This is a genomic window from Candidatus Puniceispirillum marinum IMCC1322, assembly GCF_000024465.1.
Lineage (GTDB): Bacteria > Pseudomonadota > Alphaproteobacteria > Puniceispirillales > Puniceispirillaceae > Puniceispirillum > Puniceispirillum marinum.
On the sequence record NC_014010.1, the window covers coordinates 230,686 to 288,356 of the forward strand.

Consider the following 57,671-nt stretch of genomic DNA (forward strand, 5'->3'; position numbering starts at 1 on the left):
CCGTATCGCCAGCGAACTGGTTGATGACCGGATTATCGGTTATGTCGTAACATTCGATGATGTAACCGATCTGCTAACCGCGCAGCGCAAAGCCGCATGGGCTGATATTGCGCGCCGCATCGCGCATGAAATCAAGAATCCATTAACGCCTATTCAACTGGCCTCGGATAGATTGCGGCGAAAATTCAAACCCAAGGATGCCATAGAAGCGGAACGGTTTGAGGAATATGTGACGATTATTTCACGTCAGGTTGACGATATAGGCCGCATGGTTGACGAATTTTCATCATTTGCCCGTATGCCGCAACCGACGATGGAACCGGTAAAGCTTGATGAATTGGTGGAAGGTCAGATTGATCTGTTCGCCAGCGATGATGTGTCCTATAGCTATGAACATGATGACGATGTGTCATTCATAATCATGGGTGATGCCGGTCTGTTGCGTCAGGCAATTACCAATTTGCTGCAAAATGCCAAAGACAGTTTGCGCGAACATAATGTTGCCACACCGCAAATATACATATCGCTAACCTATGGTGATGGTGAAATTACAGTTGTTATCAAAGATAATGGACCCGGCTTTCCTGATATGAATTTGGATGATTTGCTGGAACCCTATGTGACAACACGCGAGAAGGGAACCGGGCTAGGTCTCGCGATTGTCTCAAAAATTGTGCAGGATCATAACGGGACGCTTGCACTGAAAAATGATGATCAAGGTGGCGCCGTTATTGTGCTGACCTTTCCAAGTGATAATGATGCCCAAAGTGGCGGCAAGAATCTGGGACGTTAGATATGGCTGGTGAAATTCTGATTGTTGATGATGAACGTGACATTCGCTCGCTTATCAGCATGACACTGGAAGATGAGGGCTATCAGTCGAAGACAGCTGCCAATGCAGATGAAGCGCGTAATATTCTGTTGAGTCGGCCACCTGTGCTGGCCATTCTCGATATCTGGATGCGTGATTCTGATATGGATGGTCTGCAATTGCTGGAATGGACAAAGGGGGTTTATCCTGATTTGCCGGTCTTGATGATTTCGGGGCATGGCACAATCGAAACAGCCGTTCAGGCGATACGCCAAGGTGCCTATGACTTCATCGAAAAGCCATTTAAAGAAAACCGTCTTGTTTTGATGGTTGAGCGCGCGCTTGAAGCTGCGCGCCTGACGCAGGAGAATGCCGAATTACGAACCCGCATCAGTGAAGATATGGCGCCCGAACTGATTGGTAACTCGCAGGCGATGCGTGTAACACGTCAGGCGATCAGCAAAATTGCCCCAACGGCAAGTCGTGTGATCATCAATGGACCAGGTGGAAGTGGCAAGGAGTTGGCGGCAAGGGTCATACATGACCAGTCGCAGCGCCGAGATGGCCGGTTTGTTGTTGCTAATTGTGCACGTTTGGCACCCGAACGCGTCGATGCGGAGTTGTTTGGGTCGGAAAGCATGCAAGCAAGCCGCCGTATAGTCGGGCTGTTCGAGCAAGCCCATGAAGGTACGCTCTATTTTGATGAAATCTGTGATTTGCCGCTGGAAACGCAAGGCAAGATTGTTCGTGCTGTTACCGAACAGAGATTCCGTCGGGTTGGTGGTAACGCAGAAGTGGTTGTCGATGTCAGGGTGATTTCGGCGTCAAGCCGTGATCTGGTTACTGAAATTCAGGCTGGGCGATTGCGTGAGGATCTTTACTATCGGCTGGGCGTGGTGTCGTTAAATGTCGCGCCAGTATCAGAACGGCGTGAAGATATTCCGCTTATGGCCAAGCATTTTGTCAAGAAGATCGCTGACCGTCTTGGCGTGGCACCGATCAAGCTGTCCGATGAAGTGTTGGCGGCTATGCAAGGCTATGAATGGCCTGGTAATGTGCGGCAAATTCACAATACCATCGAAAGCATGTTGATTCTGGCACCGCCTGATCGGCGTGAACCGGTAGGGCTAAGCTTGCTTCCGGCAGATATTCAGAATATACCCCGTGGCAGTTCGCGGTCAGGGCTTGATGAAATGTTCTCATTACCGTTGCGGAATGCGCGAGAAGATTTTGAACGGGTTTATCTGGCCACGCAATTGCGCCGGTTTGATGGGAATATTTCGCGAATGGCCAATTTTGTCGGTATGGAGCGGTCTGCATTGCATCGAAAGTTGAAAGCGCTGAACATAGATAATATGGAGGCGGCAGAACATGCAGTTGTCGCGCATACCATAGACAGTGAAAAGGGGGCAACCTCGTGAAAATCGTGATTTGTGGTGCTGGGCTTGTGGGAAGCGCTATTGCAGGGCATCTGGCTGAAGAACAGAATGATGTCACCGTTGTTGATGCGTCCGCCGAAAATATTCAGCGCATTACTGACCAGCATGATGTGACTGGTGTGATTGGTGTAGCCTCGCATCCGGAAAGACTGAATGAAGCTGGCATGCGTGATGCCGAATTATTGATCGCGGTGACAGAGTCTGATGAAGTCAATATGGTCGCGTGCCAGGTGGCGCATACTATTTTCGATACGCCGGTGAAAATCGCCCGTATCAGAGGAAGCTCCTATCTCGATGAGAATTATGCCGACCTCTATAGTCCAGCGCATCTGCCAATTGATCATATCATCTCGCCGGAAGCAGAAGTATCGGCGTCTATCAGCAATCAATTACGCGTACCAGGTGCTTTTGACATTAAAAATCTATGTGATGGCAAAATGAATCTGGTAGGGGTGGTGTGTACCGAGGATAGTCCAGTTCGTGATACGCCCTTGCGGCATCTGACCAATCTGTTTCCAGACCTTGCCATGACAGTATTGTGTATCATTCGGGATAATGCCGTGATTCTGCCCCGACGTGGCGTTGAAGAAATGCATGCCGGTGATCGTATTTATTTTGTCTGTGACAGTGCACATCTTGATCGGGCGATGGCTGCCTTTGGGCATGAAGAACCCGAGGCCAGATCTGTGGTGATTGCGGGTGGTGGTAATATTGGTTTGATGCTGGCGCGCGAGATTGCAACCAATTTTTCAAATACACAGGTGCAACTTATCGAAATGGATAATAACAGGGCGCGTGAACTTGCCGAAGAATTACAAGGCACGGGCATTATTCATGGTGACGCCCTTGATGAGTCGATCCTTAAAGAAGCCGGTGTACATACAACCGAGACCTTTGTGTCAGTGACTGAAGATGACGAGGTCAATATCTTGTCGGCATTGTTGGCCAAGCGCACGGGAGCCAAACATGCGGTGGCATTGGTGAATATGCCTGGCTTTATTCCGCTGGTGGGGACTCTGGGTGTCGATGCGGTGATTAATCCATCACAAATTACAGTTTCGTCAATTCTCGAGCATGTGCGCCGTGGCCGTATCCGTGATGTGCACCCGATTATTGAAGATCTTGGTGAAGTGCTTGAAGCCGAGGCCTTGCCCTCATCTTTGCTGGTCGGCAAGCCTTTGCGGACAGCCAAAATACCAAAGGGCATTTCAATCGGTGGTATTGTAAGGGATGAACAAGTTATTGCCGCCCGCGGTGATAGTGTGATCGAGGCTGGTGATACGGTGATTATCTTTGCCGAACGTGGAAAGATCGTTCAGGTTGAAAAGATGCTATCCGTGCGGCTAGATTTCTTCTAATCACATTTTACCTCCAAAAATTAGACATAAATGCCGGTTATCGCGTGACATGGCATTGTGAAGTCATGCCCAAGAGGGTAAGTTGAAAAAAAAGGGAGGGAAAAATGGCCGCAGATAAGAGCCGAAATCTTCAGGAAGTGTTTCTCAACAACATCCGTAAATCACATTCACCGGTAACCGTTTTTCTGGTTAGCGGAGTTAAGCTTCAGGGTGTTATCACCTGGTTTGACAATTTTTCAATTCTGCTTAAGCGTGATCAACATGTTCAGCTGGTTTATAAACATGCCATTTCAACGATCATGCCATCTGTTCCTGTTCATCTTCAGGGTTTTGAAGATACGGATGAGACTACCCCCGATCAAGGCTGAGTCAGACCTTTGGTATCTTCTAACCCATAAAGAGTTTTTTAATGACCGTTTTTGATAGTTTTGCCCAGCAGGTTGCCCAATTGATGCAACAGGCTACCGCCGAACTTGTGCTTCCGCGTTACCGGAATCTTGTGGCTGGGCAGATAGATACCAAGTCCGGACCCGATGATCTGGTTACGGTAGCAGACCGTGAAGCCGAAGAATGGCTGACCCCCCGTCTGCTTGCCTTGAAACAAGGGGTATGTGTAGGTGAAGAAGCTGTCGCCAAAAGCCCAGCACTACGTGATCAGGCCGGTCGCGGCACCGTCTGGACAGTTGATCCGGTTGATGGCACCCATAATTTTGTTCATGGCAAAGACCATTTCTGTATGATGGTTGCTTTATTGGAAGATGGTATCCCTCAGCAAACATGGCTGTGGCACCCGTTGAAGGAGGTGCTGTATTATGCAAAGGCTGGCGCTGGCGCTTTCAGGATCGATGGTCGTGATATAGTCCGCCTTTCGGTCAGTGACACGCTTCCTGATATTGAGCAACTTGTAGGTGAGGGAAGTACCAAATTTCTTAAACAACCATTTCGAGGTGAATTTATTGACCGGTTGAAGCACTTTGAAAACCGGATTTCTTTAAGGTGCGCTGGGGTGTTGGCGATGAAACTTGCCGGTGGTGATATCCATTTCATTATGCACGGGACTTGTACGCCATGGGATCATGCCCCGGTTGATCTCTTATGCCGTGAGGCAGGCGCACATGCAGGCATGTCGGTTGATGGGCGACCGTTTAACGCCGCCTATAACGAAGCTTTTATGGTGGCCGCGTCCAAAACCATTTGGGATCAGCTTAATCGTGAAATATGGCGTGGCGAATAGCTGTAAGACATCATCGGTTGCAAGCACACCATTATGACTAGTCGTTTTTCTGGAATAAGAGGCTAAGACCAAGTGACACGAGAATGACGCTGGCACCTCGATCAAGATATATTTTAGCCCGCAAATAACTTGTTCGAATGGTTTGGGTGCTCATCACGTAAGCAAGGATCGTATAAAAAGTAACTTCTATAGCCAGGTGATTTATAACAATAAACCCTATCTCCCAAGCTGCCATATTTGCTGGAAAAATGACAATCAGTATGGCAGCGGCAAACAGAACTGATTTTGGGTTCGACAGGTTGATCAGGACACCATCTCTGAAGGCATTGATAAGCGTTCGGGCATTGTTTTGAATAGGAGACGTGGCATGTCGCCATGTGATCAGCGCGATATAGAAAAGATATAGGGCTCCACAAATCTTCGCCGTTGTATAAGCCCATGGCACCAGAAAGAAAATACTTTCCAGCCCAAGCAATGCCAGCAATGTCCAAAATGCTGCGGTCAGCCCAAGTCCAAAACCAAGCATGATTCCCGATCTGGTGCCAGCGGTTAAGGTGGTGCGCACAGACACCAAAAATGCCGGACCCGGACTGGCAAGTGCTACCAAAAGGGCAATGTTAAAGGCAATGAGTTGGGCGGTAGTCATCTTTATTTTGTCTCACTTTTTTTGGCATCTTGCCAAAATGATTCCATCTCACCTAAAGGTATAGTGTTGATATTTTTCCCATTTTTGTCAACTTGTTCTTCTATATACCTAAAGCGACGCTCAAATTTTTTATTGCACCCCATTAAGGCCGTTTCGGGATCAACACCGGCTTTGCGAGCAAGATTTATAGCAACAAACAGAATATCGCCAATTTCATCTTTGATAGCATCATGATCTGGTTCGTCTGCAGCTAACTCAATTTTTAACTCGTCCGTCTCCTCAACCATTTTAGCGAATACATCATTGATATGATCCCAGTCATAGCCAACACGGGCGGCACGTTTTTGTAGCTTGAGGGCGCGTAACATTGGCGGTAGTCCGACAGCCACATCGTCAAGCACACCGTTTTTGCCTTTCTGCGCACGCTCGGTAGCTTTAATATCTTCCCAGTTTATTTTTTGCCTCTCTGCATCATGTGATTGCGCTTGTGCAGGAGGGCTGTCAGATTTTGTCTCATCACCAAAGACATGAGGGTGACGACTAATCATTTTATCGCTGACGCTGCGGGCAACATCTGCCACGTTAAAGCAACCTTCTTCCTCGGCTATGCGAGCGTGAAAAACAACCTGTAGTAATAAATCGCCTAACTCGTCGCGGATATCTTCGCGCGTACCGTTATGTATAGCATCCGCCACTTCATAAGCTTCTTCGATCGTATAAGGGGCAATGGTTTCGAAAGTCTGTTTCACATCCCACGGACATCCGTTTTCAGGATTGCGCAGACGAGCCATGATTTTTACGAGATGTTCAAATTCGGTGCTTGCTTTAGACATGTAGCCATCGTAACAGTCGTTAGCAGTCTGACCAAGCTGAATAACAAATTGTAAGCACTTTGTAATATTTTTATGTTTTAAAGTTGTTTTTTATATAGCAATGATGTTTCTGAAGGTCGTAATTTATTAAATATATTACTGTGTGAACACGTCTTGAAGCTGTTTATATAGATCAAATAGGGGATTAAGATGGGGCGCATTAGATCATGGTTTTTCACTGGGCTGGTTGTTACAGCGCCAGTTTTGCTGACGATTTACATTACCTGGTCAGCAATTGAGATCATTGATGGACAAGTGGCTAATTTACTGCCGCATTTTGCCGAGACAGCCTATAGCGAGATTCCAGGTATTGGATTGTTGATCGGGGTCGCGCTGATCACAGTTATTGGCGCGTTGGCTGCCGGCTTCATGGGGCGCTGGCTAATTAGTTTTGGCGAATCACTGTTGAACCGTATGCCGGTTGTACGATCCATTTACGGGGCAACTAAACAGATACTGGAAACGGTTGTTTCAGCCCAATCAGACGCGTTTCGCGAAGTTGTGCTGGTTGAATATCCACGTAAGGAGTTGTGGGTTATCGGGTTTGTTACGGGCAATACCAAAGGTGAGGTCGATACGTTGATTGATCATGATATGGTCAATGTCTTTATCCCGACAACACCTAACCCAACATCAGGGTTTTTGCTGTTCTGTCCTAAAAAGGAAGTCATATTTCTGGAGATGGAAGTTGAAGAAGCTGTCAAGATGGTGGTGTCTGGAGGCATTGTGACACCGCCTGACCGCAGTGGTGGCAAGCCAATAGCCGAGAAAGCGGCGTCTACAAAAGCCGCACCTAAAAAGGCAAGCATGAAAAAGACTGGCTCTGCGAAAGTGGCGGTTAAAAAAACCACAGCTAAAGCCGTGACCAAGAAAACCACACCCAAGAAAGCCGTGACCAAGAAAGCCGTGACCAAGAAAGCCGCGCCCAAGAAAGCCGCGCCCAAGAACCGTTAAAACGCGACATTATAGCTTGATGATGGCTTATGTTTGATTGCTGCATTTGATTGGGTGGCTGATTGTGGTGCCAACCCTATCCTGCGGCAAGATAGCGAACAGCGCTATCACGTTCAAACAGGCTTAGTAACATATCGCTATAGGTCAAAGCGGTGCCATCAGTGGCCATGCGGCGCGCTTCGGTTCGGGCTAGTGAAAGCAGATCAGCATGAGCGCCAAGATCAGCAAGGATGAATTCGGGGACGCCAGATTGACGTTGCCCCAGAAATTCACCAGGACCGCGTAATTTTAAGTCTTCTTCTGCAATCACAAAGCCGTCTTCGGTATCACGCATGACCGTCAGCCTTGTTTTTGATGTATCGCTGATCGGGGGGGCATAAACCAGAATACAGCTTGATTTATCTGCGCCCCGTCCCACACGACCACGAAGCTGATGGAGTTGGGCAAGGCCAAAGCGTTCGGCATGTTCAATGATCATGATACTGGCTTCAGGCACATCAACGCCAACTTCGACGACGGTTGTCGCCACCAGAAGTTGCGCGCTTCCATCACGAAATGCCTGCATGGCCTCGTCGCGCTCGGGGGCTTTCATTTTTCCATGTGCAAGGGCAACCTTGTGTGCAGGTAAAGCGCGAACAAGGCTGGCAAAACGGTCTTCGGCGGCGGCGATATCGAGTTTGTCGGATTCTTCGACAAGTGGGCAAATCCAGTAGGCGCGTTTTCCGGCATCAAGGGCGCGTCTAATGCCATCAATCACCTGATCAAGACGGTCATTAGGCATTACCCGTGTGTCAATGGCGAGGCGACCAGCTGGTTTTTCATTCAGCCTCGATTGCTCAAGGTCGCCATAGGCTGTCATGGCCAGGCTGCGTGGGATTGGCGTGGCGGTCATAACGAGGACATCGACGCCATTTCCCTTTTGCCCAAGAATAAGACGCTGGCGAACGCCAAAGCGATGCTGTTCATCAACCACGGCGAGCCCAAGATCGGCAAAAGCAACATTCTCGGATAAAAGCGCATGTGTACCGACAACAATATCAATAGTGCCGTCAGCAAGCCCAGATAGCGTGTCTTTGCGGCCTGATCCGGTACGCCCCTGACCCAGTAACAGGCTGGCACTTTTGCCGATGGGCGCAAGCATCTTATTCAGACTTTGATAATGCTGGCGCGCCAACACTTCGGTCGGTACCAGCAAGGCCGCTTGTGCTCCGCTTTCAACGACATGCAGCATTGCCGCCAGCGCAACGAGCGTTTTACCAGAGCCAACATCACCTTGAAGCATGCGTAACATGCGTTTGCCAGATTCCTGATCAGATTTAATTTCCGCAATCGCATTTGTCTGGGCCTTGGTTAAGGCAAAAGGCAGGTTATCCATAAGAGCCCTAGTAAGCGTGCCTGTGCCAGCAAAGATACGACCTGGCACCGTATCGGCAGCTTGTTGGCGCACCATGTTGAGCGCGATTTGATTGGCCAGCAACTCGTCAAATGCCAGCCGCGCGCGGGCGGGGTTGTTTGGCAGTAAATCGGCTTCATTTTGGGGTGCATGAACAGTGCGCATGGCGCTGGCAAAGTCTGGCCAGTTATTTGTGGCCATGATTGAAGGCGGGATCCATTCGGGCAAAGTGGGTATCGTGGCCAATGCCGCGGTGATAGCGCGACGCAGAACCTTTGGTGTCAGGCCAGCGGTGAGTGGGTAAACTGGCTCAATTTCGGGCATGCTAGCCATTTCATCTGGTTTAACCACATAATCGGGATGCGCCATCTGCACACGGTTATTAAAAATTTCGGTGCGGCCACTGATAATGCGGCGCTCGCCAACTGGAAGAAGCCGTTGGATATAATCATCCCGCGCATGAAAAAAAACCAGCTCTATCGATCCTGTGTCATTCTGGCAAAATACACGCCATGGCCGACGGACGCCCCGTGGAGGTTTGTCATGCTTTACGACAATAATGTCAAATGTCGCAATGGCACCATCAATTACAGCATCCAGCGGCGGTTTCTGGCTACGATCAATTATAGCGATAGGCAGATGCCGCAATACATCAATCACATAGCTGCCAACACGCTTTTCCAGAATGGCGGCAAGCTTAGCGCCGACACCCGGCAAGGACGTGGTCGCCGCGAAGAGCTGAAACAGTTCCTGTGGTCGCTTTGGATGCACCATGAATTTCCTTGTTTAACCGAGCTTAACCGGGCTTATCCGGCGCTTTCTTTCTGTCCGGTATTATCAGTCTAACGCATTCTCTGCCTTGTTTCAAAAGATATGCCATCCATATATAGGCATCAATCAACGGCGTATTACCATCTCGAAAAACCATGCAAGGCTTTGCAGTGCTAGTGCGTTTCATGCTATGGCAATTGCGGTGATGAATGAAACTGTCCGAACCTAAGTTAAGTGAGTTTATAATGACATCAGAAAAGCTTTCCAATCGTGCCCGTCGTCTGATTTATCAGGCCAGCTATACCGGTATGAAGGAGACTGATCTGCTGCTGGGGCATTTTGCCAAGGTGCATCTGCCAGATTTGAATGATAATGAACTGGATGATTTCGAAGCCTTGCTCAAGGTTGGGGATCCCATTATTTACGCATGGGTAATGGAAAAAGAACCTGTTCCCATGCACTATAATACACGTGTCTTTCAGCTTATTAAAAAGTTTAAAAAAATATAGCAAGCAAATGAATTTCATCAATAAAATTGAATTAAACAGCTCGTTATGGGGCTGTCCTGATGGTGCGCATATGCTGGCGGTCGCTGCACTTGCCGAAGCCAAGGGGCAGATTCTATTTGTGGCACGTGATGATGCCAGGCTGGCTTTGATGCGGGATGCGCTGGCGCGGCTGGCACCGTCATTAGATATTCTGGTGTTTCCGGCGTGGGACTGTCTTCCCTATGATCGTTTATCACCCCAAGGTGCGCTGGTTGGGCAACGGATTGAGACGTTGGCAAGACTGGCGTCAGAGCCGGCAGCATTAACGGCAAACACCATCGTGCTGACAACTGTAAATGCCTTTCTGCAACGTGTACCACCACAAAGTTATTTTGCGGAAAGTTCGCTTCATATCACTGTTGGGCAGACCATCGAGCCATCAGCTTTGGCGACGTTTCTGGTCAATAATGCGTATCTGCGGACTGACACGGTGCGCGAAACAGGTGAATTTGCTGTGCGAGGGGGCATTGTTGATGTGTTTCCCCCTGGCCATGCTAATCCAGTTAGGCTTGATTTCTTTGGCGATGACATTGAGACAATGCGTAGTTTTGATCCATCGAACCAGCGCAGTATTGGCAAAGCGGATCGTTTGACCTTACATCCTGTCGCTGAATTCAGGTTGAATAGTCAGACTGTGGAACGGTTTCGTACCAGCTATCTGGCAACATTTGGCGCCACTGCCAGTCGTGATGCGTTGTATGAGTCAGTATCGGCAGAACGAATGCATCCCGGAATCGAACATTGGTTGCCGCTTTTCCATACTGAGATGGTGCGCTTGACTGATTATTGCCCAGACTGGCCAATCATTCTGGATCATGAGGCTCAAGCCGCCTGTGTTGTACGGTTTGAGCAGATCGCCGATTTTTATGAGGCGCGCGCTGATAGCGGAGATGATGGAAGCAGCCCCTATCGCCCGCTTGATAGTGAGGCGCTTTATCTTGGTGCAGATGAGCTGGAAGAGCTTTCGGCAAAACAACATGTCTGCAGTCTGCAACGCTTTGCCGCCCCCGATGGTAGCGGATCGCATCAGGATGCAGGCGGCCGACCCGGGCTGACATTTACCACCGCTATGGCGCGTGGGCAGAGTGCGGTAGTCGAAGTTGTCGAAGCCATGCAGGCCGAAATGACCGGTCAGCGTCGCCCAATTGTTATCGCCGCGGCAAGTGAAGGCGCGGCTGTCCGGCTAGACGAATTGATTGGTGAACAGATGGGCCCAGGGCATGTCACGCGAATCGACAGCCTTAATGCAGCAAAGCCAGGCGGCATTTATATCATCATCTGGTCACTTGATGCCGGCTTTCAAAGTGATCAGCTACTGGTTATTGCCGAAGCGGATATATTCGGCCAGCGATTATCGAGGCCACAATCCAAGCGTGGTAAAGGTGATGACTTCCTTCGCGAGGTTAGCGCGCTTGAAACAGGCGATTTGGTGGTACATGCCGAACATGGTATCGGCCGCTATGATGGTCTGGTTACCATCAATAGTGCAGGCGGCGATCATGACTGTTTGCATCTTGTCTATCATGGTGGCGATAAGCTTTATCTACCGGTTGAGAATATTGAATTACTGTCACGTTATGGTAGTGGCGGTAGCGGTAGTGGCGGTAGCGGTAGTGATGCACAGCTAGATAAGCTTGGTGGTGCCGCATGGCAGGCGCGCGTTGCACGTATCAAGGGCCGTGTCAGAATTATGGCCGAACAGCTGATCAAGATTGCTGCCCAGCGGCACACGGCCAAGGCCGAGCCCTTGCTGGCTACTGATGGGCTGTTTGCTGAATTTTGTGACCGCTTCAGCTTTGTCGAGACGGATGACCAATTGAATGCCATTCAAGATGTGATTGATGATCTGGCTTCAGGTAAGGCAAGTGACCGTCTGATCTGCGGTGACGTTGGTTTTGGTAAGACCGAAGTCGCTTTGCGCGCGGCGTTTATTGTGGCGATGGCAGGGTATCAGGTTGCATTGGTAGCCCCCACAACGCTTTTAGCGCGCCAGCATGGCAAGGAATTTACCGAACGCTTTGCCGGTTTCCCGCTTAAGCTGGGGGTTTTGTCACGCATGACATCAACAAGTGATGCCAAGCAGATCAGAGAGGATCTTGCGTCGGGTGATGTGCAAGTCGTTATCGGGACGCATGCTTTGCTGGCTAAATCACTGTCATTCAACAATCTTGGTTTGCTGATTGTTGATGAGGAACAGCATTTTGGCGTTGGTCAGAAAGAACGCCTCAAGGAAATGCGCGGTGATATACATGTGCTGACTTTATCTGCAACGCCTATCCCGCGTACCTTGCAAATGGCGTTATCGGGTGTCCGTGAAATGTCATTAATCGCGACACCACCAGTTGACAGGTTGGCGGTACGAACCTTTGTTGGGCCATGGGATGGTGTCGTACTGCGGGAAGCCATTCTGCGTGAGATGTTCCGTGGCGGTCAGATATTTGTCGTATGTCCGCGAATTGACGATTTACAACGGGTCTATGACCGTGTGCGCAAACTTGTGCCAGATGCCCGCATATTGTCGGCGCATGGGCGGATGCCTGCTGCCGAGCTAGATGATGTGATGACAAAATTCGCCGATGGTGAGGCCGATATACTGCTTTCAACCAATATCATTGAGTCTGGTATCGATATTCCATCGGCAAATACAATGATTATCCATCGGGCTGATATGTTTGGGCTTTCGCAATTGTACCAACTGCGGGGACGTGTCGGGCGTGGGCGACAGCGTGCTTATGCTTATCTGACATCGGATCCAAACCGCATTCTGACGCCACAAGCGCGGCGGCGGCTGGAGGTGATGCAAACACTTGATACATTGGGTGCCGGATTTACCCTAGCATCTTATGATATGGATATCCGTGGTGCGGGCAATCTGCTTGGCGATGAGCAGTCAGGTCATGTGCGTGAAGTTGGTGTGGAGCTTTATCAGGAAATGCTTCGCCAAGCGGTCGATGCCGCAAAAGCAGGTGATGTAAAAGACGATGAAGATACGGTAGTCGAATGGACGCCGCAGATTAACCTTGGGCTGGAAGTACGCATACCCGAAGCCTATGTCCCTGATCTTACCGTGCGTCTGTCACTTTATCGTCGTATTGCCGGGTTGAGTGATATGTCCGAAATTGATGCCATTTTGGCAGAGCTTGTTGATCGGTTTGGGACGATGCCGGACTCAGTACGTAATCTGTTTGCGGTGATCGAGATCAAGCAATTATGCAAATTGTCGAATGTTGAAAAAATCGATGCAGGGCCAAAAGGGCTTTCAATCGGTTTCCGTGACAATCAATTTGCCAATCCAGAGCAGCTTGTTGGCTGGATCGCAGCCCAACAGGGGCGAGTACAGTTACGTGGCGATCATAAATTAATTATCAAACAGACATTGCCGCAAGCGTCTGGACGTGCGCCAGTATGTAAAGGGATTGTGCAAGAGCTCGTTGCGCTTGTATAAATCATGACTATTCGGCTAGCTGGCAGCGGCATCAATCGCCGGTAGCAGATGATCAGCTTCATGGGCACCAGCAACGGCGTATGAACCGCCAAAAACAAAGTAAGGCACACCATCCATATTCAGCCTTCGTGCCATAGCCAGATCATGATCTAGTTGGTGCTCAAAGCTTATATCGTGCCGTGCTTCGATAAGTTCAGCATGTCCAGATTCGGTCGCTATCCTATCGAGAACATCGTTATCACCGATATCCAGCCCTTCGATAAAATAGGCAGAATATAGACGTTCACTGAGGCTTTGACTGTCTGACCCTGCTGCTAAAAGCAATTTATGGGCGTGTCGACTATTGGGTGTTTTGTCGATTGCATCGAAGTTGAAGTTGATACCTGTATCAAGTCCGGCTTCGGCAATACGACCATAGACTGCATGAGCTGAATCACCAAATTTCGCATGAAGATAGGCCTGACGATTCATGCCATCGACAGGCATATTAGGATTGAGCAGAAAACATCTCCAGATATATCGCGGGGTTATATGTGGCCGTCTAGCAAAGGCAGCGTCAAGACGTCGTTTGCCTATAAAGCACCAAGGGCACACAATGTCGGCATATATTTCAACATCGACCTGTATAGTCTTGTCGTACATAGTGGTCATATTGGTCATTTCAGTCATTAATAATGGCCTATAATTGCTTTTGAAAATTCAAGGATACATGGAAATCCAATCTCCAAGATGGTAAAATGCGACGGTCTTTCACGGCAAGTTAAATTCGTAGCGCGAATGAGGCGATAATGGATAAAAATGACTCAAAAGATATTGATCACGTCAGTATTGCTCGTGATATAGATCGTCTTCTAGCGTGTAAAAGCCTGATTGTCACAACGGCTTTAGCAAATGAGATACCTGAAATTGGTACGGCGCCTTTTATAAATCATGATGAATCTTTATACATATATTCTAGTCATTTATCAAAACATACTCGTGTCTTACTTGAAACAAAAAAGGCGCATTTCATGTTATGCCAAGATGAATGTGATACACAGAATATCTGGGCACGGCACCGGCTGAAATTCACTGCGGGCATAAATGAGATTGCCCGTGATGATGCTGACTTTCCCTTGCTGTGTGATAAGTTTGAAAGTGCGTTTGGTCCGACCATGGGCTTGATCCGTGACTTTGCCGATTTTCATATGCTAAGACTGAAACCGGTTTCAGGCGTTCTGGTGCTTGGTTTCGCCAAAGCCTTTGAGGTAAAAGGGCCTGATTTTGAAATTGTGTCGCATTTAAGAAGCGCATGACAGGCAAACTGCATGACCGGAATAGAGCAAAGGATATGAGGATGCCTATTCTCTGGAGTTTTAGACGATGTCCCTATGCGATGCGGGCGCGCCTTGCTATTGATGCTAGCCAGCAACAAGTAGAGCTTCGTGAAATTCTGTTGCGCGATAAGCCTGATAGATTTATTGCGGTATCGCCAAAGGCGACGGTGCCTGTTCTGCAATGTGATGAGGGAAAAATCATTGAAGAAAGCCGTGATATCATGTTCTGGGCATTGAAACGCAATGATCCTGAGGGCTGGCTGGATATCTGGCGGCAGAATCCGGCTTATGTCACCGCGTTTCTTGATCGTCTAGATGGTGCATTTAAGACCAATCTTGACCGCTATAAATATGCAAGCCGCTATGACGCGGATGCGGCACTCAAACATCGTGATGCTGGCGTTGTGTTTATCGCTGAGCTTGATAATATTTTGGCGCAGAAACCCGCATTGTCGGGGGACAGGCTTGGGGTGCTTGATTTTGCATGTCTGCCATTCATTCGGCAGTTTCGTATTGCTGATAGTATGTGGTTTGATAAACAGAACTGGCTAGCTTTACATAAATGGCTGCAAACCTTTTTAACCTCGTCGCGCTTTGAAAGGGTGATGAAAAAATATTCTCCATGGCACGAGGGTGAACAAGGTGTAGATTTTCCATAACAGTGCATCTAATTAGATGCTAAGCGAATTTGATATGCCATTTTATGAATTTCCTGCCAGTTTGAGATTGTGATGATGTCTTCATATTTAAATACATTGCGCGCACCGCTTCCATTTGTCCTTCTTGATGCCAATTATCACGATGATGATATATCCCACCTATTTCGGGATCCGGTCGAGGTTGTTTCGGTCACCGGTGATTGCGATATTACCGCGGCAATGGCACAGCTCGAACAGGGGCTTGATAACGGATTGTTTGCCGCGGGTTTTATTTCCTATGAAGCTGCACATCAATTTGATCCAGCATTAATTACCGCAGGTGCTGGTGATGCGGAGGAGGTGACAATCTGCTTTGGCCTGTTCCGAGAGCATATAGAGTTAACCCGAATTGAGGCTGACAGTTTGATGGCAGCAGCGGCCAAAGGCGGTGAGTTTCATCTATCATTGCCCCATAGTAGCCGCGATATAGAAAGCTATCTGGATGATATAGCTGTATTACAGACGCATATAACGGCTGGTGATACCTATCAGACAAATTATACCTACCGCATGTCGGGTGATATGCATGGTGACCGGCTGGCGCTTTATGAAGAAATGCGCCAACAGCAACCTGTATCCTATGGTGCCTTTGTTCAATTGCCTGATGTGCCGGTATATTTATCGCGCTCGCCAGAGTTGTTTTTCCGGAAAAATGGCAACCGGCTTGTAACACGTCCGATGAAAGGTACGGCACCTCGTGGGGCTAATGATGCCGCAGATCACGATATTGTGCATGCCATGTTGGAAGATGGTAAAACCCAATCGGAAAATACGATTATTGTTGATTTGCTTCGGAATGATTTTGGCCGTGTGGCGGTCACCAATAGCGTTTCTGTTGACGCTTATCTTTCACCTGAGCGCTATAAATCTGTGCATCAACTTACCTCTACAATTAGCTGTGAGGTGCCGGCTGATTTGTCGATAAGCGATCTGTTTGCAGGTGTCTTTCCCTGTGGTTCGGTCACCGGTGCGCCAAAAGTGCGAACCATGCAAATTATCAGTGATTTAGAAAAGGATAAGCGCGGCATCTATACCGGATCGATCGGCTATATTCTACCTAACCGTGATATGTGTTTCAATGTTGCTATACGGACCTTGTCAGTCAGTGTTGATGGGTATGCAGAGGTTGGTGTTGGTGGCGGTATTGTGCATGAATCCGACGGGGACAGCGAATTTGCCGAATGTGCGGCTAAAATGGCCTTCCTTGAGAGGGTGATGATCGCCAGTAAGCCCGAAACACATCTGTCACCTCTTGCCAAGCTACAGGCCAGTTGATGATCTCTATTATCGATAATTACGATTCTTTTACCTATATCATCGCCCAATATTTTGCTGCGACAGGCATGCCCGTTGAAGTGCGTAAGAATGATGTGGCGACAGTTCAAACAGTCATCGACAGTGCGCCGATAGGGGTGGTGTTATCGCCGGGGCCAGGCCGACCAGAGGATTCGGGCAATAGTTTTGATATTCTGGCGGCAATCCGTGGTCGGGTGCCAGTGCTAGGTATTTGTCTGGGGCATCAGATCATAGCCCGCTCAATGGGTGTTGAAGTCACTGCAGCAGCACGGATTTCACATGGCAAGGCAAGTGCGATTACACATCATGGTAAAGGGTTGTTTACAAATATAAAGCAAAACACAAAGGTTGGACGTTATCACTCTCTTTCTATTGATAAAAATACAATAAATAAATCTCTTTCTATTGTTGCTGAAACAGCCGATGACATAGCAGAAACCATGGCTGTAGAAGACCTGTCAGCACATATTTATGGGGTGCAATTTCATCCTGAATCAATCATGACCGAGGATGGTATGACGATGATCAAGAATTTTGTTCATATATGTCGAAACGCCAAGCTTAGTTAGGCGGTCAGGACATGGTGGATTTTCATATTTTCGAAACCATGCGTTGGCGTCCAGCTTGCGAGTTTGACCCAGGAGGTTTTGACCGGGGAAATGCGCATTTACGTCGGATGGCTTCGTCTGCCCGGCGTTTTGGCCTGCCATTTGATCCGCATGCTATTCATGCAACGCTTGATAATGAACTGAACGGTATGCTTGTTGATAAGCGGGTGCGCGTCGCCTTATATGAGGATGGTGAGTTGGTCGTAGATGTTGCGGATGCGCCGTCTGAGGTTGCGTCAAGATGGCGACTGGGGCTGGCCGCAACACGGCTGGATGCTGGCGATATGTGGCTACGGCATAAAACTAGCAACCGACAGCGCTATGAAGAGGATAGGGCGGCATTTTGCAGTGGCGCGTCAGCTCAATTTGACGAATTGATTTATCTTAATCAAAACGGTGAAATATGCGAAGGGACGATCACTTCGCTATTTATTGGCGATGGCAGTGGAATGCTGAAAACACCTTCACTTGAATGCGGACTTTTGCCCGGTATCCTGCGTGAGACAATGGTGCAAAATGACAAAGCAGTTGAGGCGGTGCTCACGCTGGACGATGTTCGTGGCGCAACCGAAGTGTTTGTCGGTAATTCGTTGCGCGGATTGATACAGGCGGAACTAGCATTTTAACAAATGCTACTGTGATGTCAGGGCACCTGTGGGTAAGAAATGACCGACAGATAGCGTGAGATTGATGCGCCCAGAAACAGCAAATCATCAAAATGCAAAACAGCATGCGTATCTTTGGCATCCAACGACACAGTGCATCCAAGCGTTTTTGAAAGATCAGCAGACAATGTTGCAAAGTCTGCCACGGGATTATCCGACTGAATTGTCAATTTGCCATGTTCTTTGCTGTTTTGGCCATAAATCGCAATACCAGCACTGTCAGGCCCACGATCAGTCATTGTAACCAGCATATCGGTAAGCATGGCGCCAAGATCAGCTCCAAGTTTTTTGTCTTTGAGAAAAAGGCCGACGATACCGCACATGCTAAAACTTCATTTATCAATTGAAACCTTAACAGCAAAAAAACTATGTTTTACTAAGGTGAAAATAATTATCATGATAATAAATTTTTAGCCCATTTAATAGACGAGGCTATATTAGATTTATTATTTATAAGAAACTTTTTTTCTTAATATGCAAAAATTACTAGCCTTTAAACCTTTTTTGTTGAAGATTATATGTATGGCTATATGCCCGATGGGCGTCATAGCCCAATCGTTTATAAGCTCCGATTGTTCAAGATCTTACATATGAGTGTAATTCATCTGAGCGCCATTTTTGGAAGGAGATTAGTCATGACTGCATCATGGAGATTTTCTACATTGGCCGATAGGCATCGTGCTTTGGGGTCTGAATTGGAAGACTGGAGTGGGATGGGAACGGCTTGGTCCTATGATAAAGATCAGGAAGAGGAATATCTGGCGATCCGCACAAAGGCGGGATTTATGGATGTTTCGGGGCTAAAAAAAGTTCATGTAGCTGGCCCGCATGCCAGCCATGTGATTGATAGAGCCGTCACCCGCGATATTGAAAAACTTCGGCCTGGGCGTTCGACATATGCCTGTATGCTGAATGATGAAGGAAAATTTATTGACGATTGTGTGATTTACCGAATGGGCCCAAATAGTTTTATGGTTGTGCATGGATCAGGGCAGGGGCATGAACAGCTAACCATGGCGGCAACTGGCCGTGATGTGTCACTGCGGTTTGATGACAATTTGCATGATATTTCTTTGCAAGGGCCGCTGGCGGTTGAGTTTCTTGATAAGTATGTCGATAGCATACGCCAGTTGAACTATTTCAATCATACGCAAACCATGCTGTTTGATTGCCCCGTTATGATTTCTAGAACTGGTTATTCGGGTGAGCGCGGTTATGAGCTTTTTTGCCGTGGTCAGGATGCGCCAAAGATATGGGATACACTGGTTACAGAAGGTGCCGCAATGGGCATTATCCCTACACGCTTTACGACACTCGATCTGCTTCGTGCTGAGAGTTATTTGCTATTTTTCCCCTATGACAACTCGGACATGTATCCGTTCGAGAATGAAAAACATGGTGATACACTTTGGGAACTTGGACTTGATTTTACGGTTTCACCGGGCAAAACAGGGTTCCGTGGTTGTGAAGAACATATGCGCCTTAAAGGTAAAGAGCGTTTTAAAATCTATGGCGTTCTTCTTGACGGAACCGAACCGGCAGATGAGGGTGCGCCTTTGATGAAGGATGGAAAGCAGGTTGGTATAGTTACTGTCGGTATGTATTCAACATTGAATAAGCATAATGTTGGTATTGCACGCATGCCTGTTGATTGTGCTGTTGATGGCGTTGCCATGAGCGTCAAAAACGCTTCTGGGGATATTGCTTGTCAAGCACACTCGATGCCATTCTACGATCCGCAAAAGAAAATTCGTTCTGCAAAGGGCTAGTAAACTGATGGGCGATTATATCCATAATCGTCGGTTGATTGATTTCAACTAAGCGTCTTTGGTGAGGCGGATTTTTTAAAGGGGGTTGCGCCTAAGTTGAATTAGTCCAGTTTTTCAAAGTGGAGCATATGTATTATGTCTGAATTCCAATTTCCATCGTCAATTAGAAGTCGTCCAATCTATGGCAAGTTTGAAGCACGGGCAGGCAAAGATTGTTTGATGATTGCTGATGCAGAGGGTGCAGAAGCAATATTGGATATGGTTCAAAAGTCAGATGATAGCCAAGAGATGATGGCAAATACCCACATTATCTATATCCCAAAACATACCGAAGAAACTTATGTCGAAAAACTCAAAGCACTAGGTGCGCGCCAGTTCTATTTAGGCGTCAGTTATGAAGCCTCAGTGCCTAGATTAAGGCATATTTTGACGAATGCCCATATGGGTTTGCAAGTTTATCTGGCTGGTACAGAAGGGGTGATGGGGCAAGCGCAACGAGAAGCGATCGAGGCAGGTATTCCCCATGTAGCCATCCAGATGGAACATCGTGGATCAGTCGCCCGCCGGATGCAATGCGTACATTGCAAGGGCATAACCGAGGATGTGATAACCGACCCATTCATCTGTTCGCATTGCGGGTTGAACCTGTTTGTCAGAGATCATTATTCCAGACGTTTAGCCGCGTTTCAGGGCGTTCGCGTTGATGCCGAAGATCACGGCAACGTCCCGGCTCAAGTGGAGTTGTATAAATGACTGCGGGTAAGAATAAAATCTTAGTCAAGGTTGTTGAGATCAGTAAGGTCAATGACCTTGTTACCCGATTTTCGTTTGAGCGAATCGATGGTGCATTATTTCCAACTTTTTCTGGTGGCGCGCATATCGTCATTGAGATGAAAGATGGCGAAATTAACCGCCTTAATCCCTATTCACTGATGTCTGATCCAATGGATCAGTCACGTTATTCAATTTCGGTTCGTCGTGATGATAACGGGCGCGGCGGGTCATTATTCATGCATCGTAAAGTCAAACTGGATGATGAGATGGTGATCAGCTATCCGGTTAACCTATTTGCAATGGATTTGCGTGCCAGCAAACACCTGATGATTGCAGGTGGTATTGGCATAACGCCGTTTCTAGCGCAAATAAAGCAGCTTGGTACCTTGCAGGGGCATTTTGAGCTTCATTATTCATGTAGGTCGCGTGCACTTGGTGCATATGCTGAAGCGTTAACCGACCACTATCCGAATAATGTTCATGTCTATTTTGATGACCAGAAACAAACAATTGATCTTGTTAACCTGCTCAAAGGACAACCACTTGGAACGCATGTGTATATTTGCGGCCCAAAAGGCATGATAGACTGGGTGCGAAATACAGCCTTTGAGATGGGTTGGCCGCATGAGACTGTGCACCATGAAGAATTTTTAGCACCGCCTTCGGGTGAAGCCTTTACCGTAAATCTGGCCACTTCCCAAAAGACCATCGAGGTCGGTGAGCAACAAAGTCTGCTTGAAGCCATTGAGGCTGCTGGTATTGATGCGCCTTATCTATGTCGGGGTGGGGCATGTGGCCAGTGCGAGACACGCGTTTTGGAATGTGATGGAGATATTCAGCATAACGACCACTGGCTCGATGATGAACAGAAAGTTGGAAAAACACATATAATGCCATGTGTTTCCCGATTTGCCGGACGCAACCTGGTTCTTGATCGATAGGAGAGCGAGATATGAGCATTCAATTCAAAGATGAAACGTTTCGCGGTGATTATACATTTAGTAACTCACAATGGGCCATTAACCGATTTCCATTTCCGTTCCACGAAGACAGTTTCATGTATTCGGTGAATATGGAGCAGCATAGCGGTGGCCCGGAAGGGTCTGTATATGAAAAACGTTTTGACGTTGACGAGCATTACCTGTCTGAAATGAAGGACAGGGCGATAGTGCTTGATGAAGATCCGCTTCGGTGCCAGTCACTGCCGCATATGAATTTAGCTGGTTGGGATTTGCTGGAACTGATCATGATGTCAAAGTCAGAAGATTATCCTGATCTGTTTGAATTGCACCGTGATGGCACTCATTGGCGGTGGATTAATCGCCCCATGGGTATTGATGATAGTTTTGTGTTTATGGACAACACCACTTTGCCCTATGCGCCAATGGAATATATCACGCGGCAAGCCCAAGGTGACTTCTGTGTTTTGGATCAACGCGATGATAATCTGTGGATGGACGCTGGCATGGTCACCACACAAGCCGATTGGTCGCTTGATTTTGACATTGGCATGAATTTCTTTGAATGGCATGCGCCGGTGCCGCGCGCGCATGAAATGGGTATTTTTAAACGGGCATTAAAGTTTTTGCTGGCCATTCAACAAGGCACGCCCGCCCGCCGTTTGAACTGGACACTTACGGTCAATCCTCTGCTGGATACAAGTCCAGAAAATTATCATAAATGGGGTATTGAAAAGGCCAGTTTGACGCCTGAAAATGTAGGTGAAAAGCAGTATCTTCGGGTCGAGTTGCAAACATTCTTTCGATTGCCGCGGTCAAACGCGTTGGTGTTTCCAATCCGGTGCTATCTGATTAAATTTGCCGATCTTGTGACAATTCCAAAATGGGGACGTCGTTTGCACAGGGTCTTACGTGATATTCCTGACGATTTGGCAACCTATAAGGGGTTCATTGCTAATCGTGAATTGCTGGTGAGTTACTTGTCACAATTTGACGATGGCGCTGAAACGTCACCTGGTGTATGGCCTGATTTACATCTGGAAAAGTGACTGCGACCCAAGCGTATAACAGCTTTTCAATAGACATAAATTGAGGCATCATCCCGCATGGTTTTAACAAATTGATAGCTTCATGACATATGTGAATGAACAGCAAACAGGAACAGCCCCGATCCGCAAAACTCATCTAGGTTTCCTTATCTTTCCGGGATTTCCGATGTCATGTCTGACGTCGATGATAGAACCATTGCGCGCGGCCAATGAAATTGCAGGTCAAGACCGGTTTGGCTGGCAATTGATTTCCGAGGATGGCGCTCGCATACCGGCAAGTGCGGGGGTTTACTTTGATCCTGATATCACGCTGGCTGATGCTGCGAATCTTGATTTTATTTTTTGCCTAAGTGGACCGATGGCACATTTGGAACATGAACAGAAATCAACTGGAATGCTTCGTCACCTTGCTCGTCATGGTACCTGTATGGGGGCAGTCAGTGGCGGTGTGTTTCCTTTGGCACGTTCCGGATTAATGGATGCGCATCCTTGTAGTGTGCATTGGTGCTATAAAGCTGCGTTTGAAGCAGAATTTCCACATATACAGGCTGTTGATGATGTGATTGTCATGGATCAATTACGCTATAGCGCGTCCGGTGCCGCCGCTGCTTTCGATATGATGTTGCATCTGATTGAGCAGGAGTTGGGCGCGCCTGTTATGACCGAAGTGGCCTGCTGGTTTCAGCACCCGCTTGTACGCGGTGTGGGCGTGCGCCAGCGGATTCCAGCATTTTACACAGCCAGTGCCGATGACATGCTGCCATCTGCGATCCAACAGGCGGTTCATTTATTTGCCACGCACATAGATGAATCAATTTCTGTCAGTACTGTCGCTGAAACTGTGGGGTTATCAGCCCGCCAGCTTGAACGCGGGTTTAAAAAAGCAACAGGGCAAAGCCCATCACATTATTACCGCTTGATGCGGATGAAAGCCGCGCGCCAGCTTGTTCTATATTCAAATGATACGCTGACCGATATCGCTTATGCCACAGGCTATAGCAATGCGGCGGCGATGGTCAGGCATTATAAGGATGCGTTTGGTATCACGCCAAAAGAGGAGCGCAACAGAATCAATCTCTTCCGCGTACAAGATAACCGTTCGCTTCCATCTATATAAAATTATATTAATTAGTGTTTTACACTACAGACTTAATACTATTTATTAAATTATGATGAAGTGATTTTGCGGATGAACGTGCGCCCAGAATTGAAAAATATCCAACTGACCGATGCAGAATAAAGCAGCTAATATGTTCAATAGCCGTGCGGGTAGCGCTGTTGTAAGGCATCTGCCGGCTATTAACAGCACATAGGCGCTCTAATATATTAACGCATAGTTCGCCAGTCAGATCAAAACGCACAAAGGAGTCATTTTGTTCGGTAACGGCGGCAATGCCAGCCAGCTTTATGGTCAGATCATCTGCCATTGTTTCATGTGATTCAATCGGGGCCTCAACCATCCATTGATCCGGGCCAGTCCATATCGCGCTTATGTCATCATGATGTGTCATTTGTTCTGGTAGTGGCAAGGTAACCCCAATCACTTTCCCAGCAATTTTACTGAGCTTATCTTTACCGCCTGCATGCGCTGCTATGGATACATAGGCAAAATCAGCATTTTCGGCGAGTGTAACACGATCATAAACATCTATCTGAGGGCTATGACCGCCAAGCGCGTGTAAGGGGGCTAGATCATGCATGGAGGCGTTTCCCTTCTGGATCGATGAAATGTGGGCTAACAACTTCGACTAGAATTTCGCGTCCCTGTAGCGGGTTTACAGCGCGGATGATTTCGCCCATGCGGTTTGACCCATTGCTGAGGAAGCCAAGGCCAATTGCATGACCTAGGCTGGGCGAATAACAAACGGATGTGACATAGCCTTGATCATGGGCGGCATTTACCGGATCATCAACCCGCATGAGATGGGCACCAGCGTCAAGGGCGTCGGCATCATTTACTGGCTTTAGGCCAATCTGAATGATGGCATCTTTTTGCGTAAGACCTTCTCGGCGCGATAGCACACTGCCAATGCTGTCCTTGGTTGCGGATACCATGCGGCCTAACCCCAAATTGAGCGCGGTGGTCGTGCCATTTAATTCGTTACCAGCGGCGTGTCCTTTTTCAATGCGCATGACACCAAGCGCTTCGGTGCCATAAGGCACAATATCATAGGCTTCACCAGCCTCCATGATACGCCGGATCAGCGCATCACCATAGCGCGTCGGAACAGCAAGTTCGTAAGCCAGTTCTCCAGAAAATGAAATTCTGAACAGACGTGCGCGCAATCCCCCGCATACTGTGACTTTACCACAGGCCATAAATGGAAAGGCGTCATTGGACAGGTCAAATTCTGGATCAATGATCTTTTCAAGAAGTTTGCGTGCATTAGGGCCAGCGATGGCATATTGCGCCCAGCTTTCGGTTGTTGATATGAGTTGAACATCAAGATCAGGCCATAGGCATTGACGGCAGAATTCAAGATGCCTGAACACCCCTACGGCATTAGCAGTAGTTGTGGTCATGACATAATGTGACTCGGCAAGGCGTGCGGTTGTACCATCATCCATGACAATGCCGTCTTCGCGTAGCATCAGACCATATCGTGTCTTGCCTATTGGCAATTTTGCAAACCCGTTAGCATAGACCCGATTGATGAATGTTGTGGCATCACGGCCTTGAATATCAATCTTGCCAAGGCTTGTCACATCACACACACCAACCGAAGCCCGTGTGGCCAAGACCTCACGGTCAACACTTTCGCGCCAATGGGTTTCGCCTGGCTGAGGATACCATTGCGCCCGCAACCACATGCCAGCTTCGACAAAAACGGCACCTTGTTCTTCGGCCCATTTATGCGATGGCGTCAAGCGGGTAGGGCGGAAATGACGATCACGGGCGCGCCCTGCCATAACGCCGATGGCTGTTGGTGTGTAAGGTGGGCGGAAAATAGTGGTGCCAACATCGGGAATGGATTTTCCCGAAAGTTCAGCCATGATCGCCAAGCCAGAAATATTGGATGTTTTTCCTTGGTCAGTTGCCATGCCTAATGTGGTGTATCGCTTTAAATGTTCGACAGAACGGAAATTTTCCTGATGCGCCAGCTTTATATCTTTGACTGTCACATCGTTCTGCTGGTCAACCCAAGCTCTTTTCTTGCCATAGCCGACATGCCAGAATGGCATAAGTTTGATAGGTGCATCTTCGGCTTTGGGTAATTTGATTGCTTTTGCCTTAATATCAATATCTGCAAGCAAGGTAACAGCTGATTGAACGCCGGATGACAAACATGAATCAAGGCTGAATTGGCCATTAGCCGCGCCAGCAACACCCAGACCAACAGGCAATGTCCCACCGGGAACAAAGGCTGCAATATCTTGTTGCCATTGCGGAAAGCCACGTTGATGGCAGGTTAGATGCACATTGGGATTCCAGCCGCCAGCAACCCCAAGTGCACCGCATTTGATGGTGCGTGTTGTGCCATTATTCATGCGAACAGTGATGGCATTCAGGCCAAGTCGTCCAGAGGTGTCAACAACGCGTCCACCAGCCAGAACCTCAATACCCTCACATTTAGGCGCGTCGGGTCTCGTGTCAATGATCGCGCTGACATCAATGCCTTTGTCACGTAAATCGGTAGCGGTGCGGTAACCATTGTCATTATTGGTAAAGATGGCGATTTGTGATGCCGGTGTGCTAGCCCACCGATTAACATAGGAACGGATGGCACTTGCCTGCATTATGCCAGGACGGTCATTATTGGGGAAACATATTGGCCGCTCGATGGCACCGCCCGCCAGAACCGCCCGTTTGGAATAAATACGCCACAACACCTGACGTGGTTTACCGTCTGTCGGAACGGCAAGATGATCTGATATGCGCTCGACAGCGCCATAAACACCATGATCAAAGGCGCCAATAACTGTGGTGCGTGGCATACAGCGCACATTGCTCATTGAATTAAGTTCGGCAATTGTTTCTAGCGCCCAGTCAGCACAGGAGGCGTCACCTATTTCATAGGTTTCGGCAGTCAGTCTGCCGCCTAGTACAAAGTCTTCATCAGCTATGATGATATCAGCACCAGCACGGGCTGCGGTTAGCGCGGCAGTGAGGCCAGATGGTCCAGCTCCAATGATCAACAGATCGCAATGTAAAAACCCTTTATCATAGCTATCTGGATCAGCTTTTGTTGATAATGATCCCAATCCCGCCGCGTTGCGGATGATGGGTTCATAAAGCTTTTCCCAAAAAGCCGCAGGCCACATAAATGTTTTGTAATAAAATCCAGCTGTCAGAAAATTTGAAAACAGATCATTTATGGCCATGGCATCAAATTGTAACGATGGCCAGCGGTTCTGGCTTCTGGCTTCAAGCCCGTCGAATAATTCGGTAACGGTGGCGCGGCTATTAGGCTCTTGGCGTGCGCCTGAACGCAGTTCAACGATGGCGTTGGGTTCTTCGGATCCGGCCGTCATAACCCCTCGTGGGCGATGGTATTTGAATGATCGTCCCATTAATCTGACATTGTTGGCGAGCAAGGCAGATGCTAGCGTATCACCCTCAAAACCATCAAATTTTTTACCGTCAAAGGTAAATTCAATCAACTTTGTACGGTCAATCATACCGCCACTGTCTAGTCGGTTAGGTTGATTTGTAAAGTGACTCATTTGCTGCGTCCCCTTTGGCGCGCCACATCGGATGCAAATTCAACTTTCTCAATGGTATGGGTTGTCGTGTCACGTGTCACAACTAACCATGAGCGATCACCTTGTTCGTGATACCAGAGCTCCTGATGTCGCCCAGCCGGATTATCGCGCAGATACTGGTAATCGTAAAAGGCGGTGTCAGCATCCGCAGTTTGCCAATCAGGTCGGTTCAGCAATGATGCATCGCCAAGATAAATGAATTCCTGGGCATCTCGGGGGCCAAGTAAAGGATGATTTATGATCATGACTAGCGGCTCCTAATGCAGGTTCGGCTGGGCGCCGACGCCTTTTTCATCGATCATATAACCGCGTTGGAAGCGGTCAAAGCGATAGGCTGTTGCTGTTTCATGTGGCTGTCCGGTTGCCAGAAGATGGGCAAAGCACCAACCTGAGGCTGGGGTGGCCTTAAAGCCGCCATAGCACCAACCCCCATTGAAAAACAGCCCATCAATATGTGTTTTGTCAATTATTGGCGATCCATCCATCGACATATCCATGACGCCGCCCCACATCCGCAAAATTCGGGCGCGGCCAATCATGGGCATGATTGCCATGCCACCTTCACACACATCTTCGACGGTCGGCAGGTTCCCACGCTGGGCATAGGTGTTATAGCCGTCAATATCGCCACCAAACACCAAACCACCTTTATCTGATTGAGAAATATAAAAATGCCCCATTCCAAAGGTTACAACTCCCGGAATGACTGGTTTTAACCCCTCAGACACAAAGGCTTGCAGAACATGGCTTTCAATTGGCAAGCGCATGCCAGCATTTGCCATCACGCGTCCGGATGACCCAGCAACAGCACAGCCAACCTTTTCAGCACCGATAAATCCGCGGGACGTCTCGACGCCGCTACAGACGCCATTTTCAATTCTGAACCCTGTTACTTCGCAGTTCTGAATAATGTCAACACCACGACTGTCTGCACCGCGCGCATAGCCCCATGCGACAGCATCGTGGCGTACTGTGCCGCCCCGCCGTTGCGCCAGTCCACCCTTGATCGGAAAACGAGCATCATCAAAATTCAAAAATGGGCATTCGGCGCGAAGTTGGTCGGCATCGAGCAAATCGGCGTCAGCCCCATTCAAAAGCATGGCATTGCCGCGTCTTACATAAGCATCACGTTGGGCATCAGAATGAAAAAGATTTATAATGCCGCGCTGGCTGACCATCGCATTATAGTTAAAGTCCTGTTCCAACCCTTCCCAGAGTTTTAGGGACAATTCATAAAATGGCTCATTACCGTCAAGTAGATAATTTGACCGGATGATCGTTGTGTTGCGTCCGACATTGCCGCCGCCTATCCAGCCCTTTTCAAGAACGGCGACAGATTTTTCCTTGAATTGTTTGGCTAAATAGTAAGCTGTCGCCAGACCATGACCACCACCGCCTATAATGATGATATCATAATGCGCTTTTGGTTCAGGCGAACGCCAGGCTGGTGTCCAGCCTTTATGTCCGGTAAGTGCTTCCTTAATGACCCGAAACCCTGAATATCGCATGTAGATCTCCTATAACGATAAAAGTGTGACCAGTCGTATGGTTTTGTAAATGCGCGAATCGGACAAACCATGTGTAAAACACGACATTATACAGCCAGCGTGGTGATTTTACCGTCTAGAATGTCTTTTATCAGCACTGTTTCGTGGGTGGTTGCGGCATGTTGTGCGGCCATGCCCATGATCACTGCCATCATGCCATCATGGATGCTGACTTCGACAGCACCATGTCCGCGAACCACGTCAGCAAATTTTTGATGTTGATAAAAGGTTGAGCCATTATGGTCTCCAGCTTCAAGCAATTCAGGGTCAACAGGAATATCAATGCTACGTGGTCCTGGTGGGTTGCGCGGACTGACAGTTAGTTTGGCAATGGGTGGGGCACCAAGATCAGCCGCCCAGAAACGTGTTGGCCCCGGTACCTGACATTCAATTTTACCCGCAACACCAACCGCAGAAATTTCTTCCTGATAACGCGACCCTTCGGCAAACATACATAATTCCAGCATCGCGCGACTGCCAGAGGCAAATTCAATGATCACATAGCCATGATCCCATATATCGGGGATCTGCCCATCATATGTTTCGTTCGTATGGTTATGGCCTTGTCCAGCCGAGGCCATAACCCGCACCGGATCAGACTGTAAAATCAAACGCATCAGATCAAAAAAATGACAGCATTTTTCAACCAAGGTTCCGCCTGTCTTGACATTAAAACGGTTCCAGTCATCAATTTTTGGCAGAAACGCAAAGCGATGCTCGCGAATTGTGAGCATGTCAATTCCGCCAGTATCCTGAGGCGCATTTTCAATCAGCGCGGTGACAGCCGGCATATAGCGATATTCCATAGCCACCCAGACCGGCGCTGGATAATTTTTTTCAAAATCCTGAAGCCGAACTATATCTGACACATGAGTGAAAAGTGGCTTTTCAACCAGAATAGGAAGCGACCTGCGACGTGCTATCTCGAGCAATTGATCGGCATGACAGAAATTAGGGCTGACGATAACCAGACAGTCCAGTCGTTCATCAGCTAGCAAACTCTCAATTGAATCATGAAAATGGGCATCAGGTGCCAGCTTTGACGCTTCGGCTTGCATGCCTGGATCAGGTTCTATAATGCCAAGCACGGTGGTGTTGGCAAGCAAAGCGATATTGCGCAGATGTTCTTGCCCCATCATGCCGCATCCGATAATTCCGTAATTAATATGTTTACCCATTCACTCGTTCCTAACGCTTCATAATATTTAATATTTCGTGTCTATTGTCATTTCCAACGGGCACGATAGCGGGCTTTGGCCGGATCAAACCATGTGCTGGACGCTTCGACAAGCTGTCCGTGCTGGTCCCAGGCTAATCGTTCGCAAAACCCCCATACTGTTTGATCACTTTGATTGAAAAGGGGTTGTCCCCAGTCAGGCATAGGCGCGACAGAAACACTGTCTTCTACCTTGGCTATCCAAAAGCCAAGATGCTCTTTGTAAAGCTGGTAAAGTGAATGTGACATGTGGTTTTGACCATCATCAAGATCGAATTTTCCGTCAATCCAGATTTCTTCTAACGCGACTTTGACATCACCAAGATGACGCACGCGGCGAATACGATGCGCCTTGTCGGAACCGCCTATATCAGGCAAACAAGCAGGCTTTGCAATCCGGCTTGCCGAGATCAGTTCTGCGCTTGGATTGCCAATTCCGTCAATGAGTTCCAGATGAAAGAAAGCGTAAATAGACTCGCGGTTGCTTTTGTGACGGATATAGTTACCTGATCCTTGAATGCGTTTCAGCATACCGCGATTGGTCAACTCAGCCAGCGCAAGCCGTAAAGTGCCAACAGCGATACCCAGTTCTTTGGCAAGAACGCGTTCAGGCGGCAACCGTTCACCATCAAGCCGGATTTTGGCGTTGACTTCGCGTTCTAGTAAATCGCAGACCTGCATATATAGCGGAATTGTTCCGCTCAAATTGGTTTTTAACATTTTTAAAAACTTTTGATTGATCGCCCACATAAAATCTGTAAAGTTAATATATTGATACAGCATTGATCTATATCAATCAAGGCTGCTTTTCGCACATTAACGATGACAAAAGATCATTGCAAAGTGGTTGGGTTAAATGAAGTTGGGGGTTTTAGGTGTCGATTATTCCAGTTAAATCTGAAGGGCTAGGTGCGTCAGAAGTGGCGTGGTTTGCGCCGCTTTGCTCGGATGATTACCAGTATCTTGGTAAACCAGACGGTGATTTGCGCAGTAGCTGGGAAAATACATCGCGTATTATCCGCAAAGCTGATGAGCTAGGTTTTCGCAATATTCTGTGTCCGTCTTCTTATCAAGTCGGGCAGGACACTTTGACCTTTGTCGCGGGCAACGCCCCATTGACATCAAATATCAATATGCTAGCAGCTGTGCGCTGTGGCGAGATGCAGCCTATTATGCTGGCGCGGACAATCGCGACACTGGATCATATGCTAGAGGGCCGCTTGACTATCAATATCATTTCTTCAGATTTTCCAGGTGAGGTTGCGGATAGTAACTATCGCTATCAGCGTTCACGTGAAGTGGTCGAAATTCTGAAACAGATATGGAATCGGGATGAGATAAGCTATCAGGGTGAGATATATAAATTCGATACATTACCAACCGATCCAGCGCGTCCCTATCAGCAGAATGGGGGCCCATTACTATATTTTGGGGGTTATTCACCTGCTGCAATCGAATTATGCGCACAGCATTGTGACGTATATCTGATGTGGCCGGAAACCAAGGATATGCTGGCTGAACGCATGAAAGCTGTTCATGAGCGCGCTAAGGATTATGGCCGGGTTCTTGATTACGGATTACGCGTCCATGTCATTGTACGTGATACCGAAGCCGAAGCGCGAGATTATGCCGAGCATCTGGTCAGCCAGCTTGATGATGAATATGGAAAGGCTATTCGCAATAGGGCGCTTGACTCAACCTCGTTGGGCGTTGCGCATCAGGCACGCAACCGTGACGAAGCTGATGATTTTGGCTATGTCGAACCACATTTATGGACAGGTGTGGGACGGGCAAGATCGGGATGTGGCGCCGCTTTGGTTGGATCAACAGATCAGGTACTATCCGAGATCGAGGCATATCAGAAGATGGGTATCAACGCCTTTATATTTTCTGGCTATCCGCATTTAAGCGAGTGCGAGTCATTTGGCAAACGGGTATTGCCACAATTATCAACATGTTCATTGCCTGAGGTCTATGGGCGGGTGCCGTCAAGCACACCAAACACGCCACTTGGCAACGGCATACGTAAATAGGAATGTGGATATAATGGATCGTTTATCAATTAATCGTGGGTCTTCGATGCCACAACTCGAACTTAGCCGCATTGTTTATGGTATGTGGCGTCTTGCAGATGATGAAAATCGTGACGTGTCACATGTTCAGGCCAAGGTTGAAGCCTGTCTTTCCCAGGGTATCACCAGCTTTGATCAAGCCGATATATATGGCAATTATGAGTCTGAACGTTTGTTTGGAAAATTGTTGAAAGAAGCACCACATATAGTTGACAATATTGAAATTATTACCAAGTGTGATATTCAATTATTGACTGATAAGTCACCTGAGCGCGTGGTAAAATATTATGATACTAGCGCGACGCATATTAACCATAGTGTTGATAATTCATTGAAGCTTATGAATATCGATCATATCGATATCCTATTGTTGCATAGGCCGGATCCATTGATGGATCATCATGAGACCGGCGCGGCACTAGATGCGCTGATAGCATCAGGTAAAATTGGCAGTGTTGGTGTTTCAAATTTCAAGCCATGGGATATAAATTTGTTGCAATCGGCCATGTCTAATCCTATTGCATCCAACCAGATTGAAATTTCACTGCTGGCGCATGATGCGTTTACGAATGGCGATATTGCGTTTGCCCAGGAAAAGAATATTGCCCTAATGGCATGGTCACCTCTGGCCGGGGGCGGTTTATTTGAAAAATCCAACAAAGTCTTGTTTGACAAACTTTCCGACATAGGTGCGCGCCAGAACTGTGACGCATCGGCGGTTGCCGTGGCGTGGCTATTGGCGCATCCAGCGGGCATTATGCCTGTCATGGGCACAAATAATCTTGATCGCATCGCGCATCTTGGTGATGCCTGCAAAATTGAGATGGATCGTGAAACTTGGTTTGTTTTGTATGAGATGGCGCTTGGCCATGAAGTGCCTTAGGCATTAGATAGGCTTTGACATAACTGGTTTGGTCATGAAATAGAGATTGCGGTGTTTGAACATAATGTCGCCTGCAAAGAATGGGGAGTTTATGCATAATTCTGACAGCAATCACGATAATGATGCGTCAATAAACAGCGTGAGCTGGACAATTGCGCGCACCATATCGTCGGTTATGGCTCCTGTGTCATGGCTGAACAAGCTAGTTATTGCGATTAGCAAACAACTAGCTTGGGTTGCCCTGTTAATTATGGTGATCATGATTCTGTTGCAGGTGTTTTTTCGCTATGTGCTTAATGATGCCCTGGCGTGGCCAGATGAAGCCGCCAGGCTTTGCATGCTGTGGATGACGGGTCTTATGGCACCTTTTGCCATGCGTACAGGTGGGTTTGTTGCCATTGATATGTTGCCGCGTGCTTTGCCGAATAGATTGGCGCAAGCGCTTACTTTGTTCCTGCTGACATTGTCAGTCATTGTATTGATCTATGCGATAAAGTTTGGGTGGAAGCATACGATGGGGTTTGGCGGCAATTTTGCCTCTTCATCTTTGAAGCTACCGCTTGACTGGTTCGGTATGGATATGGTCCGGCTGAAATTGCGATATGTTTATGCGTCCTTGCTGTTTGGTGTTAGCTTCTTGTTCACGGTCACCATCGAGTTGATTTTGCGGAGCATCATTGCGCTACTGGTGCCTAATTTTCCGTTGCCGCAGATCACCTCGCCAGGAACGGCAGGAGCTAATTGATGCTGGTTCTGTTTTTACCTGTATTTCTGTTTTTCCTGATGATCGGCTTGCCGGTATTTTTTGCTTTGCTTGTTGCCCCTGGTTTATTGCTGTGGCTCAACGGGCAGGAACGCGACATCGCGCTACTATATCGAAATGTTTATAATGGTATGGACTCGTTTCCATTGATGGCATTACCTTTCTTCATGCTTGCCGGTGAATTGATGAATCGGGGGGGTATAACAATCCGGCTGGTTGAATTCTCGCAAGCCTTGATGGGGCATTTGCGTGGTGGTTTGGCGCATGTAAATATTCTGTCATCAATGCTGTTTGCCGGTTTATCGGGATCGGCAGTGGCCGACACATCAGCGCTGGGGTCCACCTTGATCCCTGCGATGGAGAAGAATGGCTATTCGCGTAAATTCGCGGCGGCTATTACGGCGGCAAGTTCGGTTATTGGTCCGATCATTCCCCCATCAGGCATTATGATTATTTATGCCTATGTGATGGGTGAGTCTGTGGCGGCCTTGTTTCTAGCAGGCATTGTTCCGGGTGTTCTTGTGGGGGCTGGCCTGATGATGATGGTACGGGTGCTTGCCGATAAATATGATTTGCCCAAGGCCGAGCGCATTGTCAAAAAAGACATCACAATCAGGCCAGTTGAATATTGGATTTCACTGGTGCTTTTGCGGATTAATGTTGCGGGGTTTCTGGTCGCCGTCTATGCGGGCGTAAAGGCGCTATTAGCGACGATCACCGATATAGATATTTCGGTTGATGGCTGGACATTGTTTTTTGTATTTTTACCTGTTGCGCATCTGATCCTGCTAAATATAAGGCGACGTGTGACGCAGGAATTCAGGTTTGTATGCAAACGAGCCGTAGCACCTTTGCAAACACCGATTATCATACTTGGCGGTATCATGATCGGGGTATTTACCCCTACTGAGGCATCGTCAATTGCCGTTGCATACGCGTTATTGATTTCATTTTTTGTATTGCGGACAATGAAACTTGGCGATCTACCCTCTATTTTCATGAAGGCAGCCGTGTCATCGGCAACAGTGTTGCTGCTGGTGGGGGCGGCCGTAGCTTTCAAGACGGTTGTAAGTCTTAGCCATGCCCCTGAACAACTGGCAGCTTTTGTTATTACCCTGAGTGAAAATCCTCTTGTTTTATTGTTTCTTATCAATATTTTGTTATTCGTTGTTGGCATGTTTCTTGATGCAGGGCCCGCGATCATTATTTTAGGCCCTATTCTGGCACCTGTTTTTATCGACCTTGGTGTGCATCCAGTGCATTTTGCCATTATCATGTCAGTAAATTTAACAGTTGGTCTGGCGACGCCACCCATGGGGCTTGTTTTATTTGTTGCATCTTCAGTTTCTGGCGAGCGGGTTGAAACCATCTCGCGCGCCATTCTGCCATTCCTCGCGGTGGAAATAGTGGTCATTTTCATGATTACTTATTTTCCGGCATTGTCCATGACGATACCGCGGCTTGCCGGATTCATTAAGTGAGGGATATAGTTCATCAAAGCAATAATGGAGGAAAAGATGAAAAGACTAGTAATGCGTTCTCTGATGGCGGTGGCGTTGCTTGCAGCACCAACAATGTCAGCGTTTGCAGCGGATTACACAATCCGTGCAACGGCTAACTCGAATGAAAATGATGAAGATTATGATGGTCTTGTCGTATTCAAAAATTATGTTGAATCAGCATCCAATGGCAAAATCGCCGTTGAACTGTTTATTGGTACCCAGCTTTGTTCAAAGGGTGCAGAATGTTTGCAGGGTGTAGCCGATGGTTCAATTGACGTTTATATCTCTACATCAGGCGGTGCCGCAGGCATCTTCCCATATGTTCAGGTTCTTGACCTGCCATATCTGATGTCAGATGACCGCATTGCAGAGCATGTTTTGTCTGGTGATTTCACACGTGAAGTCAGAGACATGGCACTGGCCAGCTCAGATAATAAGGTACGTCTGATGACAATTGGTAACACTGGTGGCTGGCGTAACTTTGCCAATACCAAGCGTCGTGTTCAAAGCCCTAGCGACATGAATGGCCTGAAGATCCGTACTGTTGTTGCTGATTTGCCACAGGAACTGGTTAGGGCTCTTGGAGCATCACCAACACCTATTCCATGGCCGGAGCTGTTTACAAGCTTCCAGACAGGCGTTGTTGAAGGTTCCAAGAACGGTATTACCGATATCATGGGCATGAAGTTCCCTGATGCCGGTCTGAAGTATGTAACTCTTGACGGTCACGCCTATATGGGTGCTTTGTGGTGGATGTCTAATGACAAGTTCATGGCCATGCCTGAAGACATGCGTGCGGTTATTGTTGACGGTTTTGCCCAGCTTCAGCAGGCGACCTTTGCCTCACCAAAGCGCAAGTCAATTCAGGCTTATGCTGACTTTGTAGCTGGTGGTGGTGATCTTTATGTGCCAACACCTGCCGAAAAGGCTTCGTTCAAGACAGCGGCATCTCCAGTTTATGACTGGTTCAAGTCGAATGTTGACGGTGGCGAAGCTGTATTTAATGCTCTGACCAAAGCGGTTGCTGCTGCCGAGGCTGACATTAATGCAGGTCGTGCTAGAGACCTTAACTAAAAACAAAGGGCTACCTTGTTCTGAGGTAGCCCTTTTTGAAACCTAGCCTTGCAGATTATTTATCTGAAGGGGAATAGCCAAACACGATAATCATCGATAAGCACATGCGCTTTTTCAATTTGTTCGACAGTCATTTTTTTAACAACTTCCTCCTGCGATATTGCCGCATCGGGATCGCCGCCGATCGCCGAAAGCACATACCACAGATAAGCACGGGTAAGGTCAGGGGCAGGCATGCCGCGGCCAACTTCATAATACCAGCCAATACCCGATTGAGCGCCAGGATGTCCTTTCATCGACGCGCGCAAATACCAGTCAAAAGCGCGGATATCATCCTGCTCGACACCCAACCCCATCGCATACATAACGCCAATCAATTCTTCGGCATCGGCATTGCCAGACCGCGCCGCAGGCCACAGCGCTTCACGTGCCTCGACAAATCTTCCTTCTTCCATAAGGTCGCGTGCTGCTTCGATTTCAGCATGGGCAAAGACCGGCAGGAGAACTCCAACGATCATAAACATCAGAAAGCGACGCATTTTAAGTCCTTTGTTTTTACACTTATTGCCAGCATGGTTTTTGGGCATGCAACATTTGCCGAAACTACTGATTTGCCGCGACCACTTGTTGATGCCGATTTTCATAATATTGATGCCATGCAAGCCAGTCTTGGTCAAAAGCTTTTCTATGATAAAATTCTGTCTGGAAACCAGAATATTTCCTGCGGTACGTGTCATCATCATCGCTTTGGTGGCTCGGATGGTTTGTCTTTGGGTATTGGTGAAGGGGGTGTTGGTGTAGGGCCGACACGATTGCCGGGGTTTGGCGACAACCGCATCAAAAAGCGGGTGCCTCGCAATGCTTCGGCCTTATGGAATATTGGGGCTAAAGAAGTCAGAGTTCTGTTTCAGGATGGCCGACTTTCAGTGTCTGATGATTATGAGAACGGGTTTAATTCACCAGCCGAAGAATGGTTACCAAACGGGCTAGATACCATTCTGGCAGCACAGGCCATTCTGCCTATGACAGCGCAATTTGAAATGGCAGGCAACCCAAAGGAAAATGAGGTTGCTGGCGCGGCCCATGACCGGATTGACGCTGTGTGGCCAATCATCGCCAAGCGGGTGCGTATTATCCCTGAATATGGGCAGCTATTTGTTGACGCGTTTGACGATGTTGAAACGGCTGATCAAGTTGATATTACGCATATTGCCAAAGCATTAGGTGCGTTTATCGGACAGGAATGGCGGTCGCATGACAGCCCGTTTGATGCTTTTATATCAGGGGATAAAACCGCATTGAACGCATCACAAAAGCGTGGTTTGGACCTGTTTTATGGCAAAGCTAATTGTGCCAGTTGTCATTCAGGCTCGCTTCTGAGTGATCACAAATTTTATGCTCTGGCCTTGCCACCATTTGGCCCAGGACGAACACGGCGATTTGATCCCTATGTTCGTGATGTTGGCCGCATGGGCGAAAGCGATGATCTAGCAGATGCCTACAGATTCAAAACCCCACAATTGCGTAATGTCGCTTTGACGGGTCCCTATGGGCATAATGGTGCCTATGCGTCATTGGAAAATATGGTGCGGCATCACCTAAACCCCTTGCAGATGCTAGATGAGTGGCAACCGGAAATGGCGCAATTGCCAACAGCTGAATGGCTACAGGCGATTGATTTTGTTGTGATGAGTGATAAGCGTGAAATGGCAAGGCAGCGCAGCCATCTCGATATCACGCCCATTGACCTAAATGACCGTGAGATTGATGATTTGGTGGCGTTTCTGCATAGCTTGACCGGTGCCACAGCATTGCGTTTGCCGCTTGGGGTTCCCGATACGGTGCCAAGCGGATTGCCAGTTGATAAATAATCTGTCGGTTAGAGCTAAATACCTTTTACTAGGCGCTGGTTAAGCGTGCTGAGCATAGTGTCACATTGTGCCAGCTGTTCAGCGCTCACAAATTCGTCTGGCTTATGCCCTTGATCCATCGAACCTGGCCCACAAATGACACTTGGAATGCCAATATCGCGAGTAAATAAGCCACCTTCGGTACCAAATGCCACCTTTATTGTGGTGTTATGACCTGTCAGAGCTTTCATGAAGCTCACAATCTCGGCATCCTTTGGCGTGTTAAGCCCCGGATATGTATTGGTTATGGTAAATTGAATATTAGCTTCAGGAGCTGTTTTTTTGGCGATCTCGATGATCGGCGCAATACGTTCTTTCAACTTGTCCAATAGTGCCATCGGATCATCTTCAGCCAAATTACGAATTTCAAAATCTATAAAGGCGGCATTGGGAACAATATTGAGCTGGATGCCGCCTTCGATCCGTCCAACATGCATGGTGGTGTAAGGCACGTTATAATCATCATCTTTATGGCCAGCGCGTGCCAGTTCATCCTGCATATGGCGAATTTGGCCAGCCAGATCACAAGCAAGATGCAACGCATTCATTGCCATAGGTGCCAGCGCCGAATGCCCCTCGCGCCCCTGGCAGTTTGCCCGGATTGCAGTTTTTCCCTTATGTCCTGTAGCCAACCCCATTTCAGTTGGTTCACCGACGATGCAAAAGGCAGGCTTATGCGGTGATTTGCCTAACATGTCGATCAGCGAACGCACACCAATGCAGCCAATTTCCTCGTCATAAGACAAAGCCAAATGCAATGGATTATTCAGATTCAGGCGGGTGGCGTTAATAAAGCTGGCAATGGCTGCGGCGACAAAGCCTTTCATGTCGGCAGTACCACGCCCGTAATATTTACCGTCCTCATATGTGCATGAAAACGCAGGTTTTGTCCAGTTCTGACCATCGATAGGCACAACATCAGTATGCCCCGAAAGCATCACACCGCCATCGATATCAGGGCCCGTTACGGCATATAAATTGGCCTTTTTCCCACTTTTATCTGGGATAATAACAGGATCAACGCCGTATTTTGCAAGTTTGTCGGCTACATAGTCAATCAGCATCCGGTTTGGGTCACGGCTGACCGAGGCAAACCCAACAAGGTCATTCAGAATATCGACTGTTTGATTCATCGTTTAGCGTTCCTGCTACTCATCCCCGGCGACACCGTAACTTGGGGCGGCGGCAGGATCAATCGCCCGCATAAGATAAGGCTGCATTTGCGGCTCATAGGCGTCCCAGAGCGCGCGCAAAACAACAACCGGACAAGTATCACTCCAGTCAACGCGAAGATCGACAAGCGGCCAAGCGTGTGCATGTGCGACGATCAAAGCTGCCGAATGTGTGGGGCCTTCTTCGCCGCCCGCATCAATACCAGCCTGAAGCGCTGTAACCAGACGATCCGCCAGATGCAAAGCCTGATGGGCTTCAAACGAGGCCACCATTACAGCGGGCACAGCCTCATTGGACAATAAATTTCCCGCGCCAATACAATCAACCCCGCTAGCTACAGCATTGGTGCCAAGAATATTTTTCCCCGTAAAGCTGCTGGTCATGCCGTTAAGATCGATAGCGGCGATTTGTCGATAATCAGCGTGTGGACGATCCTGCATGACCGTGGCGATTGCATCTTTAGCGTTTTTTCCAGCTTGCATCAGATCAAGCACAGCCGGACCAAGTGACGGATCAGTTATATTCTGGGTGGTGACTGCACCAGCGCCAGCCCGCGCATGTGGACACCGGCTACCTACGGCAATGCTGGATGTGGTGATGGCTACGCCAGTCATGCCTGTATTTGCACATCGCCCAACAACTGAAAACGTCATTATTCATCTCCTTTACAAAGTCGCCGTGCCAGATATTGCGCAAATTCATGGTTTTCGCGTTCAAGCCAGCTAAGAGGGCCTGATGTTGATAAAGGCGCCTGCGCCCCCTTGAAAATATTTTCGACAACAAACCGATCCTCTTCTTGAACATCATCAAGGAATGCGCGTGTTTTGGCAATGTAATCATCAACATTTTTCTGCGCGGCAAGTACTTCGGGGGCGATGGCCGCGCCATACAGAATTTTGACCTGATCAACGCCTAGCGGTTGCAATGATAAATACCAAAGATGATCAGGTGCCAGCACATACATATGCGTTGGAAACACCGTTGGCATGATTGATGTGTTGCGTGCTGTTCCGGTCAGGGTTTTATTGTCAGGGTGAGCCGATCCAACAGGGGCATTGCTTGATTTGGTAAAGGTTTGATAGGTAAAATGGTCAAAGCTACCGCGATCATCAAAACACGTATCCATCAGGCCAAAATATGCCCCTACGGTATTTTTATGTGCTACGGGCAAGTGATAGCCTTCCATAAAATTTTCGGTCAGATGTTTCCAATTTGTTTGCCAGACATTGTGCTGACGAAAAATCGTGACATATTTGTCCATCTGATAGGGGGCCACAAGTGGATCAAGATCAGCCAGTAGATTGCTAATAGGCACCGCGTCTTTGTTCATGCTGACATATATCCAACCATGAAATATCTCGCAGCGTATTTCGGGAAGGTGCATATGCCGGCGATCAAAACACGAGGAACGATCCATATATGCTGCGGCAACCAGTCTGCCATCAATGTCATATGTCCAGGCATGATAAGGACAGGTGAATTTTTTGGTATGTCCCGACCCATCTGCCAGCCGCATCATACGGTGCAAACAGACATTGGCGCGGGCATGAATGTTATTATCTGTCCCTCTTACCAAAAGAAGTGGCTGGTCACCCAGATCAAATGTCAGATAGTCGCCAACATTCGGAATTTCGTCGTTGCGGCCAGCACAAATCCAGTCATGGCCAAAGATATGTTCTAACTCATGATGGAGAATGTCAGCTGATATATAAACATCTCTAGGCAATGCCTTTGCTTCGGAAAGGGGCTTTTGCGCGAGGGTCTTTAGACTATCCAAGATTTTGTCCATAATTCACCCCATGATTAATTAAGGTGGGATTACAATGTCATCTTACACACTAAAATTCAGTCTATCTATCAGTCAGGGATTACTGCCGTGACTTCAATTTCTACAACCCATTCAGGCCGTGCTAATGCTGGCACAACTATACCAGTGGAGCAGGGATATACACCCTTTAGCCATTTCCCCATTTCCTGATATACAGCTTCCCGATAGCGAATATCAGTCAGATATACGACTATGCGGCACACATGATCCATGCAGCTACCAGCCTCATCAAGCAATAAGGCTATATTTTGCATCGTTTTTTCGGTTTGTTGGGCAGCATCACCGATATGTAGCGTTTCACGGCTATCCAGATCCTGTGATACCTGCCCCCGCAGAAAAACCATCGTACCGCGCGCAACTACACCTTGCGACAGATCATTATCTAGCTTCTGTTCAGGATAGGTATCCTTGGTATTAAACGGTCTGATTCTTTTATGTGTTGTCATTCAATAATGTCCTGATCGTTGTAAGTAACCTAAATTGTCACTTCATTCTATCTGACAAGCCAGCGGCTTTATGGGCAAAATCCAGAGGGCCGTCCCAGTCAAAATTTCTATATACCGCAGCTAATTGGGCAAAAGGTGGTGATTGCGCAAAAAGCTGAAACGTCAATCGATGGCCAGCATAATCAGAATTGAGCAAATCGCGGGCTAACGCCAGCAATTTTCGCCGATCATCCGCCACCCATTTTTCGTTGATAGAATAAAATTTGTCCATCCATGGTTTTGTGTCGGCAGCGGCAAATGTATTGGCATCAGGTGTGACACATATTTGCCCACCGCATAATTCACGCGCTAGGTGCATCATTTTAGGCAAATTTGTCAAAGCATGAACCCTGCCGGAGAATAGCAACGACTGATTTGGCATTGCCAAGCCGTTTGGGCTGGTTTCGGCGGTCGCAATCGCCGCGGTCAGGAACGCATTTATACCTTCGCGCCATACGGCCAATTCAGACAGTTTCTCCTGAACGGCTTGTTGTTTTTCAAGTCCGGTTTGTTTGACGTTCCACAAGGCGGCTCCGATAATCAGATCTGCATAGGACAATGTACGCTGAACATAGGGGAAAGCAGAATAGCGATGCAAAGTGGCACGGATAAAGCTTGCGGCTTTGGTATGTTGATAGAATAGAACATCTTCCCAAGGTACCAAAACATCATCCAGAATCATCAATGTATCAATTTCATCAAATTTATTGGCAAGCGGGTAATCTTGCTGGTTAGCGCGGGGACATGCGCCGCTGGCGCCTGCAAAACCCGAGCGACATATATGTTTGATGCCAGGCGCATCCATTTTGACAATACAACCAAGCGCATAGTCGGATAATTCAGAATCCCCCCAATTGGCGATTGTTGGCTTCAGAAAGGCCTGATTGGAATAGGCGGCAGCGGTCTCAAATTTGGCACCGCGAATAACAATACCAGCATCAGTTTCCTTGACCACATGCACCAGCATATCCGGATCCTGATCCTGTGGTGCTTTTGACCGATCACCCTTTGGGTCTGTATTGGCAGACACATGGAATGGGTCGAATTTGATAGCTTGATGAATATGGCGTTCAATATTTTCCGCGAAACGTGGATCAATCTCGTTCAGAATATCCTTGCCATCCCAAAGTGACCACATTTCACCAATGGTTTCGTCACCAACACGCGTGACAACGCCACCTAGGTTATGTGTGATCAAATCAACAGCATCGCGTTTATCCTGCCAATCTTGCTGCTCAAAGGGAAGGCGCAAGCCTATGGCAAAATCCTCGCCATTTTCTTCATAGGTCATGGCGGCTTTGGTTTTGGTGTCATGTTGCATGTCATAGATATAGGCGCGCGCATCAACAGCCGGTTTGATTTGTGGGTGTGTGGATGGATCCTCAACACGTTCGCCATTAATCCAGATTTCACGGCCATCACGTAGTGAATCACGAAATTGTTCGCCCGTTCTTATCATTACGATTTACTTTCACTGTTTGCTTTAAATAATTGTTATTATTTTATAATTATACTTAATGATATTTGTATAAAGGTTTTGCTTTATTCCAGATCATGATGATTTTAAACGCTAAGCCCGGCCACTGATTAGTTAAAATACATTTTTTTTTGTTTATCTATAGGCTTATGCTATACATGGCCTATGCATCGTTTTACCCTTCGCCAACTTGAATATTTTGTTGCGTGCGTTGATGCCGGATCAATTGCTGGTGCGGCGGCAAATCTGAATGTATCGCAACCCACCGTATCGGTTGCGGTTGCCAAACTTGAAGATCAACTTGGTATGCAATTACTGCTCCGGCATCATGCTCAGGGCGTTTCAGTAACGGCTGCTGCTTTGCGTTTAGTCCAGTCAGCGCGCAGTTTGTTGTCACATGCCTCTGATGTGCAACGGGAGGCCATGATGATCAGTGATGATATTGATAGTGACAATATCAGTGGTGTTTTGAGGTTGGGTAGCTTTGTGACGCTAGCCCCATCGGTTTTGCCTGGGCTGATATCGCAATTTCATAAAAGCTTTCCGGGTGTAAGGCTTGATTTACAGGAAGGCACCCAGGAAAAGCTTGTAGGGGGTCTCTATTCAGGTAGTCTTGAAATAGCTTTATTATATGATCTGGAATTGCCAGATGACATACATAGAGTAGAGCTTGCCGAATTGGCTCCCCATGTCGTCTTGCCAGCAACGCATCACTTGGCGGATCAAGACGAAATTGATCTTGTAAATTTAGCCCCTGAACCAATGATTCTGTTTGATGTTCAACCCAGTCGCGGATTTTTCCTAGGTCTGTTAAAATCTGCTGGGGTAACACCAGACATAGCTTATACGACATCATCACTGGAGCTGGTGCGTGGCATGGTGGGGCGAGGGCTTGGATATTCGTTGCTTGTGACGCGTCCACGAGGTGATCTGACCTATGAAGGGGCGGCGCTTGTCACACGCCCGATTAAAAATAACATGATCAAAAGCCGGATCGTGCTGGCCAGTCTTGAAAATCTGCGTCCAACACGAGCCATGTCACGATTTGAAACTGTAGCGCAGATTTATTTTACCAACTGGAAATAAGCAATTTGCATGCAATCAGCTGCTGGCTTCAGCAATCAGGATATAGGTTTTGCGCATTGGTTCCTGGATTGTCCATTCGCCTGTCCAACCAATCGGCAAGATCAGCATATCACCCGCAGCAATATCACGTTTACCACTGCCATCCGCATTGATGACTGATGCACTGCCAGACAAAATATGACAAATTTCAGCAGATTTTGTGCGGTCAGCTGTAAAGCGGCCAATCGTGCAATCCCAGATGCCAATTTTGGTCAGGCCGTCAAGTGACTCCCATAGCGGAACAAGGGCTTCGGTTTGGCCTTCAGTCAAAGTTGTTGGTTTAGGGGCAAAATTTCCCGCAGGGATGTCGCTTAAATCGCCAAAACTTTCTAGACTTATCATGATAACCTCGCTCTTGTTTCGGGCATTGTGATCTGAATGCTGTACTTTGCCAACCCAAAAGCATGAAAGTTTGATGAATTTGTGATGATAACAACTTGGCGGTTGTAACCTTTGAATTTCAGGATATTGTCATTTTACGTATTATCATTCTGATTGTGACCATGGGCATGTAATCAGGTGCTCAGACTATTAAAGCTAAGGAGAGGCATAATGGCCATGAAAGTTTATCTTTCCGGGGAAATTCATACTGATTGGCGCGAGCAAATTATCCAAGGATCGGCAGACCTTGATGTGACATTTTCGAGTCCGGTGACTGATCACGCCGCCAGTGATGATTGTGGCGTTGCCATATTAGGCCCAGAAACCGATAAATACTGGCACGATCATAAAGGCGCCATGGTCAATGCCATACGTACACGCAAAGCTATTCAGGAAGCCGATATCGTTGTTGTAAGATTCGGTGAAAAATACAAACAGTGGAATGCAGCATTTGACGCAGGCTATGCGGCCGCCCTAGGTAAATCACTCATTATCTTGCATGGTGCAGAACATCAACATGCCTTAAAGGAAGTTGATGCCGCCGCCCTGGCTGTTGCCGAAAACCCAAAGGCTGTTGCCGATATTTTACGTTATGTGCTGACACAAAAGCTTCCCGGTTAAAAATCAGATGTCACGAAGATATGATTTTAGAATGATACTATCCTATGCCTGAGCTTTCTGTTTTGCGCAGCACGTCCGCCACGACGTCTATGTCAAAAGGCATTCTTCAGATTTGCCTGGCTATGTTGATCATCCCGGCGATTGATGTTTGTGCCAAAACGCTAGGGCGAAGCTTTGACCCGATACAGATCACATTTTTTCGTTTCTTTATGCAGATATGTCTTTTACTGCCTTTGGTAATCTATAATCGTCTTTGGACGATTCCACCCGGAACTTTGGCTATACAATGTATGCGCGGCGTTACGCTTGTGATCGCCACATTCTGTTTTTTCTGGGCCATTCAGCATCTGCCCCTGGCCGAAGCGATCGCGATTTTTTTTGTCCAGCCTCTTATTCTGACAGGTTTATCGGTTCTGATACTAGGTGAAACGATCCGAATGCGGCGTATTTTTGCAATTATATTTGGTTTGATCGGGGCAATGATGGTTTTACAGCCAAGCTTCGTGATTTTTGGTTGGCCTGCATTGCTTCCACTTGTGTCAGCCGTATCAATGGCATTTTACATGATATTCACAAGCCGTATTTCAAAGGTTGCTCATCCGTTTCAGATGCAGTTTGTTGTTGGGCTGGTTGCCGTCATTATGTTGGGCATAGTGATGATTCTGGGGCAGTTTGCCGACATCCCAGGTACAGCTTTTCTGACTCCAGACAGCCATCATTTTAAGTGGATTGTGGGTATGGGCATAGCCTCGACCATTGGCCATATGTTAATTGTTTTTTCAACACAGAATGCCCCTGCTAGCGTGCTGGCACCCTTCCAGTATGTTGAAATCGTGACGGCCGCCTTATTTGGTTATCTATTTTTTAATGATACACCTGCCGATACGACTTTCGTGGGTACATTTATCATTATTGCGAGTGGTGTTTATTTGTTTCATCGTGAACGCGTCGTTGCGCGTAAAATGGCAAAAGAAGATGGTTAATTTTTGCAGATGAAAATAAGAATGGGACTTTCATGAAGCTGGGATTTATCGGGGTAGGGGCGTTAGGATCCCTGTTTGGTGGCGCGTTGGCGGATGCTGGCCATAATGTGACCTTGGTGATCCGCAATGAAGCGCATCGCAAGGCTGTATGCCATTCTGGATTGAGGCTGGTGCGCGACAGTGGTGAGAGCATAGTCAAGATTCCAACAATTACCCCAACCGAAATACATGAGCCTTTTGACGCAATATTTGTTTTTACCAAAACAGGCGCATCAGCCGAATCTATTAGGGCTGTGTCGCATATGATTGACGATGCAACATGTTTGGTCAGTGTGCAGAACGGGCTTGGTAACCATGATCTGTTGGCAGGCTTTGTTGGATATGAACGGGTAATATATGGAACAACGACAGCACCTGCGGATTTGCTTGGCCCCGGGCATGTCGTATCGCATGGACAACATCTGACACAGATTAATGCAGCGCGGGCAGATAGCGCCAAGATTGCCGCGCAACTGGCTATGATGTTAACTGGCGCAGATATGCCAACCGTGGTGAATGATGATATTGATGCTGTGATCTGGAGCAAGGTTGCATTTAACACCGCCATCAATGCAATCTGTGCATTGGTCAAAGGCACACCCGGTACAGTTGCCGATTCTGCTTATCTTTCCAATCTGGCGCGGACGGTGGTTATGGAAAGCTGTGCGGTCGCCCAAGCTGACGGCATTATGATTGATCCACAAAATGTTCTGGCAATTATCGAGATGGCAGGGCGTGAACATCGTACGCATAAACCATCAATGGTGCATGATGTGATGGCAATGCGCCAAACCGAAATTGACGCGCTCAATGGCGCCGTTATCGCCCTTGGTAAAAAACATAATATAGCAACACCTCTGAATGAGGCGCTATTTGCCCTGATTAAAGGCGTTGAGGCGCAATATGAAAAAAATCACTAGTTAAAGTGCCAGAATACGCGTCATAGTGGTTTCAAGATATGTTTTTTTGGAGTTGAACATGCAGTCAGTGGCACTTGACGTAACGTATCCAGAAACCCCAACCGGTATGAGTGAGGCCGAATGGCATGCACGGGTTGATCTGGCCGCCTGTTATCGTTTGACGCATCATTATGGCTGGACCAGCGTGGTTTATAATCATATCACCCTCAGAATTCCGGATACTGATACATTTCTTATAAATCCCTTTGGTTTGACCTATGATGAAATTACCGCCTCAAATCTGGTGCGCATAGATCTGGATGGAAACAAGCTTGATAATAATGATGCGCCAATCAATTTAGCAGGTTATCTGATACATTCGGCTGTTCATCGCGCACGACCTCATGATCTGCATTGTGTGATGCATACACATGAACCGATTAGCCAGGCCATGTCAGCGATCAACGCCAAAGCCATACCATTGGTGCAAGAAGGGTGTCAGCTTTTCGAGCGTGTTGGCTATCATGAATTTGAAGGTATTGTTCTGAACGCTGATGAGCAGGGGCGCTTAAAAGCAGCTTTGGGCCAAGAAAATCATACATTACTGTTGAAAAACCATGGTCTTTTAACGGCTGGTCCATCGGCAATATGGGCATTTGTTAGACATCAGGTCTTTATACGTAATTCGGATGTCCAGTTACGGGCGATGGCATCAGGGGCTGAAATCAGCTATATCCCTGACGATGTGATGCGCCATACACGCGAACAGTTCGAAGGTGGAAGTGCGCAAGGTGGTGCCAAAGTCCGACATCCTGAGTGGCCAGCTTTCTGGCGGATGCTTGATCGCATTGACGCAGGCTGGAAAAGCTAACAAATGACAAATAATAGTAATCCTTTGCCAGAAAACGCATCCGTTGTCGTCATTGGTGGCGGCATAATGGGTTGTTCAACACTTTATCACCTAGCTAAACGCGGTATCAGTGATGTTATTCTTTTAGAACGAAACAAGCTGACTTCTGGAACAACTTGGCATTCAGCAGCGCAGGTGCGCGCATTGCGTTCAACCCGTAATCTTACTGACCTTATTCGCTATTCGATAAGTCTGTATGAAACGTTAGAAGAAGAAACTGGACAGAATGTTGGCTGGATCAATAAAGGGTCGCTTTCCATTGCTACGAATGAAGACCGAATGGTGCATATAAAACGACAGGAAGCTATGGCCAATCTATTTGGCGTTGAAGCTTATTCAGTTTCAAAAGATGAGGCAATGGAACGCTGGCCATTAATGAATGGCGATGATGTGCTTGGCGCCGTATGGTCACCAGATGATGGGCGGGTCAGTCCGTCAGATTTATGCGCTGGCCTTGTCAAAGGTGCCAAAATGCGTGGGGCAAAGATATTCGAAGATACCGGCGTAACTGGTATTATGACCAAGGGTGGCCGTGTTGTCGGGGTTGAAACTGACAAAGGCACGATCCGCTGTGATGCTATTGCGTTATGTACCGGTTTGTGGAGTCGAAATGCCGGCGCAATGGCAGGCGTCGATGTACCGGTCTATCCATGTGAACATTTTTATCTGCTGACCAAGCCCGTTGCAGGTGCTGAAGGCAATTTACCAACCTTGTCAGATCATGATGGCCATCTTTATATCCGTGATGACTCGGGCGGGTTGCTGGTTGGCTGTTTTGAACCAATGGCAAAAGCCATTGATCCAGATCGCCTTGGTGACGATTTCGCTTTTCAGTTATTGCCTGAAGACTGGGATCATTTTGAGCCGATGATGATGAATGCCTTGCATCGCTTACCCATGTTGGAAATAGCCGAAGTGCGTATGCTGCTTAATGGGCCAGAAAGCTTTACCCCGGATGGTAGCTTTATGCTGGGCGAAACTGCTGAAACAAAGGGGCTGTTTCTTGGTTGCGGAATGAATTCGGTTGGTATTGCAACTGGTGGTGGTGCCGGGATGGCACTAGCAGATTGCATCATTGATGGGGCGACGCAGACTGACCTTTATGAAGCTGATCCCAAACGTTTCCCCGATTGCTTTAATAGCGCAGAGGCATTGGCTAGCCGCGCGCCAGAGGTGCTGGGTAAACATTACGAAATCACCTATCCCGGGCGACAATGGCACAGTGCACGAGGGCTTCGTACATTGCCCCTACACGCATTATGGGTCAGAGAGAAAGCGCATTTTGGGCAGGTTTTTGGGTTTGAACGCCCTATGTATTTTCAAAAGCAAGGTGAGCCGAAACTTGGTTTCGGGAAACCTGATTGGTTTGATCAAGTTGGCCACGAAGTTAGCTGTGCAACAAATGATGTTGCCATTTTCGATCAATCAAGTTTTGGCAAAATCAGCATTACAGGTCGGGATGCTGAATCCATGCTCAACCGTCTTTGTGCTAATAACATGTCAAGACCAGCTGGACGCGCCACCTATACGACCATGGTAAACGAAAAAGGTGGTATCAAGAGTGATTTGACAAGTTTGCGTTTTGATGACGAGAGTTACCGGCTTTATGTTGGTTCATCCGCGATTAAGCGAGATTTGGCCTGGCTACGTGAACATGTCAATGCAAATGAGCAGGTCGAGATACATGATCACACCATTCAATTTGCAACTATAGCCGTAATGGGGCCAAAGGCTTCGGTGATGATGAGATCGCTGGGCGCTGATTGGCTTGACGCGCTTGGTTATTTTACCCATGCACGTAATGAAATTGCGGGCATCATGGTTGATGCTGTAAGGCTTTCTTATGTTGGCGAGGCAGGCTGGGAACTCACCTGTGCATGCGAAGATGCTGAAAGGCTCTATAACGTATTAAACGAAGCTGGCGCCCGTCCTGCTGGCACTTTGGCACAGTCATCAATGCGCATTGAAAAACAGTTTCTTGCCTATGGGCATGAGCTTGATACAGATGTGTCACCTATGATGGCTGGTCTTGCCTTTACCATTGATATGCAATATCCATTTATTGGCCATGAAGCCATACAAAAGGCGATGGAAACGCCTGCAAAACAGACTATTGTCAGTTTGCGTCTAGCCGATGTGGATGCGGTGCCTTTAGGTAATGAGCCGGTCTATCATGATGGCCAAATTATCGGCAAAACGACATCGGCCAGTTTTGGCTACCGTATTGGCTGTCCGTTAGCTTTAGCCTATATTGATAGCAAAAGCGCAGTTGATGGCACCGACGTTTTCATTGATATTGCGGGCACACATTTCATCGCAAGCGTTTCACGCAAGGCTCTGTTTGATCCAGAAGGGCTTCGGATGCGCAAAAGCCAGAAGATAGCTTAAGACATCCTAAACAAATCGGTTGACGATATTTTCCAGATATTCCTGCTTGCCAGATACGGGATCAGGGTTGATATTTTCAGCCAGCACCTTGTTGGCTAGACTATCCAATCCATACTGCCCGTCCATGATTTCTCCGCCAAAATCAGATTCCCATCCGACATAGCGATCAACAAGATTTTGTTGCAAGCTTCCATCTTCGAGCATCGCGGCGGCGGCTTTCAGGCCACGTGCGCAGACATCCATACCACCAATATGTGCCAAAAGTAGGTCTTGCGGATCAATTGATTGACGGCGAAGTTTGGCATCAAAATTGGTGCCACCATTTTCAAATCCCCCATGTCCTAAAATCTGATAATAGGCAAGGGCAACCTCAGCTACATTATTTGGAAATTGGTCAGTATCCCAACCTGACTGGTAATCGTTACGATTCATATCGATGGAACCAAAAATGCCAAGTGCATTGGCAAGCGCTAGTTCATGTTCGAAGCTATGCCCTGCCAAAATAGCGTGGCCTTGTTCGATATTGACTTTGATTTCAGCATCAAGCCCATAACGTTTGAGAAATCCATATACTGTGGCAACGTCAAAATCATATTGATGTTTTGTAGGCTCCTGAGGCTTGGGTTCGATCAGGATAGTGCCCTCAAATCCTATCTTATGCTTATAATCGACAACCATATTCAAAAATCTGCCCATTTGATCCATTTCGTGATCAATCGCTGTGTTGAGCAAGGTTTCATAGCCTTCACGGCCACCCCAAAGCACATAATTTGCTCCACCAAGTTGCTTGGTGGAGTCAAGGCAGGTTTTGACTGTAGCTGCGGCAAAGGCGAACACATCTGGATCAGGGTTGGTGGCACCACCACTCATATAGCGACGATGCGAAAACAGGTTGGCGGTGCCCCACAGTAATTTTACTTTGGTTGCTTCCATTTTCTCCTGAAAATAGTCGGTTATTTCCTGCAAATTACGTGTGTTTTCGGCAAAGCTTGTGCCTTCGGGGCGCACATCGGCATCATGAAAGCAGAAAAAGGGTGTGCCAAGCAGGCTGAACATTTCAAACGCGACATCGGCTTTCAGTTTTGCGGCATCCATAGCATCGCCCTTGGCACGATCCCAATGTGACGCAAACCATGGCCGTTCAAAGGTTTCGCCACCAAATGGGTCATTACCGGGCCACCCAAAGCTGTGCCAATAACAGATCGCAAAGCGCAGTTGATCTTCCAAACGTTTGCCAAACACCATTTCATCTGGATCATAATGCTTAAAGGCAAATGGATTTGAGCTGTCGGCACCCTCAAAGGTGATTTTCTGATCGAGTCCAAAAAACGAAGTGGTCATAATGATCTGGTTCCTTGATGTAAACGTGGTTGTGCTTTTATAGGTGCTTAAATCAGACTATCGTATCGTCTTAATGGCTGCGTAAAGTTGTTGCCACTGGTGTCGTCGATCCCCAAGAGCGTCTTTTATCATAGCATCTGGGCTAATGGTTCCGATAATGTCAGGCTTGCGCAAAATTGTGGCGACGTCTGTCGCACTATAAGGTTTGCTGGCGAGTAAGCCCAAACGTGCAGCACCAAGCGCTGCTCCAAAATCTCCATCTTCGGGGATTATGATATCGCAATCTGTGACCGCCGCAATCAATGACAGCCAATAGTTGCTTTTTGCCCCGCCCCCGGTAGCCAGAAGCTGGCTGGGGCGCTTGTCAGCCGCGGCTAGAACATTGACCGTATCAGCCATTGCAAAGGCAACACCTTCTAAAACAGCTCTGGTCATATCAGTGCGGTCATCAGTACGGGAAATGCCAAAAAAACCACCACGAGCCAGCGCATCATTATGAGGGGTACGTTCGCCTGATAGGTAAGGATGAAACAGCATGGGCGACGGGCTAAAACTGTTGTTTTCTATGCTGTTCATGAGGGTGACAACCGATGTGTTTGATATCTCGGATAACCAGTTCAAACAATCAGTCGCGGCCAGAATGACGCCCATCTGATGCCATGTGTCTGGTAGCGCATGGCAAAAAGCATGCGCTCCATTGGCTGGAGCAGGGGCAAAGCTGTCAGTGACGCTGAACACGACACCAGATGTGCCAAGTGATAAAAAGGCATCGCCCGGATTTGTGACACCAAGCCCACAGGCTGCTGCTGCATTATCGCCGCCACCGCCAGCTATCGTAACAGTATTCTTTATACCCCATTTTTGTGCAATGTCGGGGCGAAGCTGTCCAGCTGGTGCACTGCCTTCAGCCAGTTCGGGCATCTGTTCAATTGACAAGCCGCAGGGTGACAGCAAGGCAGGTGACCATGCGCGTGCGGCAACATCAAGCCACAGGGTGCCTGCGCTGTCAGACATGTCCGAAACCTTTTCCCCTGACATGCGAAAGCGGACATAATCCTTGGGCAACAGGATAGTTGTGATTTTGGTAAATAAATCAGGCTCATGCCTTGCCATCCATAAGGCTTTAGGTGCTGTAAAGCCAGGCATGACCGCGTTACCACCCAGCAAGCGATAGTCTGAAAACTCTTCATCAAGTTCTGTTGCTTCGGCCGCATTTCGTGTGTCGTTCCATAAAATTGCAGGACGAAGCACATTGTCATCTTTATCCAGAGCAACCATGCCATGCATCTGACCAGAGAGGCCGATAGCTTGCACATCTGCCATTGCTTTTGCATGATCACGCGCTAGCTTCAAGGCGGTTTCATTTACCGCATTCCACCAGTCGGTAGGCGCCTGTTCTGACCATCCGGGATGAGGGCGGGTGACATTGAGTGAAGCAGAGGTACTGGCGATAATTCTGCCATCCAAGTCCAGAAGCAAAGCCTTTACGCCCGACGTACCGATATCAAACCCTAAAAACATTGCATGTCCTCACTCAATGACAAACAGCATTCTGTCTATCTATCAGCGTAAAATCAAGCCTGAGGGAACTGTGGGATCTAGCCCAATGCCAGAATAGTTTTACTTGCCAACTGTCATGGGTTTGTCTAAGCAAATGATCCTTATTTCGATTTACCAAGACGAGGTTTGTAATGTCTGTTCGTATAGCTGTATTAGGCGCGGGTCGTATTGGTCAGGTGCATGCACGCGCGATTGCCGAAAATAATACGGCTATTTTGGCGGCCATTGCTGATCCCATTGCAACGGCGGCAAATGCTGTTGCTGACCACTATGGATGTGATGTACGCACAATTGACGAAATTGCTGCTAGTGATGATGTTGATGGTGTAATCATTTGCACACCGACCGATACACATGCCGATTTAATCGAACAATTTGCCCGCTGTGGTAAAGCGATTTTCTGTGAAAAGCCAATTGATCTGAGTGTTGATCGCGTACGCGCGTGTCTTGATGTTGTGAATGAATGTAAAGCCGTGTTGATGGTTGGCTTTAACCGCCGTTTTGATCCGCATTTTGCGGCGCTTAAGGCGGCAATCAATAAAGGCGATATCGGTGCGTCTGAGATGGCTGTGATCACCTCTCGTGATCCGGGCGCGCCACCATTGGATTACATCAAACGGTCTGGTGGCATTTTTCGTGATATGACAATACATGATTTTGACATGGCTGTTTTTCTGATGGATGAAATGCCTGTCACTATTCAGGCTAGCGGATCGGTTCTTGTTGATCCGGCGATAGGCGCGGCAGGTGACTATGATAGTGCATCGGTTATTCTGACTATGGCATCGGGCAAGCAGGTGACTATCTCAAATTCCCGACGCGCTACTTATGGGTATGACCAGCGAATCGAAGTACATGGATCAAAAGGCATGGTCGCGGCAGAAAATCAACGGCCAGTATCGATCGAGCTTGCTACATCATCTGGCTATACCCGGCCACCATTACATGACTTTTTCATGACGCGTTATATTGATGCCTATGCACATGAAATCGCCGCATTCATCGATAGTATCGTCAATGCTACACCAGCGAGCCCAGATGGGCAGGATGGATTGAACGCGTTGCGTATCGCGGACGCTGCGTTATTATCTGCCCAGTCAGGAAAGGCTGTTCATCTTTAGGCGGTTGACCCAAGCGGTATCAAACCTTTTCCCATGCACCTGAAATGACCGAGCGATCAACAGCATCCATGGCCTGTTCGATCACCAATGCCGAATCGAAATCAGGCCATATTTTTTCGCCTGTTTCGATGGATGTTAGCAGGTCATGCAATTCACATATCTTGACATCCATGTAACCGAGGCTATGCCCACCATTTGGCAGAAATGCCGCATAGGGAGCATGTTCAGGGCCTGTTAAAATGGTGCGAAACCCGTCAGTTGCCGGATCGTCCTGCTTGGTGAATAACTGGAGTTCGTTGAGGCGCTCCTGATCAAAGATGATAGTACCTTTGGTACCTTGTACTTCCCAGCGCAGACCACATTTACGTCCCCATGTCACACGGCTGGCGCCAATATGGCCATGAACCCCATTTTCAAAATGGACTAAAGCCGAAACCATATCGTCATTATCAACAGTTTTGGTAGCATTGGCGTTAGCCGGATCGGTACGTTCTTTATGCACAATGGCATAATCACCAACAACTTTGGAAATTGTTGATCCGGTCAAGAAATGTGCCACGCTGATCACATGGCATAAAACATCGCCATTGGCACCAGTGCCGGATTGATCGCGTGACATGCGCCATGACCATGGGCGGTTGCCATCAGCTTCATTATCGACATCATAGCGGCAGAAAAATCCTGCAACCTCGCCAATGACACCGCTTTCGATAAGGCGACGAGCATGCGTTACGGCAGGATTTTTGGTATAATTATACCCAACGATTGTTTTGCCCGTGCTGGCTTTAGCGGCGGCGGCCATTGCTGCGCTATCGGCAAGGTTCGTTGACATTGGTTTTTCACACCAGACATGTTTGCCTGCATTAAGCGCGGCGATTGCAATCTCGGCATGGGTGTCATTCGGTGTGCAGACAGAGATTAGGTCAACCGCGCTATCATTGACAACATCACGCCAGTCAGCACTATAGCGTGAGAATCCCAGATCAGTTGCCCGTTGGCTGGCACGATCGGGGCTCAGATCACAGACAATTTCAAGATTAGGGCGAAGGCCGGTGCCAAAAACCGAAGCTGATGCGCTATAGGCGATCGAATGCGCCTTGCCCATAAAACCCGTACCAATTACGCCAACACCAATAGGTTTCATTATTCAGCTCCAAATTTCAAGCCCCATTATTGGGCTACAGTTTGTTTGTTTAATAGCGATCAAGCCGCCAAATTCAAAATTAATAATTGCTGGAAATAGCATTTTATTGTGCTTGGAAATAGAACAAACTTTGTCTTTTTTAAAAAAGCAAAATATTTGTTCTAAAAATATCTTTACTTTCGAACGTGTAAAAGTTTTTATAAGTTTGCCTATCAGGTGTTAATGATTGGCTAAAACTTATGGGAGTGAAAAAATGAAAAAAATTGTAATGGCTGTTTCAGCCATGATGATGATGGCTGGCGCTGCTCAGGCGGAACGCTATGTAATGGTCACACATGGAGAGGGTAAAGATCCTTTCTGGCCTGTTGTCCAAAAAGGTGGTGAAGATGCTGCACGTCACGTAGGTGCAGACTTTGAATATATCTTCAACCCATCAGGCGACATGGGTGATATGGCAAAATCAATCACCGCTGCTGCGGCTACACAACCAGATGGTATTGTTGTGTCATTGCCAGATCCAGATGCACTTGGTCAGGCCATCAAAGACGCTGTTGCAGCTGGTATTCCTGTTGTAACAATGAACTCTGGTCTTGAGTCATCAAAAGAAGTTGGCGCGCTTATGCATGTTGGTCAGCCTGAGTATCTTGCTGGTCAGTCAGCTGGTAATCGTGCAAAAGCCGAAGGTGCAACCAAAGGCCTTTGCTTCATTCAGGAAGCTTACAACACAGCACTGAACGATCGTTGTAACGGTTACGGTGAAGCTGTGCCTATCAAGCTTGTAGATAGTTCGAATGACCCAGCAACCATTCCAACACGTGCGGCAGCTGGTCTTCAGGCAAACCCTGATATCGACGCTGTTCTATCTGTTGGCCCACATGTTTGTGTAGGTGTTCAGCAGGCCATTGACGAGCTTGGTATGTCTGTTCACCATTCATGCTTCGACCTTAGCCCACCAGTTATGGATATGATCAATGCTGGTAAGGTTCAGTACACAATTGACCAGCAGCAGCGTTTGCAGGGTTACATGCCTATCATTGTAATGCATCTGTACAACAATGGTGCAGGACTGCTTCCTGGTGCTAACATCCCGTCAGGCCCAGGCTTTGTGGATAAGTCAAACGCATCATCTGTAGCTGCTCTTGCAGGTGTAGATAGATAAGTTTGTTATAAATTGAAAGTGGGTAGCTTTTTGCTACCCACTTTTTTATTTGATGGGGAATAAAATGAACGCGTCCGTATCTCAACGGCAAGAATCCGATCGTCACGAACAAAAGAAGTGGCTGAAAACTCTTTTTTCCAGACCTGAAATTGGCCCTGTTGGGGTTATGTTATTGCTTTTTGGAATGCTGGGATATTTTTCCATCCCATCAGGTGAATTTTCTTTAAATCCTTTTGCCGGCGAAGGTTTTAACGCACTTGGCATACGAAATAATTTACGTGTTATCTCGCAACTAGCAATTATTGCGCTAGGTGCTGGTTTGTTGATTGTTGCTGGTGAATTCGATTTGTCGATTGGTTCGATGATTGGTTTTGCTGGTGCCTGTATGGCGATGGTTTTGCGCTGGGGTTTCTCGATTATAATTCCCTATATTTCCTTTGAGGGTGGGGTTCATATCGAGTTCTACACGCTTATACACATACCTGATGTGTCGCCATTGGGTGCGCTATTGATAACGCTTTGCTTCACACTATTTTTTGGCTGGTTACAGGGATATATAGTTGTCAAATCTGGCCTGCCGTCATTCATTGTAACGCTGGGTGGCCTGTTCTTCCTGCGAGGGCTGACCGAGGTTTCCTTAAGGTCATTCAACCATAGGCCTGATCAGATTAAAGGTGCCACGACCGTTACTGAGATTCCGGATATAAAAAATATCATCAATCTACCTGGCCATGGTGAAATGGAACGATCGGTAGCTAAAG

At 47.7% G+C, this 57,671-nt stretch carries 53 protein-coding genes and 1 pseudogene (2 of these 54 only partly in view); 33 read left to right on the forward strand and 21 right to left on the reverse strand.

Annotated elements, in window-relative coordinates; translation table 11 throughout:
• The 5 genes from SAR116_RS01125 to SAR116_RS01145 form a co-directional block, all read left to right on the forward strand.
• Nucleotides 1-793: the final stretch of a sensor histidine kinase NtrY-like gene (locus SAR116_RS01125; RefSeq protein WP_013045090.1), read on the forward strand. Its footprint begins 1,397 nt before the window's first position; 793 of the gene's 2,190 nt are visible here — the last part of the coding sequence; the start codon falls outside the window, past its left edge; it ends in the stop codon at nt 791-793.
• Between the two features lie 2 nt (nt 794-795).
• On the forward strand, nt 796-2,232 hold the full coding sequence (gene ntrX, locus SAR116_RS01130; RefSeq protein WP_013045091.1) for a nitrogen assimilation response regulator NtrX: 1,437 nt from the start codon (nt 796-798) through the stop codon (nt 2,230-2,232).
• Nucleotides 2,229-3,608 carry a Trk system potassium transporter TrkA gene (gene trkA / locus SAR116_RS01135; protein ID WP_013045092.1) on the forward strand — a complete coding sequence of 460 codons (1,380 nt, stop codon included), beginning with the start codon at nt 2,229-2,231 and terminating at the stop codon, nt 3,606-3,608. The genes ntrX and trkA overlap by 4 nt, the downstream gene beginning before the upstream one ends.
• Nucleotides 3,609-3,712: 104 nt before the next feature.
• Nucleotides 3,713-3,976 (forward strand): RNA chaperone Hfq, encoded by a 264-nt coding sequence (hfq, locus tag SAR116_RS01140; protein ID WP_013045093.1) that lies wholly within the window; start codon nt 3,713-3,715, stop codon nt 3,974-3,976.
• Between the two features lie 41 nt (nt 3,977-4,017).
• Nucleotides 4,018-4,842: an inositol monophosphatase family protein gene (locus SAR116_RS01145; protein ID WP_013045094.1), complete on the forward strand. Its 825-nt coding sequence runs from the start codon at nt 4,018-4,020 to the stop codon at nt 4,840-4,842.
• Nucleotides 4,843-4,879: 37 nt separating this feature from the next.
• Here SAR116_RS01145 and SAR116_RS01150 read toward each other — a convergent pair whose 3' ends face one another.
• Together SAR116_RS01150 and mazG are read right to left on the reverse strand one after the other, a co-directional pair.
• Entirely contained in the window at nt 4,880-5,488 is a 609-nt protein-coding gene (locus tag SAR116_RS01150) for a LysE family translocator (RefSeq protein ID WP_013045095.1), read from the reverse strand.
• Between the two features lie 2 nt (nt 5,489-5,490).
• Nucleotides 5,491-6,321, reverse strand: a complete 831-nt coding sequence (gene mazG, locus SAR116_RS01155; RefSeq protein WP_013045096.1) for a nucleoside triphosphate pyrophosphohydrolase — start codon at nt 6,319-6,321, stop codon at nt 5,491-5,493.
• 189 nt (nt 6,322-6,510) lie between these two features.
• On the opposite strand from mazG, the gene SAR116_RS01160 reads away from it, so the two are divergent.
• On the forward strand, nt 6,511-7,314 hold the full coding sequence (locus SAR116_RS01160; protein WP_013045097.1) for a DUF502 domain-containing protein: 804 nt from the start codon (nt 6,511-6,513) through the stop codon (nt 7,312-7,314).
• Nucleotides 7,315-7,390: 76 nt separating this feature from the next.
• Here SAR116_RS01160 and recG read toward each other — a convergent pair whose 3' ends face one another.
• Nucleotides 7,391-9,481, reverse strand: a complete 2,091-nt coding sequence (recG, locus tag SAR116_RS01165; RefSeq protein ID WP_013045098.1) for an ATP-dependent DNA helicase RecG — start codon at nt 9,479-9,481, stop codon at nt 7,391-7,393.
• Nucleotides 9,482-9,723: 242 nt separating this feature from the next.
• Between recG and SAR116_RS01170 the strand changes: the two genes are divergently transcribed.
• Both SAR116_RS01170 and mfd read left to right on the forward strand, forming a co-directional pair.
• On the forward strand, nt 9,724-9,987 hold the full coding sequence (locus SAR116_RS01170; RefSeq protein WP_013045099.1) for a succinate dehydrogenase assembly factor 2: 264 nt from the start codon (nt 9,724-9,726) through the stop codon (nt 9,985-9,987).
• A 7-nt stretch (nt 9,988-9,994) separates the two neighbouring features.
• The gene (mfd, locus tag SAR116_RS01175; protein WP_013045100.1) at nt 9,995-13,471 is read left to right on the forward strand and encodes a transcription-repair coupling factor; all 3,477 of its coding nucleotides are present in this window, start codon (nt 9,995-9,997) and stop codon (nt 13,469-13,471) included.
• A gap of 15 nt (nt 13,472-13,486) precedes the next feature.
• On the opposite strand, the gene SAR116_RS01180 is transcribed toward mfd, so the two are convergent.
• Nucleotides 13,487-14,140, reverse strand: a complete 654-nt coding sequence (locus tag SAR116_RS01180) for a DsbA family oxidoreductase (protein WP_013045101.1) — start codon at nt 14,138-14,140, stop codon at nt 13,487-13,489.
• 119 nt (nt 14,141-14,259) lie between these two features.
• Between SAR116_RS01180 and SAR116_RS01185 the strand changes: the two genes are divergently transcribed.
• From SAR116_RS01185 to SAR116_RS01205, 5 genes are all read left to right on the forward strand, one after another.
• Nucleotides 14,260-14,766: a HugZ family pyridoxamine 5'-phosphate oxidase gene (locus tag SAR116_RS01185; protein ID WP_013045102.1), complete on the forward strand. Its 507-nt coding sequence runs from the start codon at nt 14,260-14,262 to the stop codon at nt 14,764-14,766.
• Nucleotides 14,767-14,807: 41 nt separating this feature from the next.
• Nucleotides 14,808-15,446 (forward strand): glutathione S-transferase N-terminal domain-containing protein, encoded by a 639-nt coding sequence (locus SAR116_RS01190; RefSeq protein ID WP_013045103.1) that lies wholly within the window; start codon nt 14,808-14,810, stop codon nt 15,444-15,446.
• Nucleotides 15,447-15,518: 72 nt separating this feature from the next.
• Nucleotides 15,519-16,760: an aminodeoxychorismate synthase component I gene (gene pabB, locus SAR116_RS01195; RefSeq protein ID WP_013045104.1), complete on the forward strand. Its 1,242-nt coding sequence runs from the start codon at nt 15,519-15,521 to the stop codon at nt 16,758-16,760.
• Entirely contained in the window at nt 16,760-17,350 is a 591-nt protein-coding gene (locus SAR116_RS01200; RefSeq protein ID WP_013045105.1) for an anthranilate synthase component II, read from the forward strand. The genes pabB and SAR116_RS01200 overlap by 1 nt, the downstream gene beginning before the upstream one ends.
• 11 nt (nt 17,351-17,361) lie before the next feature.
• A complete protein-coding gene (locus SAR116_RS01205) occupies nt 17,362-18,015 on the forward strand; it encodes an aminotransferase class IV family protein (protein ID WP_013045106.1) in 654 nt (217 codons plus the stop codon).
• 68 nt (nt 18,016-18,083) lie between these two features.
• Here SAR116_RS01205 and SAR116_RS01210 read toward each other — a convergent pair.
• A pseudogene (locus SAR116_RS01210) lies at nt 18,084-18,377 on the reverse strand (glutamine amidotransferase); the annotation flags it as partial.
• 312 nt (nt 18,378-18,689) lie between these two features.
• On the opposite strand from SAR116_RS01210, the gene SAR116_RS01215 reads away from it, so the two are divergent.
• The 5 genes from SAR116_RS01215 (at nt 18,690) to SAR116_RS01235 (ending at nt 23,722) form a co-directional block, all read left to right on the forward strand.
• Nucleotides 18,690-19,823 carry an aminomethyl transferase family protein gene (locus SAR116_RS01215; RefSeq protein ID WP_013045108.1) on the forward strand — a complete coding sequence of 378 codons (1,134 nt, stop codon included), beginning with the start codon at nt 18,690-18,692 and terminating at the stop codon, nt 19,821-19,823.
• A gap of 135 nt (nt 19,824-19,958) precedes the next feature.
• A complete protein-coding gene (locus tag SAR116_RS01220; RefSeq protein ID WP_013045109.1) occupies nt 19,959-20,576 on the forward strand; it encodes a dimethylamine monooxygenase subunit DmmA family protein in 618 nt (205 codons plus the stop codon).
• Nucleotides 20,573-21,538, forward strand: a complete 966-nt coding sequence (locus tag SAR116_RS01225) for a PDR/VanB family oxidoreductase (RefSeq protein WP_013045110.1) — start codon at nt 20,573-20,575, stop codon at nt 21,536-21,538. Before SAR116_RS01220 ends, SAR116_RS01225 begins: the two co-directional genes overlap by 4 nt.
• An 11-nt stretch (nt 21,539-21,549) precedes the next feature.
• Nucleotides 21,550-22,605 (forward strand): heme-dependent oxidative N-demethylase family protein, encoded by a 1,056-nt coding sequence (locus SAR116_RS01230; RefSeq protein WP_013045111.1) that lies wholly within the window; start codon nt 21,550-21,552, stop codon nt 22,603-22,605.
• An 82-nt stretch (nt 22,606-22,687) separates the two neighbouring features.
• Nucleotides 22,688-23,722, forward strand: coding sequence for a GlxA family transcriptional regulator (locus SAR116_RS01235; protein ID WP_013045112.1), 1,035 nt, complete (start codon nt 22,688-22,690; stop codon nt 23,720-23,722).
• Between the two features lie 19 nt (nt 23,723-23,741).
• Here the strand turns inward: SAR116_RS01235 and SAR116_RS01240 are convergent, their stop codons facing one another.
• The 6 genes from SAR116_RS01240 to SAR116_RS01265 all read right to left on the reverse strand — a co-directional run bounded on the left by SAR116_RS01240 (nt 23,742) and on the right by SAR116_RS01265 (nt 30,792).
• A complete protein-coding gene (locus SAR116_RS01240) occupies nt 23,742-24,305 on the reverse strand; it encodes a sarcosine oxidase subunit gamma (RefSeq protein WP_013045113.1) in 564 nt (187 codons plus the stop codon).
• Entirely contained in the window at nt 24,298-27,270 is a 2,973-nt protein-coding gene (locus SAR116_RS01245) for a sarcosine oxidase subunit alpha family protein (RefSeq protein WP_013045114.1), read from the reverse strand. Before SAR116_RS01245 ends, SAR116_RS01240 begins: the two co-directional genes overlap by 8 nt.
• Entirely contained in the window at nt 27,267-27,554 is a 288-nt protein-coding gene (locus SAR116_RS01250) for a sarcosine oxidase subunit delta (protein WP_013045115.1), read from the reverse strand. The genes SAR116_RS01245 and SAR116_RS01250 overlap by 4 nt, the downstream gene beginning before the upstream one ends.
• 12 nt (nt 27,555-27,566) lie before the next feature.
• Nucleotides 27,567-28,817: a sarcosine oxidase subunit beta family protein gene (locus SAR116_RS01255; protein WP_013045116.1), complete on the reverse strand. Its 1,251-nt coding sequence runs from the start codon at nt 28,815-28,817 to the stop codon at nt 27,567-27,569.
• An 86-nt stretch (nt 28,818-28,903) separates the two neighbouring features.
• Nucleotides 28,904-30,034 carry a Gfo/Idh/MocA family protein gene (locus SAR116_RS01260; RefSeq protein WP_013045117.1) on the reverse strand — a complete coding sequence of 377 codons (1,131 nt, stop codon included), beginning with the start codon at nt 30,032-30,034 and terminating at the stop codon, nt 28,904-28,906.
• A 47-nt stretch (nt 30,035-30,081) separates the two neighbouring features.
• Nucleotides 30,082-30,792 carry a GntR family transcriptional regulator gene (locus SAR116_RS01265; RefSeq protein ID WP_041861024.1) on the reverse strand — a complete coding sequence of 237 codons (711 nt, stop codon included), beginning with the start codon at nt 30,790-30,792 and terminating at the stop codon, nt 30,082-30,084.
• Nucleotides 30,793-30,947: 155 nt separating this feature from the next.
• Between SAR116_RS01265 and SAR116_RS01270 the strand changes: the two genes are divergently transcribed.
• The 5 genes from SAR116_RS01270 to SAR116_RS01290 all read left to right on the forward strand — a co-directional run bounded on the left by SAR116_RS01270 (nt 30,948) and on the right by SAR116_RS01290 (nt 36,366).
• On the forward strand, nt 30,948-32,105 hold the full coding sequence (locus SAR116_RS01270; protein ID WP_013045119.1) for an LLM class flavin-dependent oxidoreductase: 1,158 nt from the start codon (nt 30,948-30,950) through the stop codon (nt 32,103-32,105).
• A gap of 13 nt (nt 32,106-32,118) precedes the next feature.
• Nucleotides 32,119-33,027 (forward strand): aldo/keto reductase, encoded by a 909-nt coding sequence (locus SAR116_RS01275; protein WP_041860695.1) that lies wholly within the window; start codon nt 32,119-32,121, stop codon nt 33,025-33,027.
• 91 nt (nt 33,028-33,118) lie between these two features.
• The gene (locus SAR116_RS01280) at nt 33,119-33,772 is read left to right on the forward strand and encodes a TRAP transporter small permease (RefSeq protein WP_013045121.1); all 654 of its coding nucleotides are present in this window, start codon (nt 33,119-33,121) and stop codon (nt 33,770-33,772) included.
• Nucleotides 33,772-35,271 (forward strand): TRAP transporter large permease, encoded by a 1,500-nt coding sequence (locus SAR116_RS01285; protein WP_013045122.1) that lies wholly within the window; start codon nt 33,772-33,774, stop codon nt 35,269-35,271. The genes SAR116_RS01280 and SAR116_RS01285 overlap by 1 nt, the downstream gene beginning before the upstream one ends.
• Before the next feature lie 36 nt (nt 35,272-35,307).
• Entirely contained in the window at nt 35,308-36,366 is a 1,059-nt protein-coding gene (locus SAR116_RS01290) for a TRAP transporter substrate-binding protein (protein WP_013045123.1), read from the forward strand.
• Nucleotides 36,367-36,425: 59 nt separating this feature from the next.
• Here SAR116_RS01290 and SAR116_RS01295 read toward each other — a convergent pair whose 3' ends face one another.
• The gene (locus SAR116_RS01295) at nt 36,426-36,905 is read right to left on the reverse strand and encodes a tetratricopeptide repeat protein (protein ID WP_041860696.1); all 480 of its coding nucleotides are present in this window, start codon (nt 36,903-36,905) and stop codon (nt 36,426-36,428) included.
• 33 nt (nt 36,906-36,938) lie between these two features.
• Between SAR116_RS01295 and SAR116_RS01300 the strand changes: the two genes are divergently transcribed.
• A complete protein-coding gene (locus SAR116_RS01300; protein WP_049757464.1) occupies nt 36,939-38,237 on the forward strand; it encodes a cytochrome-c peroxidase in 1,299 nt (432 codons plus the stop codon).
• Nucleotides 38,238-38,251: 14 nt separating this feature from the next.
• On the opposite strand, the gene argE is transcribed toward SAR116_RS01300, so the two are convergent.
• From argE to SAR116_RS01325, 5 genes are all read right to left on the reverse strand, one after another.
• Nucleotides 38,252-39,409: an acetylornithine deacetylase gene (gene argE / locus SAR116_RS01305; RefSeq protein ID WP_013045125.1), complete on the reverse strand. Its 1,158-nt coding sequence runs from the start codon at nt 39,407-39,409 to the stop codon at nt 38,252-38,254.
• 15 nt (nt 39,410-39,424) lie between these two features.
• Complete coding sequence (locus SAR116_RS01310; RefSeq protein WP_013045126.1) at nt 39,425-40,102, reverse strand: DUF1028 domain-containing protein; 678 nt, start codon at nt 40,100-40,102, stop codon at nt 39,425-39,427.
• Entirely contained in the window at nt 40,102-41,238 is a 1,137-nt protein-coding gene (locus SAR116_RS01315) for an aromatic ring-hydroxylating oxygenase subunit alpha (protein ID WP_013045127.1), read from the reverse strand. The genes SAR116_RS01310 and SAR116_RS01315 overlap by 1 nt, the downstream gene beginning before the upstream one ends.
• Nucleotides 41,239-41,306: 68 nt before the next feature.
• Nucleotides 41,307-41,723: a RidA family protein gene (locus SAR116_RS01320; RefSeq protein ID WP_013045128.1), complete on the reverse strand. Its 417-nt coding sequence runs from the start codon at nt 41,721-41,723 to the stop codon at nt 41,307-41,309.
• A 37-nt stretch (nt 41,724-41,760) separates the two neighbouring features.
• Nucleotides 41,761-43,221, reverse strand: coding sequence for a 4-hydroxyphenylacetate 3-hydroxylase family protein (locus SAR116_RS01325; RefSeq protein ID WP_013045129.1), 1,461 nt, complete (start codon nt 43,219-43,221; stop codon nt 41,761-41,763).
• A gap of 183 nt (nt 43,222-43,404) precedes the next feature.
• Here SAR116_RS01325 and SAR116_RS01330 point away from each other — a divergent pair, with 183 nt between their 5' ends.
• Nucleotides 43,405-44,325, forward strand: coding sequence for a LysR substrate-binding domain-containing protein (locus SAR116_RS01330; RefSeq protein ID WP_013045130.1), 921 nt, complete (start codon nt 43,405-43,407; stop codon nt 44,323-44,325).
• Between the two features lie 15 nt (nt 44,326-44,340).
• On the opposite strand, the gene SAR116_RS01335 is transcribed toward SAR116_RS01330, so the two are convergent.
• Nucleotides 44,341-44,706, reverse strand: a complete 366-nt coding sequence (locus SAR116_RS01335; protein WP_013045131.1) for a cupin domain-containing protein — start codon at nt 44,704-44,706, stop codon at nt 44,341-44,343.
• A 210-nt stretch (nt 44,707-44,916) separates the two neighbouring features.
• On the opposite strand from SAR116_RS01335, the gene SAR116_RS01340 reads away from it, so the two are divergent.
• Genes SAR116_RS01340 through SAR116_RS01360 form a run of 5 tightly spaced genes read left to right on the forward strand, consistent with a single transcriptional unit; the run spans nt 44,917 to nt 50,585 of the window.
• The gene (locus tag SAR116_RS01340) at nt 44,917-45,366 is read left to right on the forward strand and encodes a YtoQ family protein (protein WP_013045132.1); all 450 of its coding nucleotides are present in this window, start codon (nt 44,917-44,919) and stop codon (nt 45,364-45,366) included.
• Nucleotides 45,367-45,410: 44 nt separating this feature from the next.
• The gene (locus tag SAR116_RS01345; RefSeq protein WP_013045133.1) at nt 45,411-46,349 is read left to right on the forward strand and encodes a DMT family transporter; all 939 of its coding nucleotides are present in this window, start codon (nt 45,411-45,413) and stop codon (nt 46,347-46,349) included.
• Nucleotides 46,350-46,381: 32 nt separating this feature from the next.
• On the forward strand, nt 46,382-47,308 hold the full coding sequence (locus tag SAR116_RS01350) for a ketopantoate reductase family protein (RefSeq protein ID WP_013045134.1): 927 nt from the start codon (nt 46,382-46,384) through the stop codon (nt 47,306-47,308).
• A gap of 58 nt (nt 47,309-47,366) precedes the next feature.
• Entirely contained in the window at nt 47,367-48,158 is a 792-nt protein-coding gene (locus SAR116_RS01355; protein WP_013045135.1) for a class II aldolase/adducin family protein, read from the forward strand.
• A 3-nt stretch (nt 48,159-48,161) separates the two neighbouring features.
• Nucleotides 48,162-50,585, forward strand: coding sequence for a GcvT family protein (locus SAR116_RS01360; protein WP_041860697.1), 2,424 nt, complete (start codon nt 48,162-48,164; stop codon nt 50,583-50,585).
• Between the two features lie 6 nt (nt 50,586-50,591).
• Here the strand turns inward: SAR116_RS01360 and xylA are convergent, their stop codons facing one another.
• A complete protein-coding gene (gene xylA / locus SAR116_RS01365; RefSeq protein WP_013045137.1) occupies nt 50,592-51,926 on the reverse strand; it encodes a xylose isomerase in 1,335 nt (444 codons plus the stop codon).
• Between the two features lie 57 nt (nt 51,927-51,983).
• Complete coding sequence (xylB, locus tag SAR116_RS01370) at nt 51,984-53,447, reverse strand: xylulokinase (protein ID WP_013045138.1); 1,464 nt, start codon at nt 53,445-53,447, stop codon at nt 51,984-51,986.
• 170 nt (nt 53,448-53,617) lie between these two features.
• On the opposite strand from xylB, the gene iolG reads away from it, so the two are divergent.
• The gene (gene iolG, locus SAR116_RS01375; RefSeq protein WP_013045139.1) at nt 53,618-54,607 is read left to right on the forward strand and encodes an inositol 2-dehydrogenase; all 990 of its coding nucleotides are present in this window, start codon (nt 53,618-53,620) and stop codon (nt 54,605-54,607) included.
• A gap of 19 nt (nt 54,608-54,626) precedes the next feature.
• Here the strand turns inward: iolG and SAR116_RS01380 are convergent, their stop codons facing one another.
• Nucleotides 54,627-55,751 (reverse strand): Gfo/Idh/MocA family protein, encoded by a 1,125-nt coding sequence (locus tag SAR116_RS01380; RefSeq protein WP_013045140.1) that lies wholly within the window; start codon nt 55,749-55,751, stop codon nt 54,627-54,629.
• A gap of 253 nt (nt 55,752-56,004) precedes the next feature.
• On the opposite strand from SAR116_RS01380, the gene SAR116_RS01385 reads away from it, so the two are divergent.
• Both SAR116_RS01385 and SAR116_RS01390 read left to right on the forward strand, forming a co-directional pair.
• A complete protein-coding gene (locus SAR116_RS01385; RefSeq protein ID WP_013045142.1) occupies nt 56,005-56,910 on the forward strand; it encodes a sugar ABC transporter substrate-binding protein in 906 nt (301 codons plus the stop codon).
• 64 nt (nt 56,911-56,974) lie between these two features.
• A protein-coding gene (locus tag SAR116_RS01390) for an ABC transporter permease (protein ID WP_013045143.1) crosses the window boundary here: on the forward strand, nt 56,975-57,671 show its 5' end (the start). The gene runs 890 nt beyond the window's last position; 697 of the gene's 1,587 nt are visible here — the first part of the coding sequence; its start codon is at nt 56,975-56,977; the stop codon falls past the right edge of the window.

What these genes read in the sequence shown, in the direction of transcription:
- ntrX (WP_013045091.1), top strand. Translation starts at nt 796, where the DNA reads ATGGCTGGTGAAATTCTGATTGTTGATGATGAACGTGACATTCGCTCG.
- hfq (WP_013045093.1), top strand. Translation starts at nt 3,713, where the DNA reads ATGGCCGCAGATAAGAGCCGAAATCTTCAGGAAGTGTTTCTCAACAAC.
- SAR116_RS01145 (WP_013045094.1), top strand. Translation starts at nt 4,018, where the DNA reads ATGACCGTTTTTGATAGTTTTGCCCAGCAGGTTGCCCAATTGATGCAA.
- SAR116_RS01150 (WP_013045095.1), bottom strand. Translation starts at nt 5,488, where the DNA reads ATGACTACCGCCCAACTCATTGCCTTTAACATTGCCCTTTTGGTAGCA.
- mazG (WP_013045096.1), bottom strand. Translation starts at nt 6,321, where the DNA reads ATGTCTAAAGCAAGCACCGAATTTGAACATCTCGTAAAAATCATGGCT.
- SAR116_RS01160 (WP_013045097.1), top strand. Translation starts at nt 6,511, where the DNA reads ATGGGGCGCATTAGATCATGGTTTTTCACTGGGCTGGTTGTTACAGCG.
- recG (WP_013045098.1), bottom strand. Translation starts at nt 9,481, where the DNA reads ATGGTGCATCCAAAGCGACCACAGGAACTGTTTCAGCTCTTCGCGGCG.
- SAR116_RS01170 (WP_013045099.1), top strand. Translation starts at nt 9,724, where the DNA reads ATGACATCAGAAAAGCTTTCCAATCGTGCCCGTCGTCTGATTTATCAG.
- mfd (WP_013045100.1), top strand. Translation starts at nt 9,995, where the DNA reads ATGAATTTCATCAATAAAATTGAATTAAACAGCTCGTTATGGGGCTGT.
- SAR116_RS01180 (WP_013045101.1), bottom strand. Translation starts at nt 14,140, where the DNA reads ATGACTGAAATGACCAATATGACCACTATGTACGACAAGACTATACAG.
- SAR116_RS01185 (WP_013045102.1), top strand. Translation starts at nt 14,260, where the DNA reads ATGGATAAAAATGACTCAAAAGATATTGATCACGTCAGTATTGCTCGT.
- SAR116_RS01190 (WP_013045103.1), top strand. Translation starts at nt 14,808, where the DNA reads ATGCCTATTCTCTGGAGTTTTAGACGATGTCCCTATGCGATGCGGGCG.
- pabB (WP_013045104.1), top strand. Translation starts at nt 15,519, where the DNA reads ATGATGTCTTCATATTTAAATACATTGCGCGCACCGCTTCCATTTGTC.
- SAR116_RS01200 (WP_013045105.1), top strand. Translation starts at nt 16,760, where the DNA reads ATGATCTCTATTATCGATAATTACGATTCTTTTACCTATATCATCGCC.
- SAR116_RS01205 (WP_013045106.1), top strand. Translation starts at nt 17,362, where the DNA reads ATGGTGGATTTTCATATTTTCGAAACCATGCGTTGGCGTCCAGCTTGC.
- SAR116_RS01215 (WP_013045108.1), top strand. Translation starts at nt 18,690, where the DNA reads ATGACTGCATCATGGAGATTTTCTACATTGGCCGATAGGCATCGTGCT.
- SAR116_RS01220 (WP_013045109.1), top strand. Translation starts at nt 19,959, where the DNA reads ATGTCTGAATTCCAATTTCCATCGTCAATTAGAAGTCGTCCAATCTAT.
- SAR116_RS01225 (WP_013045110.1), top strand. Translation starts at nt 20,573, where the DNA reads ATGACTGCGGGTAAGAATAAAATCTTAGTCAAGGTTGTTGAGATCAGT.
- SAR116_RS01230 (WP_013045111.1), top strand. Translation starts at nt 21,550, where the DNA reads ATGAGCATTCAATTCAAAGATGAAACGTTTCGCGGTGATTATACATTT.
- SAR116_RS01235 (WP_013045112.1), top strand. Translation starts at nt 22,688, where the DNA reads ATGACATATGTGAATGAACAGCAAACAGGAACAGCCCCGATCCGCAAA.
- SAR116_RS01240 (WP_013045113.1), bottom strand. Translation starts at nt 24,305, where the DNA reads ATGCATGATCTAGCCCCCTTACACGCGCTTGGCGGTCATAGCCCTCAG.
- SAR116_RS01245 (WP_013045114.1), bottom strand. Translation starts at nt 27,270, where the DNA reads ATGAGTCACTTTACAAATCAACCTAACCGACTAGACAGTGGCGGTATG.
- SAR116_RS01250 (WP_013045115.1), bottom strand. Translation starts at nt 27,554, where the DNA reads ATGATCATAAATCATCCTTTACTTGGCCCCCGAGATGCCCAGGAATTC.
- SAR116_RS01255 (WP_013045116.1), bottom strand. Translation starts at nt 28,817, where the DNA reads ATGCGATATTCAGGGTTTCGGGTCATTAAGGAAGCACTTACCGGACAT.
- SAR116_RS01260 (WP_013045117.1), bottom strand. Translation starts at nt 30,034, where the DNA reads ATGGGTAAACATATTAATTACGGAATTATCGGATGCGGCATGATGGGG.
- SAR116_RS01265 (WP_041861024.1), bottom strand. Translation starts at nt 30,792, where the DNA reads ATGTTAAAAACCAATTTGAGCGGAACAATTCCGCTATATATGCAGGTC.
- SAR116_RS01275 (WP_041860695.1), top strand. Translation starts at nt 32,119, where the DNA reads ATGGATCGTTTATCAATTAATCGTGGGTCTTCGATGCCACAACTCGAA.
- SAR116_RS01280 (WP_013045121.1), top strand. Translation starts at nt 33,119, where the DNA reads ATGCATAATTCTGACAGCAATCACGATAATGATGCGTCAATAAACAGC.
- SAR116_RS01285 (WP_013045122.1), top strand. Translation starts at nt 33,772, where the DNA reads ATGCTGGTTCTGTTTTTACCTGTATTTCTGTTTTTCCTGATGATCGGC.
- SAR116_RS01290 (WP_013045123.1), top strand. Translation starts at nt 35,308, where the DNA reads ATGAAAAGACTAGTAATGCGTTCTCTGATGGCGGTGGCGTTGCTTGCA.
- SAR116_RS01295 (WP_041860696.1), bottom strand. Translation starts at nt 36,905, where the DNA reads ATGCGTCGCTTTCTGATGTTTATGATCGTTGGAGTTCTCCTGCCGGTC.
- SAR116_RS01300 (WP_049757464.1), top strand. Translation starts at nt 36,939, where the DNA reads ATGGTTTTTGGGCATGCAACATTTGCCGAAACTACTGATTTGCCGCGA.
- argE (WP_013045125.1), bottom strand. Translation starts at nt 39,409, where the DNA reads ATGAATCAAACAGTCGATATTCTGAATGACCTTGTTGGGTTTGCCTCG.
- SAR116_RS01310 (WP_013045126.1), bottom strand. Translation starts at nt 40,102, where the DNA reads ATGACGTTTTCAGTTGTTGGGCGATGTGCAAATACAGGCATGACTGGC.
- SAR116_RS01315 (WP_013045127.1), bottom strand. Translation starts at nt 41,238, where the DNA reads ATGGACAAAATCTTGGATAGTCTAAAGACCCTCGCGCAAAAGCCCCTT.
- SAR116_RS01320 (WP_013045128.1), bottom strand. Translation starts at nt 41,723, where the DNA reads ATGACAACACATAAAAGAATCAGACCGTTTAATACCAAGGATACCTAT.
- SAR116_RS01325 (WP_013045129.1), bottom strand. Translation starts at nt 43,221, where the DNA reads ATGATAAGAACGGGCGAACAATTTCGTGATTCACTACGTGATGGCCGT.
- SAR116_RS01330 (WP_013045130.1), top strand. Translation starts at nt 43,405, where the DNA reads ATGCATCGTTTTACCCTTCGCCAACTTGAATATTTTGTTGCGTGCGTT.
- SAR116_RS01335 (WP_013045131.1), bottom strand. Translation starts at nt 44,706, where the DNA reads ATGATAAGTCTAGAAAGTTTTGGCGATTTAAGCGACATCCCTGCGGGA.
- SAR116_RS01340 (WP_013045132.1), top strand. Translation starts at nt 44,917, where the DNA reads ATGGCCATGAAAGTTTATCTTTCCGGGGAAATTCATACTGATTGGCGC.
- SAR116_RS01345 (WP_013045133.1), top strand. Translation starts at nt 45,411, where the DNA reads ATGCCTGAGCTTTCTGTTTTGCGCAGCACGTCCGCCACGACGTCTATG.
- SAR116_RS01350 (WP_013045134.1), top strand. Translation starts at nt 46,382, where the DNA reads ATGAAGCTGGGATTTATCGGGGTAGGGGCGTTAGGATCCCTGTTTGGT.
- SAR116_RS01355 (WP_013045135.1), top strand. Translation starts at nt 47,367, where the DNA reads ATGCAGTCAGTGGCACTTGACGTAACGTATCCAGAAACCCCAACCGGT.
- SAR116_RS01360 (WP_041860697.1), top strand. Translation starts at nt 48,162, where the DNA reads ATGACAAATAATAGTAATCCTTTGCCAGAAAACGCATCCGTTGTCGTC.
- xylA (WP_013045137.1), bottom strand. Translation starts at nt 51,926, where the DNA reads ATGACCACTTCGTTTTTTGGACTCGATCAGAAAATCACCTTTGAGGGT.
- xylB (WP_013045138.1), bottom strand. Translation starts at nt 53,447, where the DNA reads ATGTTTTTAGGGTTTGATATCGGTACGTCGGGCGTAAAGGCTTTGCTT.
- iolG (WP_013045139.1), top strand. Translation starts at nt 53,618, where the DNA reads ATGTCTGTTCGTATAGCTGTATTAGGCGCGGGTCGTATTGGTCAGGTG.
- SAR116_RS01380 (WP_013045140.1), bottom strand. Translation starts at nt 55,751, where the DNA reads ATGAAACCTATTGGTGTTGGCGTAATTGGTACGGGTTTTATGGGCAAG.
- SAR116_RS01385 (WP_013045142.1), top strand. Translation starts at nt 56,005, where the DNA reads ATGAAAAAAATTGTAATGGCTGTTTCAGCCATGATGATGATGGCTGGC.